Consider the following 56,383-nt stretch of genomic DNA (forward strand, 5'->3'; position numbering starts at 1 on the left):
TTCTAGGCAGTCAGTATGAATCAGAAATCAGGCCGGATGGGAATCCCAAGGATTCAGGTTGGTCGTGACCCACTCTAAGCCGCTGCTGAAGACCACACACCCGCTCATGACGACCACCTCAGCTGCCTCGGCAAAAACTTGTCCGACAATGACCTCGCCACAGAGCTACGCGAAGACGCCGCCGCCGCCACGGACCCCGCAGCGCCCGAAAGCGAGAAGCAGCCGGCGCTTTACCGGTTGACGACGCGGCTGTCGGTCATGGTCACGCGTGACGGTAAGAGTGTTCTGGGGCCCGGAAGCTCATCGGCGCGGTCCATGCCGGGCTGGCAGCATTGCGCGATCTTTCGCTTGCCATCCTGCGGTTCATCCTCCTGTAGGTCCCGCATCGCGCCGGTCTTCGTAACTTGCCCGCAGCATATGAAACCGCACCCGCCGATGCCGGGAACAGGTTCTTGTCTTCGAGCTCGGGCGCGTTTCACCCATGGGTGCGTTTCGCAGGGCCGGTCCGGGGCGTGCTGGTATCACTCCGCAAGCGCTATGAGGCCCCTGCGGGCGTTTAGCAGGTCTTCGCGGGCCAAGGCGAGCAACCGGTCGATCTGCGCCGCGGTGACCGGAAGCTGGCCGCGCAGGCGCTGTGCCTCATGCCCGGTCTGGCTCAGACCCAGGGTCAGGGCTGCGCCCTTGAGATTGTGAAGGACGCCGTCCTGCACCTTCGGTGTGTCCGGTTCTTGCGCGTCACCTGCCGAGAGCAGGGACTGACGATGTGATGCAAGGTCAGCTTCGAACCGGTCGATCAGCTTCAGGACAACTTCTGTGCCCATCGCCGCCGCCAGGTCATTCAACTGGGCGTCGGGGGCTGTCGCGTGATCCTCGGGACCCGTGGCGGAGGGGGGGGACTGCTCCCGGGGGGAGGGCTCCGGGTGCTGTGGGGCCGTGCGACCCGCATGCAAGCGCCGGATCACCGCGTCCAGGGCGCGTGCGGTGACGGGTTTTGACAGGAAGTCATTCATCCCCGCACGCAGGCAGGCCTGCCTGTCTTCCTCGAACGCATTTGCGGTCACGCCGATGATCCGGATGTCGCGATCGAAGGCGCGGATGCGCCGGGTTGCCTCCAGCCCATCCATTTCTGGCATCTGCATGTCCATCAACACCAGATCCGGCGCCAGGGAGGGCAAGAGATCAACGGCCTTGCGACCGGTCCGGGCAGCATGCACCCGGTGGCCCAGGTGGTGCAGCAATCCGGTGATTACACCCAGATTGACCGGATTGTCCTCGGCCACCAGGATATCCAGCCCGGAAACGGTGGCGGGCGGATCATCCGGTTGCGCCTGTAGGCTGGCGGCGTCCTTCCCGGGCAGGGGGGCGACGGGAAGCTCGAACCAGAACAGGCTGCCGTGCCCCGGGGTGCTTTCCACGCCGATCCTTCCGCCAAGGCCTTCCACAATCCGGCGGCAGATCGCCAGACCCAGCCCGGTTCCCTCGTAATTGCGGGCGTGCCCGTTGTCGATCTGACTGAAGTCCTTGAACAGCTTTGGGACATGCTCCGGCGCGATGCCGATTCCGTCATCCTCGACCTCGACCCGCAGCAGCCCGTCTTCGAGGATCTGACCACGCACCCTTACGCCGCCGGAATGCGTGAATTTCAGTCCGTTTCCGATCAGGTTCACCAGGACCTGGCGCAGGCGGGCATCATGGACCATGACGTGCCGCTTCGGCAGATCAATGCTTAGTTCCAGCCCGGAGCCCTGCGCCTGTTCGGCAAAGGCCGACGCAAGCAGCCGCTCCAGCACTCCAAGATCGGTCTCGCTCCGGGCGGTATCTATGAGGCCCGCCTCCAGCCGTGAGAAATCCAGGATCCCGTCAATGAGGTCGCGCAGCAGGAATGCCTGGGCGCTGATCGTGTCCAGGCGGGCGTTGGCATCCCCGGGCAGGGCTTGCAGCGCCAGCAATTCTGCCGAACCGATGATACCGTTCAACGGGGTGCGGATTTCATGGCTCATTGTGGCCAGGAAGACGGATTTTGCCGTGTTCGCAGCTTTCGCCCGCTGGGCGTGGCGTCGGCTGCGTTCTTCCTGCAACTCCATGCGTCGATAGGCATGTCCAAGTTGGCGGACCTGCAGCGTAAGAAGCAGAAAAATCCCGATACAGGCCCCGACCAGCACCAGGGCAAGCCAGCCCAAGTTGTCCTGCGTCTTGGAACGCAGGGACCTGTCGGACACGCGCATCTGATTGGTTTCGGCGTTGGCCTGCAACAGCAGTTGATTTGCGCGGGCACGCCATTCATCCAGTTCCGAAGCCAGCCTGGCCACCCGGTCAATATAGGCCGCATCATCCGGTTGCAGGGCGTCCATGACCTCGGCCAGGTCAACCACATAGGCGGCGATCTCATGCGCGTGTTGCGACAGGGTCCCGTCGTTGCTGAGATTGAGGCGAAACGTGCCGCGTTCAAGCAGGCGCGCGCGGCTGTAGAGAATATCGAAATCCCGCATCAGGCGCGGATGATACCCGGGATTGCCGGTTTCGGTGATCATCATCGCCTGGGCATGCAACTGCCGAATGTGCCGGTCCGTCTGAAACACGGCCCACATTGCATCTTCGCGCACCACGGCGTCCATTTCCCGGTCCGCATCCAGAAGGTTCATGAACTGAACCCCTGCGGCCAGTATGGCGGCCAGCGCGACCGAGCCAAGAAAAAGCAGGCCGATCCGGCCCAGCAGCGAGCTGCGCGCGGATCGGCGCCCTTTCTTCAAGGCATGACCTCGATCTCGACGACCTGCCAGACCGAGCGCGAGAAAACGAGCTCGTTGTTGAGGTCCGGGTGCTCATCGAACGGGTAGATCACGAACAGCGGCCCCTTGTCACGTACCGACATCAGCGCGCCGCCATGGCGCACGGCCAGGATGACGGGAATTGACTGGGCCTCCTCCAGTGGCATGCTGGCGGCATAGTCATTGACCGCGATGATCCGCAATTCCTGGCCTTTCGCACCCACGCTCGCCATCAGATCCGACAGCAGCGGGCCCGAGAATTCCTGAACCCCGTCATACCAGGGGGTTTCGGTCAAGGTCAGGCGCTGGGGCAGGGCCTCGATCATGTCCAGATCGAACTGTGCCGTACCACCAATGTTGGTATGAGAGATTTCGCCGGAAACGGTCAGTATGACCGGCCCCTCCGGCACCGGCAGGTCCTCGGCCATGGCGGTGCCGGCAAAGGCCATGACCGCAAGCTTGAGAACCAGACCGCGCAGGGTATTCTTCATTTCACGCTCCTCTACTGAAAGCAGGTGGCTCCATGGAACCACCTCGAAAGGAGGCTATCACATCAGGGATTAATCAGAGGTTGCACCGAGCGGCAGGTTCTCCGTGCCCGCGTCCCTGTTCGTCGGTTTCAATGCAAGGATCTTGGTGGCCAGATCCGAGGCGGTGAAAGGCTTGGACAGGCAGTCATCAAAGCCTGCAGCGCGGTATTCGGAAACCTGGTCTGGCCGGGCATTGGCGGTCACCGCCAGCGCCGGCACCCTGAGGGCGCGGTGGATAGCTTCCTGCGCGCGGATCCTGCGAATGACCTCGGTCCCGGCCATCGCAGGCATGTTGATGTCCAGCAGGACCAGGTCGAACGGCGTCTGGTGCCAGGCGCTCAGGGCTTCGGGGCCATCATAAGACAGCGTCACCCTGGCCCCCATCCTGCGCAGCATCACCTGCAGGATCCGCAGGTTGGTCATGTTGTCATCGGCGACCAGCACATGGCTGCCTGAAAGAGGGCTTTTTGCGCGGGTGTCGCGTGCCGTCGCCGCCCGAGTTGGAGCAACGGGCAGCGGCAGCGAGACCCGTATCTGCGTTCCCATCCCGGGGGTCGAGGTTATCTGGAAATCGCCCTGCATCGCCTCTGTCAGCCATTTGACGATGCTCAACCCCAGCCCTGCCCCCTGGTAGCGGCGCGCAATGCCGTCATCGATCTGGACAAAGGGCAGCAGCGCGCGCTCCTGCTCTGCCCTGGTCATGCCGATGCCGGTGTCGCTGACCGTGCAGATCACCCGCGCGGGATCCGACAGATACAGCCCCACGCTGACCTGACCCTGCGCGGTGAACTTGATCGCATTGGACACCAGCGCGCGGATGATCGCAGCGAAGCGTGCGCTGTCACCCCGGCGCAGCCCGTCCCGAGGGCCGGATATCTCCTGCTCGAACCCGAGCTCACGCGTCTGTGCCTCCTGTGCATAGGGCGTGACACTTTGTTCAAGCGCCTTGACGGGGTCAAAGGGGGCCGCGTCCAGCGTGATCTTGCCCTCTTCCATGTCGGCGACATCGATCACATCGGACAACACGCCGGACAGGCGCAGCGCCTGCGTTCGGATTTCCGCCAGATCGGCATGCAGTGCCGCCATGTCCAGGTCACCGTTTGCCACTTCGGACAGGCCGATGATCGCCGTGAGCGGGGTGCGCATTTCGTGGCTGATCGTGGCCAGAAAGATCGATTTTGCCTTGCTGGCCTGCGCGGCCTGATCGCGGGTGGCAGTGATTTCGGTCACATCGCTGGCATGGCCGCGATAGCCGCCAAAGGTGCCTGATCCATCGAAAAACGGGGTCGCGTTGACCTGGAGGATGCGTTGCCCACCATCGGACGTGCGGGTCTTTATCATCACGCCTTGCAGCGCGGGATGCGGCGCCGCGAAGAGCGACTCAACCCCGGTGTCATGCTGCAGGGGGTCAGCAAATTGCAACTGCAGGTCACCGATCGGCATACCGATCAGTTGCTGCGGTGTTGCGCCCAGGCCTGCGGCCATGGCATCGGACGCGTATCGGAACCGTAACCTGCTGTCCAGTTCGAAGAACCACGCGCCGCTGACGCGCGCGATATCCGACAGCCTCGACTCCGCGACTGCATGGGCCTGACGGGTTTTGACAAGGTCCGTGACATCCGACACGGTGGCCACGATATGCCGAACAGTGCCATCGGCTTCGGCAACAGGGCGCAGGCTGACTTCTGCCCAGGCCGCGCCATCGCCCAGGGGATCGGCCAGGGTGAAGCTGCCTGCGCTGCAGGTTCCGATGGCCTGTTTCAGCTTGGCCACCGTTTCCGAGGGGGCTCCATCCTGCCACAGATCGGCCAGACGCATGCGTTGCAATGCGTCTGCCGTCATGCCCAGCCGGGCGCGAAAGGGTTCACTTGTGTACAGGATGGGCGCCCCGGGACGGCGGGCATCGCCGATGGCGACATTCGCGCCCGCGGCCGCGATCAGGGTTTCCAGCAGCGTCTGTCCGGCTGCCGCATCCTTTTGCGCCTTGTGCAAGGCCAGCAGATTGCGCACGCGCAAGCGCAGCTCTTCGATCTGCAGGGGCTTTTCCAGAAAGTCATTGGCACCAGCACGGATGGCGGCAAGCCGTGTCTGCCGGTCGCTGTCCCCGGTGATGACAATGGCGGGCAGGTGCCTCGTGGCGGGAAGGGCGCGCAGGCGCGCGATCGCCTCGATACCTGTCAGGTCCGGAAGCTGGTTGTCGAAGATGGCCAGATCCACCGCATCCTGACAGGCGTGGAGCCCGTCTTCGGCCATGGTTAGGGGAATGACCTCGTAGCCGGGCACGGCCTGCAATGCCATTGTAATGACATCCAGAATGACCGTGTTATCCTCAACAATTACAATACGCATGGACCCCCCGGGTATACCGGTCGCTTCAGTCTATTCGGTGCGGATCAATGATCTGTTGTCTGCTCTTTCACAGCAGGTCGGCTTCCTGCCCTGTTCGGTTGCTCCGCGCGTGCCCCCAAAGATCGCACGGTCGTTTCCGCAATCCGGGATGTCCCCGGTCCTGATGCACACCGGCAATGCGAAAGAGCCGTGCCGATGCCGCAGGACCTGCCCTGGCCTGGGGCGCCGGGCAAACTGTCTGGGTTCGGGGGCCTGTTTCCAGGCCCCCGACATCGCGCTCAGAAATCGAGGAACTCTCCGCCAACCGCCTTCTGGCGCTGCTCGGGCTGCTCCGAGCGAAGCTTGACGATCTTTTCCGGTGTCGCGCTGCCAGACTGTCCCCCCCGAAGCGAAGGCAACTGGGACTTCGCGCCGCGCTGGATCTTGAACCCTTCGAATTCGCGCTGAAGGTTGTCCGCCTGCCGCTGAAGCGAGTTGGCTGCGGCATTGGTTTCCTCGGCCACGGCGGCATTTTGCTGCGTGACCTGGTCAAGCTGGCTGACCCCGGAGTTGACCTCGCCCAGGCCGGTCGATTGTTCGGCAGCACTCACCGCGATGGCTGACACCTCCTCCGATACATCGATGGCCTTGCTCAGGATCTCTTCCAGGCTCTGCCCTGTCTTGCCCACCAGGGTCGACCCGGTTTCAACCTGCGTGGCACTTTCCGAAATCAGCGCCTTGATCTCGCGCGCCGAATCCGATGCCCGCTGCGCAAGCCCCCGCACCTCAGAGGCGACGACGGCAAAGCCACGGCCCGCTTCGCCCGCGCGGGCCGCCTCGACCCCTGCGTTCAGGGCAAGCAGGTTGGTCTGGAAGGCAATGTCATCGATCACACCGATGATGCGATTGATCTGTTCCGAAGACTTTTCGATGTTCTTCATGGCGGCAACAGCATCGCGCACCACGGCGGCGCCGGATTCCGCGATGGAGCGGTTATCTTCGGAAACCTTCTGGGCGTTCTTTGCCCGGGTTGCAGTCGAGCGGACGCTTTCCGTCAGCTGGTTGAGCGCCGCCGCGGATTGTTCCAGCGTTGCCGCCTGGGTCTCCGCACGGCTGGACAGATCCTGTGCGGCGGCCGTGATCTCTTCAGAGCCAGAGCGCACATTATCCGCAACTTCCGATGCCCGAGACAGGGTCGCCGACAGGGTTGTCGTCACGCTGTTGAACGCCTCGCGCAGCGATTCGTACTCACTGGGGAACGGATCATGCGCGGGGCTGTCGATCGTATGCGTGACGTCACCCTGGGCCAACCGGTTCAGCCCGTCACCAATATCGCGGACCACCCGGGCCTGCGTTCTGACCTGCGCTTCGCGCACGACCTCGGCTTCCTCCTGCTTGATGCGGGCGCTTTCCTCGGCCGAAAGGCGCTGAACGGCATTCTCCTTGAACACGCTGAGCGCCTGCGAAAGCTGCGCCAGATCCCCGGTTCCCTGGTCACCTGTGATGACGACATCCAGATCGCCAGAGGCCAGGCGACGGGTCTGGTCCACGGTGGCCGACAGCCGCCGCGAGAGCGCGATGGACAGGAAGGCCCCCAGCCCCGCAGCAATGACCGAGGCAAAGAAAACCCCGGCGAGGATGGAGGAGACAATATCCGAAATCATCCCCCGCGCCCTGCTCGACAGGGTGTCGCGGATGGTGTCCGCCTGATTGCGGACCAGTTCCATGACCTGATGCACCTGCTCCGAGGTGGCGGTCACCACGGACAGGGCTTCACGGCTGTCGATCTCGATGCTCTGCAGGTTATTGGCGATGGCCCAGAAGGCGGGCACACCGCGCTGCGCATCGGCCAGAATGCCGCGTTCCTCCAGGGTCAGGGCCGTCGTGGGGATGCGCCCCAGCGACGCCAGCGTCCGCTCATAGGGATCAAGCGCACTTTCGAATTCGGCAACATCGCCCGAGGCGATGAAACGGTCGATCCGAACCCGGGCAAGCAGAAAGTTCTCCGAGGCCCGCAATGCGTGATAGGCCAAGTCGATCTCGGACCGGTTTTCCAGCGAGGTCAGCAGGCTGCCGATGGTGCGGCGATACTTGATCCCTTCATCCGCAATCTGTTGCACAAGATCGTTGCGTTCAACATAGACTGGAACGAAGGCTTCAACCTCGGCAATGTGACGTGTCTTGAGCGAAACCATGCGATCGGCGGAGGTGATGTCGCGTTCCGCCAGGGCCTGGGCCTGATCGCGCACGCTCTCCATCACGGTGACGATTGTCGCACCCGTGACGCCCTCGTGCCCGTCGACAAAATGCTCCACCGTCAGGCCGGCGTTGCTCACCGAGGCTTCAAGATCGGCGGCATCGACGGAAATCTGAGCCGCGCCTTCGAAATCGGCAAACAGGTCATACAGATGGTTCAATCTGTCCCAACTGAATACAGCCAGTGCGATGAACAGGAGGAGGACTATGGAAAACCCAGTGGCGATCTGGGTTCCGAACTTGATATTGTTGAGCATGGCAAACCTCAAGAGTTGAGCTGGGACGGGCAGCGCTTGGCGCTGAAATGTCAGGCCCGTGCCCCTGCGGCACGATAGGACGGAAGTGTTGAAGAATTCGTTGCTGCCCCCGGGTCCGAGAAATCCAGATCCACGGGTTGGGCCGGGGTCTTGTAGGCGGCAAGGGTGGTGACCAGGTCATCGGATTTGTCCGTGACCCCAGACACCAGCGTTCGGGTATGCCCGACCGCCGACAAGGTCTGTCTGGTCAGCTTGTCTGATTGGTCGATGCTGGCCTTGGCAGACCGAAGATCGGCATTCTGTTCGCTGGACGATGCCACCATCAGGTCGATCATCTCGCGCACGCGCACCGCACGGGTCACAATCTGCGAGAGCGCCTCTCCGGTCTTGCTCACCAGTTCCGAACCGGTCTTCACATGGGTCTCGCTTTGGGAAATCAGCGAGCGGATCTCACGCGCCGAGCCTGTCGCGCGCTCGGCCAGGCCACGCACCTCGGTCGCCACCACGGCAAAGCCCTTGCCCGCTTCCCCGGCGCGCGCTGCTTCAACACCGGCGTTGAGGGCCAGAAGATTGGTCTGGAAGGCGATATCCTCGATCACGCCGATGATTCGGGTGATCTGGTTCGAGCTTTGCTCGATCGCATGCATGGCCGATATCGCCTGTTTGACGACCTCACCCCCGGCTTCGGCCAGGGTCTGGTTTTCCTGGCTTTCCACTTCGGCCTTGCGCGCGGTGTCCAGGCTGGCGGTCAGGTTGTCCAGGGCAACCTGAAGCGCCTGCGTGCTTGCGGCCATGTTCGCGGCCTGCTCATTGGCGGAATTGTCGACATCCTGCGCCGCCTGGCCGATTTCGGTCGCATCAACCCTGAGCGCGCCCGACACCGTATCGACATGTTCGATCAGGTCATCCAGTTGCTGCAGGGTGTTGTTGAAGGCAGAACGAAGGGCTTCATATTCTGCGGGGAATGGATCATGTGCGGGGCTGTCGATGGGCCTGGACAGGTCGCCCCGGGCAAGCCGGGTCAGCCCGGCTTCGATGTCCGTGACAACGCGGTGCTGAACCGCCATGCGGGCCGCGCGCTCCTGGGATTCAGCCTCGAACTGGAGGTCGCGCTCCCGGCGCAGGTCATCGGCCTCCTGCAGGGCTTGCCGGGATCTGGCTTCCTCCCGCGCGGCCCTGTCAAAGGCCTGGACCACCAGGACACTGATCAGGATCAGCGCCGCCGCTTCGGCGACCAGGATCACCGCATGCACCATCACCCGGCCCAGATCGGCCGCACCGTAGAATACCGCGCCGGGCATCACGAATGTCAGCGCCAGGTGATGCACGGCGACAAGGCCCGTGAAGGTCACGATCGCGCGCCAGTTGCAATAGATGCCCAGAATTGCGAGCGCGGCAAAGAACTGCATGTGCATGTCGCCCTGCCATACATGCCCTTCGAAGGTATAGACGATCAACGCCACGGCCAGCGCCAGCGCCGTTGCGCTGACCAGCTGGTTGCGCTGTGATCCGCGCGCGCTGAAGAAATCCAGCGTGTTGATCGCGGCCAGGGCGGCAACGGCCAGCATGGCGGCCGGGTTCACATTGCCGATCAGAAATCCCGCGATCACAGCCTGGGCCACGATCCCCCAAAGCAGGAGCATGATCCAGAAGCCTCCGGTTTCGCGCAGTTTCTGAAGTGTATCCGTCGTACTCGTCGTCATGTCATGGAGTCCTCATTGCACCACATGGGGGTTCAAAACTGCCTGACACCCGCAGTGCGCGCCCAACGCGCCAGCTGTTGAGCTGCGCACGGGTCGCAATCGGGGCCTGGCTCAGGTCAAGGGCGATCAATCTGCCGTTCCAGCGGAAATCCCGCATGGGCAGGTCAAGCGCCGCAAGGTCTGCCGACAGCTCCTGTGCGGGCACCCATGGCGGGTAGATCAGGGCCGCGACCGCATCGTCCTTCGAGGGGGCAAGCCGCAGGGCCATCAGGAAAAGCAACCCCATGACCCCCAGCGCAAGCGCCGGGCCAAAGCCTGCGCCCGCGCCGCGGGGCGGGACGCATGGACCTGTCAGGTCTTGCGCCCGGGCGTGCCCGGTCATCCGTCGGCCCCATCGAAAAGTTCGAAATTGCTGGTCTGCCGGGGCCGGGGGGCTTCAGCAGGCAGGGCATTCTGCGGCGCCAGACGCTGGATCTGCACCCGGCCGGTGGTTGGCCAGAAGCGCATGCGCCGGGCCTGTTCCCCGCCGAGGTCACTGCTGATGACCGGGATCCCTTCGTCGCGCAGGAATTTTTCGGCTGCTTTGGCATTGGCGCCCCCGATGTCGGGCAGGTTGCGCATGATCCGCGCGCCACCGAACAATTTTGCTTCCAGCCGCCGCTTCTGCGCCCCGCGACGCAGCAGGGAGTTGACCAGCACTTCCATCGCGGCGGCTGCGTAGCGGATATCGACCGGTCCGTTGCCGGGGTCTGACAGAAGGAAGTGATTCGCCCCGCCGATCCGTGCCAGCGGATCATAGATGCAGGCCGCAACGCAGGACCCCAGTATGGTCGAAATCACCTCATCCGGGGCATCCGACACACAGTGCTCCCCCTGGATGATATGGCGAACCTTTTCAGTGCGCCCCGCCATCACTGGCCACTCTCGGTGCGTGCTGCAGGGGCCTTGCAGCGCAACAGGGCTGCGGCAATCCTGTCCAGCGGCAATACCGCCGCCGCGCCACCGGCCTGGATCGCTGCCTGCGGCATGCCCCAGATGATCGATGTCGCCTTGTCCTGTGCGATGGTGAAAGCATCGCCTTGACGCAACAGGGCCATGCCATCGGCCCCGTCCGTTCCCATGCCGGTCAGCAGCGCCGCGGCGATGCGAAACCGGCCGGTGACCTTTGCCAGGCTGGTGAACAGCACATCGACCGCCGGACGGTGTCCGCAGACTTCGGGCTCATCGCTCAATCGCGCGCGCAGTCCGGCGCGCTGGATAACGCTCAGGTGCCGCCCCGGCTCGGTTGCGAAATAGACATACCCGCGGCGCAGATCAGCGCCATCCGTCGCGGCAACGACACGTGGCGCCACCATGCGATCCAGGCGCCGGACGACGCCTTCGGCAAAGCCGGGGCGGATATGCTGGACAATCAGCGTGGGCGGGCAATCGGCGGGAAAGCCGGCCAGGACATGTTCGATCGCCACGATCCCTCCGGTGGATGCGCCGATGCCGATGATATCCGGGCCATGTCCGGGATCACCTTGCAGACCGATGGCGGGCCCGGCGGGGGCAGGGCCTGGGGCATGCTCGGGGTTTGCAGCGCCTGCATGATGCAGCGCGGTCCGCCGGGCATTCGCCCGGGCGCGGGCAGGCGGCACGGCCATCGGCATGACGCCGGAAAGCGCATTGCCGTGGATCACCACTTCGGCACCGATCATCTTGAACAGGCTGTCCAGCCCGGGAAATTCCCGCATCTGGGCAAACTCGGAGGCCAGGGAAACGCGCTTTGGCAGCAAGGCTTCGGTCTGGCGATACGCCTCGCCGATGCTTGCGGCGCCGACCGCGCGAATGTCAGGGCGATCGGCATAGGCCTGAAGGATCTTTTCTCGGCGCAGGCTGTTGGGATCTGCAACCAGCAGTGTCCAGGGACCTGAATTACGCATTGTCTGACTCGCTTTAAGTCCGCTGTGGGAATGCGCAGAGTGTCCGTCCGAAGTGTTAAGAAAGCCCTTGCAGCGCCGCAGCTTTGCACGGGGTGCGGAAACCCGTGCGCCGAAAGGGATTGTTAATCCGCGGCTGGTAGCGATTCCGAAGCGAAACAGCGAACCGAGTCTTCCGTTCCGGCTGTTTCGGATGTCCGTCAGGCCAAGAGGGAGTTCGCGAGTGGTCAGCGTTCCATTGCCAGAAATCCTTGACCTCGGGGGGGCCACCAGGGTCGCCGCTCAATTGCGCGAATTGCGTGGTCAGGATGTCCAGATCGAAGCCGGAGACCTGCAGAGGTTGAGCGGCATAGGGCTTGAGATGCTCGTTGCCGCGCAGATGCAGTGGCGCGCCGATGGCAAGGCGTTCAGCATCGCCAACTGGTCCGAAGACACCATCCGGACGCTGACGCTGCTTGGCGCAGACCCGTCCGATCTGTGCGGAGTGTCCTGAAATGCCGACCCGAATACTTGCAATCGATGATTCGCCTACCATCCGCGGTCTGGTCAGCCGCGCCCTGAAGGCCGCCGGGTTCGAGGTCTACACTGCCTCGGATGGGGTTGAGGGGCTTGGCGTTCTGGCGGATGCCGACCCTGATCTGATCATTACCGATGTGAACATGCCGCGCATGGATGGGTTCGGTCTGATCGAGGGCGTTCGTGGCAGCCTGGAATATGCGACGGTTCCCATCCTGGTCCTGACCACCGAAAGCGGCAGCGACCTGAAGGCGCGCGCGCGCAGGGCCGGTGCCACCGGCTGGATCGTCAAACCCTTCGAGGATGCGCAGCTTGTGGCCATCATCGACAAGGTCCTGGGGAGGTAAGCCCGATGTCGGACATGGACGAATATCTGGAAATGTTTTTCGTCGAATGCGACGAACTTCTTGAGGCCGTTGCCACCGGTCTGCGGCAGATGGATGAAGGCACCTATGAGATGGAAACGGTTCATGCCGTGTTCCGTGCCGTTCATTCGATCAAAGGCGGGGCGGCGGCCTTCGGCCTGACGGATCTTGTTTCCTTTGCGCATAAATTCGAAACGGCATTGGATCTGCTGCGGTCCTCGGCCCTTGACCTCTCGCCGCAGGCGATGGCCGTTTTCCACCGGTCATCGGATTGCCTGGCCGATCTGGTGGCGGCGGCGCGGATTTCGGATACACGCGAAAACGCCCTGCGCGAAGAGCTGCTGATCGAACTGGAGGCCCTGATCGGCGAGGAGGACGAAACCGAGGCAGATGTCGACTTCGTTCCGCTCTCGCTTGACCTTGGTGACTTCGGCGGCTCCCCGGTGGGGGACCGTTATGTCATCTCGCTGATGGCCGAAGCGGACCTGTATCGCAGCGGGAACGATCCGGCCGCGTTGATTCGCGCGCTGGAAAAGCTTGGCGAGGTCCGGGTCACGCTGGACGCGGGCAATGTTCCTGTCCTGTCCGAATGGTCCGCTGACACTCCGACCCTGCGGTGGCAGATCGAACTGGAAACAGAAGCCCTGCTGAGCGAGGTCGAGGCTGTCTTCGAATTCGTGGAGGATCGCTGTCGGCTGTCCATAGCCACGATCGACCAAACGACCGAGGATCCTGACCCTGACCTCCGGGACTCGCAGGATCCGGAACCGCAGGACAGCGACATGGCCGAACCGGCCATCACCGAAGGCACCCCGCCCGCGCAGACCTCGCCCGCACCTTCAGCCGCGGCCCCGCGCCCGGAAGGCCGGGCCGAGGCCCCCGGCGCGAAAGCCGCCGAGGCCACCACAACCGCAACCATTCGCGTGAACCTCGACCGGGTCGACAAGCTGATGAACATGATCGGAGAGCTTGTGATCAAGGAGGCCATGCTGACGCAGGTGATCCAGACTGCCGGCCTGTCCGAGGAGCCCGAGGTTGTCGGTGCCCTTGAAGGGCTTCGACAGCTTGCGGGGGACATTCAGGAAAGCGTGATGGCAATTCGCGCCCAGCCGTTGAAACAGGTTTTCCAGCGGATGCACCGTATCGTGCGCGAAGCGGCCGATGCCACTGGCAAGCAGGTGCGCCTGGTCACGGTGGGTGAACAGACCGAAGTCGACAAGACGATGATCGAGCGCCTGATCGATCCGCTGACGCATATGATCCGCAACTCGGTCGATCACGGGCTGGAGGATTCGGTCCGCCGACATCGCAGCGGCAAGCCGCAGGAGGGCGCGATTACCCTGTCAGCGGCCCATAAATCGGGCCGTGTCCAGATCGAGGTCAGTGATGACGGCGGCGGGATCGACCGCGCCCGCGTCCGCAGCATCGCCGAAGACAAGGGCCTTGTCGTGCCCGGTGCATCGCTGACACCGGGTGAGATCGACTCGCTTCTGTTTCTCCCGGGCTTCTCGTCCAAGGATGAGGTGTCGGCGCTGTCTGGCCGGGGTGTCGGGCTGGATGTGGTGCGACGAGAGATCACGGCGCTGGGCGGCCGCGTTACCATCGCCTCGACCGAGGGCAAGGGCACCACCTTCACCATTTCGCTGCCCCTGACCTTGGCCGTACTGGAAGGCATGTTGATCCAGCTTGATGATCAGACCTTGGTCCTGCCGATCACGGCGGTTCAGGAAACCCTGCGCCCGGACCATGCGACGCTGCATCATATCGGAGCAACCGGCCGCGCACTGCTGAACCGGGGTGAGCTGATCCCGATCATCGACCTTGGCTGCACCTTCGGCCTGCGGCCCGCGCCCGGGGATGCGCATAACGGTGTGCTTATCGTTGTGGAAACCGACAACCACAAGCGGGCCGCTTTCCAGGTGGATGCCATTCATGATCAGCGACAGGTCGTGATCAAGAGCCTGGAGGAGAATTATGGCCGTGTCTCGGGTGTCTCGGCCGCCACGATCCTGGGGGATGGCAAGATCGCCCTGATCATCGACCCCGAGGAAATCATCACCTCTTCAACTTCGGACCACGGCCGCGATCGTATGGCCATAGCAGCGAACGGTTAAACCATGCTCCAGACAATCTCGCATAACGCTCAGGGCAAGCATGATGTCATTGCCTTCAAACTCACCGATCAGGACTTCTGCATCGATATCGGCCTGGTGCGCGAAATTCGCGGCTGGTCACCTACAACCGTCCTGCCACATGCGCCGCATTACGTGCGCGGCGTGATCAACCTGCGCGGGTCCGTGGTCACGGTTGTCGATCTTTCGGCGCGGCTGGGCTTTGGCGCTTCAGAGCCCACGCACCGCCATGTGGTGATCATCGCCATGCATGAAGGGCGGATTGTCGGGCTGCTGGCGGATCTGGTTTCGGATATTGTCACCATCAGTGATGATTCGATCCAGGCTGTTCCGGATATTGCCTCGGATCCCGCGCATGAGTTCATCACGGGGATGATCACCTTTGACGACGGTCGCATCCTGCGCAAGATTGACCTCATGCAGTTGCTGCCTGATGCACCGCAGTACGGGGGGTAGGCGGGGCCATGCTGGAAACCGCCCAACCCATGACCGCCGAACAGTTCGCCCGGCTGGCGCAGATCGTGCACCAGGAGTCGGGGATCGCGCTGGCCGACACCAAGAAGGGCCTGCTGATGGCGCGCACCAACCGGCGTTTGCGATCACTGAAGATGTCGGATTATTCGGCGTATTGCGATTATCTGGAACACCCCGACGGGGTGGGCGAGCGGCGCAATCTTCTGGTGGCCGTCACGACGAATGTGACCGCTTTCTTTCGCGAGGCGCATCACTTCGAGCTTCTGGCCAAGCGCATTCTGCCTGATCTGGTTGCGAAGGCCAGATCAGGCGCGCGGGTCCGTCTCTGGTCGGCGGCCTGCTCCTCGGGTGAGGAAGCCTATTCGATGGCCATGACGGTGCTCGAGGCCTTCCCCGAGGCTGCCCGGCATGACCTGCTGATCCTGGCCACCGATATCGACCCCGAGATCATCGCCCGCGCCAGGGCCGGCAAGTATGATGAGCGGACCCTCAAGGGGGTCGAGCCTGCGCGGCGGGACCGTCACTTCACCCGGTCCGATGGCGGATATGCGGTCCGCCCCGAGGTTCAGAAACTGGTGCGCTTTGCGGAGCTGAACCTGCACAAGGACTGGCCCTTTTCGGGGCGGTTTGACGTCATCCTGTGCCGCAATGTCGTGATCTACTTTGACATACCGATGCGGCAGCAGCTGTGGCGGAAATTTGTCAATATCCTGAATCCGAACGGATATCTCATGGTCGGACATTCCGAACGCATCGATGGGCCGGCGACAGACAGGTTTCGCTCCATCGGCACCACGGCCTACCAACTGGTGCAATAGCGCACCTTCAAGAACCAGGAAAAGAAGACAGCCATGCCACTCAAATCCCAGCTTTCCGTGATGGTGGTCGACGACATGAGCGTCAGCCGCGGTCTGATCGAACAGGCGCTTGACTGGGCCGAAATCAAGAAGGTTCAGTATGAAGCCGATGGCGAGACTGCGCTGCGCAAGCTGGTTGCCGCGCCCGTGCATCTGGTGATTTCCGATTTCAACATGCCGGGCATGGATGGGCTTACCTTGCTGGAAAACCTGCGTGCGAACAAAACCACGCAGCGCATCGGGTTCATCCTGGTCACCGGGACGGCCAACCGTGAGATGATCCAGCGCGGCAAGGCCGCGGGCATGAACAACTTCATCGCCAAGCCATTCACCAAGGAGGCCCTGCTGCGCTGTATCGAACTGGTGACGGGCAAGCTGCAATGAACGGGAGCGTTTCGTCCACTGCGGCCCGCACGGCGCCAGACAACACACTCCAGGTTGTGCTCGACCGGCTGGCTGGAGAACTTGGCCAACTTGCATGGGAGATCGATCGGATCGATTCCGAAATCGGCCAGGCGGTGTCCGCGGCGCAGGCCCCCGATACAAGCGCCCTGCAGCATGTTGACCTGCTTCGGCAGGAGGTCGAGGGGTTGCAGCAATTCGTTCTTGCCCTGAGTGGCAACATGACCTGTGGGTGTGTCTGCGATGCAGCGGGTGCGGTGGGTGCGCTGAAACTGCGCGACCAGGCACTGCGCCTTCAGGGTTTGCCGCCCGAGACGCCATCGAATGTTCTCTGGTAGGTCCGTCCGGGTGCACGGGACGCGCGCTCGGTTGGTCGAGGTGTAGCAGCAGGGCGGACGGATGTGAGCGGGCGAAGGGGCGCCAAACGGCGATGCGCAGGCGGATGTCGGAAGGCTGCGCCCCTTGCTGCCGACGCGCTTCGGGATCACACGCTGGCCGGCAAGGCCTTTCACGGGTTGGGCAGATCAACCGCCCGTTGGCGCGACCGGTCGCTTCAGGAGGTGATCCGGTCCGCGGGGCACGGGGCACGGGGTCAAGCGGTCGGGGCCAGTCTGCGCGATCACCCTGCGGAATGGTCGTCGCCTTCATGCGCTGCGTTGGGTTCGGCGCCGCGCCGCCGACCCAGATAGCTGGCTAGTGCGTCGGGCGGGTTGTCCAGCAGCGCGGCGAGCGGAGCAGGGCGCGCGGCCTCTCCCTCGGTCACCACGATGGCCTGGGATGCGATGGCGCGTGCATCCTCGGGGTCATGGGTGACCATCAGCAGCATGGCGCCGGTTTCGTTCAGGATTTCGCGGACCAGGGCCAGCATCTCGGTTTTCAGCGCAGGTCCCAGCGCGGCAAAGGGTTCATCCAGCAGCAGCAGGGGGCGGCGGCGCAGCAAGGCCCGGGCCAGCGCCACACGGCTTTGCTGGCCACCCGAAAGCTGCGCGGGACGGCGCCCCCCCAGCAACTCAAGGCCCACACGCTCCAGCGCTGCATCCACCTTTTCCTGTTCCGTCCCGGTCAGCCGTAGCGAAGGCCTTAACCCCAGGGCCACATTCTGCGCCGCGCTCAGATGCGGGAACAGGTTGTTGTCCTGGAACAGGATCGACAGCGGCCGCGCACCCGGGGCAAGCGTGCTCAGATCCTCTCCGTCCAGCGTCACGCGGCCGGTACTCAATGGCACGAACCCGGCAATGGCGCCCAGCAGGGTGGATTTCCCCGCCCCCGATGGGCCCAGCACCGCTACCCGCGCGCCGCTTTCCAGCGTCAGGTCGGCCTCCAGCCGAAAATCCCCCTGCACGATGGTCACGCCATCAAGTTGCAGCATGCGCCCGCCCCCCGCGGTCAAAGGCCCAGAATATCAGCAGGCTCAGCCCCAGCAACAGCACCGCCGCCCCGGCGGCGTCATCGCTGCGATAGGCGCCCATCAGCCGGTAAAGCTGCAGGGGCAGGGTGGCGCCTTCGCGCTCGGCAAAGAGCACGATCACACCCAGATCGCCCATGGACAGCGCCCCGGCCAGCCCCGCGGCAAAGCCCAGCGGGCGGCGCAGGCGCGGCAGGATCACCAGCCGCAGCCGTGTCCAGCCCGTCAGGCCCAGGTGATCGGCCAACCGGCCCTGGCTGGCCTCGGCCTGGCGCAGCGCGGGCAGGATGGCGCGCAGGGCAAAGGGCAGCGCCATTGCCGCATTGACCAGCGCCGTGACCGGCAATGCCAGACGTGCCGGGTCCACCAGAGGAAAGGTCAGGATGAACAACCCCGTGCCGATCACCAGCGGCGAGGCTGCCAGCGACACCATGCCTACCACCTCAAGCCCGCGCGATACCACCCCGCCCGCCCGCTCAATCGCCAGCCCCAGCGCCAGTGCAAAGCCGATGCACAGCAGCACCGAGGCCAGCGCCACCGCCACCGACCGCCCCGCCGCCATCCAGACCGGCGCCGGCAACCCCGCCACCAGCGGTAGCCCGCGCAGCACAATCATCCCCAGGGGCAGCAGCAGGAACGCCGCTGCCAGGCCGATCATCACCCCGTCCCACAGCGCCAGCCCCGGCGCCCGGCCCATGTCATGGCGGATGACGGGCCGGTCCAGCCCGGCTCCAAACCCTGGTGGCAGCGCAACCCCCAGCGCCAGCGCCGCCGCCAGCGCGCACAGGCCAAATTGCACCAGCGCCAGAAGCGCCGCCTTCGACAGGTCGAAATCGAAGCGGAACGCCTGGTAGATTGCCAGTTCCACCGTGGTCGCCCGCGGCCCGCCACCCAGGGTCAGCGCCACTGCAAAAGAGGTCAGGCACAGCAGAAAGATTACCAGCAGCGCGCCGGGCATCATCTCGCGCAACATGGGCGCTTCCAGGTGGCGGAACACATCGCGCCGGGAAAACCCCAGTGCTGCAGCCAGGCGGAAGTGTTCCGACGGGATGGCCAGCCAGCCCTGGAGCAACAGCCGCGTGGCCAGCGGCAGGTTGAAGAACACATGCGCCAGCACCACGCCGACAAAGCCATAGATCTGCAACGGCGGCAGGCCGAACCATCCCAGGATCGCGCTGATCACCCCGTTGCGGCCAAACACCGCCAGCAAGCCCATCACCGCCACCAGGGTTGGCAGGATGAAGGGCGCCCCCAGCAACGTGATCAACAGCCCCCGCCCTGGAAAGCACCGCCGCGCCAGCGCCCGCGCCACCGGCACCGCCAGCGCCACTGACAGCACGGCTGAAACCATCGCCTGGGTCAGCGTGAACCGTACCGCCGCCCAATCCGCCGGTCCCAAACCGCCCCAGCCCTCGGCTCGCCAGGCAACAGCCCCCAATGAACCAAAGGACAGTATCAGCAGGATCAAGGCCACTGCCGAACCGCCGGCCAGCGGCCAGATGCGCCCGGTCACAGGCGCGCCTCGTCACATCCGGAACCCCGAACCGGACCAGAGGCCCCGGCGCGGCCCCGCCGCGCCGCCCGGCCCAACGGGAGGGGGCGGATTTTCAATCCGTCCCCGACGGGCGGGAGCCCCCCCTGCCCACCGGCCATCGCACAGGCCATCAGCGCGACAGCGCCGCCAGCCATTCTGCAAGCGCCGCGTCGCGCTGCGCTGCCGCCTCATCCGCCGAAAACAGCAGCGCGCGTTCGGGGACCATCAGCGTGTCAAACCCGTCGGGCAGGCCGTCCTCGGGCAGCACCGCCGGATACATCCAGTTGGTCGTGGGGATAATCTCCTGAAACGCATCCGACAGCATGAACTCCAGGAACTCTCGCGCCAGATCCTGCTGGTCCGAGCTTTCCAGAATGCCGGCCACCTCGACCTGCATGTAATGGCCTTCGCTGAACTCGGCCGCTGCCTTGCTGGCATCACCCTCGGCGATCAGGTGATAGGCCGGTGAGGTGGTATAGCTCAGCACCATGTCGACCTCGCCGCTGGTGAACAGCCCGTAGCTTTCCGACCATCCGCGCGTGACCGTCAGCACCCGTGGCGCCAGCCCCTCCCAGATCGCGGGGGCGTCATCGCCATGGGCGGCCTTGATCCACATCAGCAGCCCCAACCCGGGGGTGGAGGATCTTGGATCCTGAATCGCAATGCTCAGATCGGAGTCGATCAGTTCCGCAAAGCTGCCTGGCGGCTCGGGCAGGCGTTCGCGGTCATGGACAAAGGCGAAGTAGCCCCAGTCGAAGGGCAGGAACAGATCATCCTCCCAGGCGACGGGCAGGTCAAACTCCGCCGCGATCCCGTGCGGTGCGAAAAGACCGCTTTCGGCGGCCCGCGCGGTCAGGTTGGTGTCCAGCCCCAGCACCACATCGGCAGGGCTGCGCGCGCCTTCCAGTTGCAGCCGGGCCAGCAGGGCAGCGCCATCGCCGGTGCCGACCATCTCCAGCCGGCAGTCGCAGATGGCCTCGAACGCCTCGCGCACGGCAGGGCCAGGGCCCCAGTCGGACACGAAGCTGTCATAGGTATAGACAGTCAGGGTGGGCGTGTCCGCTGTGGCCATGGCCGGGGCGAGCAGGGCCGCGGAAATCAGGACGGGATAGCGCATCGGGCAACCTCTCTCATGGTCGGTCGGACGGGACCGGACGGGATCGGTTGACGTCACCCTTCCCTCCGCCGGTCCGAACCGGTTCAGGTTCAACGGGTTCGCGCGCAGCCGCGCATCTCAGCCCATTGCCGGGCACCCCGAGGTAACCCCTGACCTATGCTGCGGCGGGCTGTGGCGCAAGGGGGCGTTGCCGAAACCGGGGGAATTGATCGTGGCTTCCGAATGCCGCATAAGCTGAACAGATGTTCAATTCCACGCCCGCAGGGGCAATGAGGGGGATACCGAATGGAACTGTCAAAAGGGGCGGTGATCGTGACCGGGGGGGCTTCGGGGCTGGGGGCGGCCACGGCGCGGGCGTTGGTGGCAGCGGGTGCGCAGGTCACGCTGTTTGACCTGGATGCCACTGCCGGACAGGCCATGGCGCGGGAACTGGGCGCCCATTTCGCCGAAGTGGATGTGACGCGCGAGAACTCGGTCGCCGCCGGCATGGCCGAGGCCGTGGCCCGCATGGGCCGGATCAACGGGCTGGTCAATTGCGCCGGGATCGCCACGGCGGCCCGGGTGCTGGGCCGCAACGGGCCGCATGACCTGGCCCTGTTCCAGCGCACCATCGACATCAATCTGGTGGGCAGCTTCAACTGCATGCGTCTGGCTTCGGCGGAAATGGCCCGCAATGACCCGGATGCCGATGGCGAACGCGGGGCGGTGGTCAACACGGCCTCGATCGCGGCGTTTGACGGGCAGAAGGGGCAGGTGGCCTATGCCGCGTCCAAGGCCGGGATCGCGGGGATGAGCCTTCCGGCCGCGCGTGACATGGCCACCCTGGGTATCCGCGTCAATGCCATTGCGCCGGGCACCTTTCTGACGCCGATGCTGGAAGGTCTGGGCCCCGAGGTGGTGGAGGGACTGGCCGCCGATGTGATCTTCCCGCGCCGTCTGGGCCGCCCGGAGGAATTCGCGCGGCTGGCCCTGTTCATGCTGGATTGCGCCTATCTCAACGGCGAGGTCGTGCGGTTGGACGGCGCCCTGCGGATGCGCTGAGGCCTAGCCCTCCGCTGCCTCCAGCGCGGCGATGATCGCGCCGAAATCCGCCGCTTTCAATGAGGCACCGCCCACAAGCGCGCCGTCCACATTGGCAATGGCAAAGATCTCGGCCGCGTTGGAGGGCTTGACGGACCCACCATAGAGCAATCGGATGCCTGCATCGGGCAGGGCGGCACGCAGGGTATCGTGGACTTCGGCAATCTGGGCGTCGGTCGGGGTGCGCCCGGTGCCGATGGCCCAGACGGGCTCATAGGCGACCACGGTGTTTTCCGCGCTGGCGCCGTCAGGAAGCGAGTCGCGCAACTGTTCGCGCACCACGGCCAGGGTCTGGCCGGCATCGCGCTGGGCCTCGGTCTCGCCCACGCAGATGATCGCCACCAGCCCGGCGCCATGGGCGGCGGTGGCCTTGGCGGCGACCAGGGCCGAGTCCTCGCCATGATCGGCGCGGCGTTCGGAATGGCCCAGGATCACATGGCTGGCCCCCGCATCCGCCAGCATCGCGGCCGAGACATCGCCGGTATGCGCCCCCTGCGCCGCCGGGTGGCAGTCCTGCGCGCCGATGGCAAAGGGGGTGCGCGCCAGGGCCTTGGCCATGCGGCAGATCAGCGTGGCGGGCGGGCACAAAAGCACATCGACCGCGGGCGCGGGCAGGTCACGCGCCAGCGCCTCGGCCTGCGCCAGATCGGCGGCAAGCCCGTGCATCTTCCAGTTTCCGGCAGCAAGTTTGCGGCGCATGGGGACCCTCTTGTGCAATATCTTGCAAGGGTTCTAGCGCAGAACGGGGCAGGTGGGGAACCCTTGGCGGACCGGCAGGCGCCTGTCAGCCGCGCAAACGCGGGGCGGCGCCTGCCGCTTCGGCGGCGGCTTCGGCGTCGACATTGCCGAACTTGATCGATTCGCCGCAGCCGCAGGCCTCGGTCACGTTGGGGTTGCGGAACTTGAACCCGCTTTCGATCAACCCGGTTTCATAGTCGATCTCGGTGCCGAACATGAACATCTGCGCCATGGGGGCGATGATCACGCAGGCGCCATCCTGTTCAACGACCTCTTCATGCTCGCCGACCTCCAGCGCGGCCTCCATGGTGTATTCCATGCCCGCGCAGCCGCCTTTCTTGACGCCGATCCGAAGGCCCTTGGCGCTTTCGCGCTCCATCAGCCGGGCGATATGGCGCACGGCGCGGGGGGTCAGGGTGACAGGGGATTTTCCGGGGATACCAAACATTCGGTCATCTTCCAGGGTTTGGCGCGACCACGCCGCGCCGGAGTGAATTTGCGCACCGCATGCGCGGCTTACATGAAGCCCAGTTCCAACCGGGCCTCGTCCGACATCATGTCCATGCCCCATTGCGGCTCGAAGGTCATTTCAACATCCACCTGCTTGACCCCGGCCACGGCATTGACGGCATCGGCGACCCAGCCCGGCATTTCGCCCGCCACGGGGCAACCCGGCGCGGTCAGGGTCATGGTGATATCGACCGCATTCTCATCGCTGATGGCGATGGTGTATATCAGGCCCAGATCATAGATATTCACCGGGATTTCCGGGTCATAAACGCTCTTGCAGGCCTCGACGATATCCTCATAGAGCGGATGCCCGGTGCTTGAGGGCTTGATCAGCGGTTCGCCTTCGGCGGGGGCGGTTTGTGGGGTCATGTCAGCCTCGCAGGTTTGTTGAGTGAATATATAAGGAATTCTGCCGATGCGTCCAGTGGGGCCGCGGTGCCCTTGGCACGGGGCGCGAAATCGCGCAGAAGGCAGCTTTCGGGCGCAACGGGACAGACGTATGAGCTTTGCCTTCGACATTCAGGCCCGCGACGGGCGCGCGCGCAGCGGCGTTTTGCGCACCACGCGTGGGGATATTCGCACCCCTGCCTTCATGCCGGTGGGCACCGCCGCCACCGTCAAGGCCATGCGCCCCGAAAGCGTGCGCGAGACAGGGGCGGATATCCTGCTGGGCAACACCTATCACCTGATGCTGCGGCCCGGGGCGGAACGGATCGCGCGGCTGGGCGGGCTGCACCGGTTCATGAACTGGGACGGGCCGATCCTGACCGATTCGGGCGGGTTTCAGGTCATGTCGCTGGCGTCTTTGCGCAAGTTGACCGAAGCGGGCGTGCGCTTTTCCAGCCATATCGACGGCTCCAAGCATGTGCTGTCGCCGGAAAGCAGCATGGAGATCCAGCGCCTGCTGGGCTCGGACATTGTCATGGCCTTTGACGAATGCCCGGCCCTGCCCGCCGACAAGGCCCGGATAGCTGCCAGCATGCGGTTGTCCATGCGCTGGGCGCAACGATCGCGCGATGCATTTGGCGACCGCCCCGGCCATGCGCTGTTCGGCATCCAGCAGGGCGGGCTGGCACGTGACCTGCGCGAGGAAAGCGCCGAGGCCCTGCGCGCCATCGGCTTTGACGGCTATGCCATTGGCGGGCTGGCCGTGGGCGAGGGGCAGGCCGCCATGTTCGAGGTTCTGGACCACGCCCCCCAGATGCTGCCCGAGGATCGCCCCCGCTACCTGATGGGCGTGGGCAAGCCCGATGACATCGTCGGTGCGGTGCTGCGCGGAGTGGACATGTTCGATTGCGTGCTGCCCTCGCGCTCCGGGCGGACGGGGCAGGCCTGGACCCGGCGCGGGCCGGTGAACCTGCGCAACGCGCGCCACCGTGATGACCCGCGCCCGCTGGATGAAAGCTGCACCTGCCCGGCCTGCCGCGGCTATTCGCGGGCCTATCTGCACCATGTGACCCGCGCGGACGAGATCATCGGGTCCATGCTTCTGACATGGCACAATTTGCAGTATTATCAGGATCTGATGGCCGGGCTGCGGCAGGCCATTGCCGATGGTGATCTGGCGGGTTTCATCGCCGCCTTCGACCGCCAGCGCGCCGAAGGCGATATCGAACCGCTGTAGCACCGGGGAACGCCCATGAGCCAGGACACAACCGACCGCACCCTTGCCGCCGAAGAACGCATCGCCCATCTGCTGCGTGCGGTGGATGAACTGTCGGACCAGACCCGCGCCCAGGCTGAGCGGATCGCCCGGCTGGAGGCGCAGATGGCCGAGCTTCGGCGCCGCGATGCCGACCGCGATGCCGGGTCCGGCGGGCTGTTCTTTGCAGATGAGCGCCCGCCGCACTGGTGAGTGCCCACGCGTGCGCCGGGGCCGGTCCTGAGCCGGGGCATTGAACCACGGTACCATCGCTGGCGGGGTCAGATATCCTTCATCAGCCGCAGCGCGTCATGGATGGCGGCGTGGGTGTTGCGGGCGCTGACGGCATCGCCGATGCGGTAGAGGTGGAAGCGACCCGCGGGGTTGCGGGTCACCTCCTGCGGGCGTCCGGCAATCAGCGCGTCATGATCCACCGCACCGCCGTTCACCGACAGGGGCTTGAGGGCGAAATACAGGTCGTCCAGCGGCAGGGTGCCATAATTGACCACCACCTGATCATAGTGCTGGTCGCGCCTGTGGTCGCTGTAATCGGTGCCGATGGTGGCGGCCAGGCGGTTGCCCTCGCGCGCCACATCCAACAGGCGGCGGGTGACGGTAAAGGTCACATCCTTGTTCTGCAATGCGCGCATGTAGGGGACAAGGTTCATGCCCATGATCTCGGGCGCGAAGCTGCGGTCCGGGGTCATCACCTCGACCTCGGCGTCCGCATTGGCTGCCACTTCCGCCGCCATCAGGCCCGGGTGGTCGCCCGCTTCATCATAGACCAGCACGCGGCCCGCGGGCTTCACATCGCCCGCGATCATGTCCCAGGCGCTGACCACATGCGGGTTCTCAGTGCCGCTTTCGAAAAGCTCCGTGTTGGGCAGCCCGCCGGTGGCGATGATCACCACATCCGGGGCCAGCGCGGTCACGTCCTCGGCCTCGGCATAGGTGTTGAAATGGAAGGTCACATCGCGGGCGGCACACTGGGCCATGCGCCAGTCGATGATGCCCATCATCTCGCGCCGCCGGGGGTTCTGGGCGGTCAGGCGGATCTGGCCGCCGGGGTCGGGCTGGGCCTCGAACACGGTCACATGGTGCCCGCGTTCGGCAGCTACGCGGGCGGCCTCCAGCCCGCCGGGGCCAGCGCCGACGATCACCACCCGCTTGCGCGCCTTGGCGGGCGCGATCACATGCGGCAGGGACAGCTCGCGCCCGGTGGCGGGGTTGTGGATGCACAGCGCCTCGCCCGCCTGATAGATGCGGTCCAGACAATAGGTGGCGCCGACGCAGGGGCGGATGTCATCCTCACGCCCTTCGGTGATCTTCTGCACGATATGCGGGTCGGCCATATGCGCGCGAGTCATGCCGACCATGTCCAGAAGCCCCGAGGCCACGGCATGGCGCGCGGTGGCCACATCCGGAATGCGGGCGGCATGGAAGGTGGGCATGCCGGTCGCCGCGCGCACGGCGCCCGCGAAATCCAGATGCGGGGCGGATTTCATGCCCTGCACCGGGATCACATCGGTCATCGCCGGGTCGGTATGGATGCGCCCACGGATGACGTTCAGGAAATCGACCATCCCGCAGGCGGCCAGCCGCTTCGAGATCTCCAGCCCCTCGGCGGCGTCAATCCCGCCCTGCGCAGCCTCATCGGCCGTGTAGCGCACGCCCAGGATGAACCCGTCGCCCACCCGCGCGCGGATGGCGCGCAGCGTGTCCATGAGCAGTCGCATGCGGGTATCCAGGCTCTGACCGCCATAGGGGCCGTCCAGATCGTTGGTCAGCGGGGACCAGAACTGATCGAGCAGATGGCCGTAGACCTGCAATTCCACCCCGTCCATGCCGCCCGCCTGCATCCGCTCGGCGGCATCGGCAAAGTCGGTGATGATGCGCGCGATGTCCCAATCCTCGGCCAGTTTGGGGAATGAACGGTGCGCGGGTTCGCGGTGCTTGCTGGACGAAAGCGAGGGTAGCCAGTCGCCCTTGTTCCACCCGGTCCGGCGGCCCAGATGCGACAGCTGGATCATCACCGCGCAGCCGTGGTCATGGCAGGCATCGGTCAGCGCGCGGATATGGGGGACGACCTCATCCTTCCAGGCCAGCACGTTGTTGAACGCGGGCGGGCTGTCGCGTGAGACCGAGGCCGACCCGGCGGTCATGGCCAGCGCCACGCCCGCCTTCGCCCGTTCGGCGTGATAGGCGACATAGCGCGCTTTTGGCATCCCGTCCTCGGGGTAGGCGGGTTCATGGGCGGTGGTCATGATCCGGTTGCGCAGGGTCAGGTGCTTCAACTGATAGGGCTGCAGCAGGGGGTCGTTGGACATGGGGCCTCCTCAGTACCACGCGTCCGGCGCGGCGGCCTTCTTGCGTGCGACATAATCCTTCAGCGCCGCGTCCACGCCGGGGTCCATGGGGGGCGGCTGGTAGCGCGCCAGCACGTCCTTCCAGCGCTGGTTGGCACGGCGCGCAGCATCGACACTGCCCGACTCCTCCCAGGTTTCATAGGTGCGATCATCGTTGAAGCCGCTGTCCCAATAAGCGGTTTCATAGTGGCGCAGGGTGTGGTCGGTGCCGAAAAGATGCTCTCCCGGGCCGAATTGCGCCAGCGCGTCAAAGGCCAGCGTGTCCTCGCTGACCTCGATCCCCGCCAGATAGGCATGGAGCGCGCCGCACATGTCCATGTCCATGATCATCTTCTCATAGGACATGGAGAGCAGTCCATCCACGAACCCCGCCGCGTGCAGGATGTAATTTGCGCCCCCCTGCACCGCCGACATCATCGACATCATCGCCTGCTGCATGGCCTGCCCGTCCGGCGCCTTCGAGGTGCTGAAATTGCCCGCGCAGCGCAGGGGCAGGTCCAGCCGCCGCGCAAGCTGCCCCATGACCAGCGAGCCCAGCGCCGGTTCCGGCGTGCCGAAGGTGGGGGAGCCGCTGCGCAAGGACATGGATGACAGAAACGCCCCCAGCACCACCGGCGCCCCGGGGCGCACCAGCTGCGCCAGCGCGCAGGAGGCCATGGATTCCGCCAGGCATTGCGCCACCGCCCCCGCCATGGTCAGCGGTGAGACCGCGCCGCCCAGCAGGAACGGCAGGTGGATGGAGCCCTGACCGGCGGCGGCATAGGTGCGGATGCCCGCCGTTGTCACCCCGTCCAGCACCAGCGGCGAAGTGGTGTTGAAGTTCCCCATGATGACGCAGTTGCGATCCACGAACTCCGCGCCGAACAGGATGCGACACATCTCGATGCTGTCGGCGGCGCGCTCCGGCGCGGTGACCGAGCCAAGAAACGCTCGGTCCGAATAGCGCATATGCGCGTGGACCATGTCCAGATGGCGCTTGTTGACGGGCACATCCGTCGGCTCGCAGATGGTGCCGCCCGAGTGGTGCAGCCAGGGCGAGGATTGCGCCAGTTTGATCAGGTTTTCGAAATCCGAGATCGTCCCGTAGCGCCGCCCCTGATCGAGGTCCATGACAAAGGGTGAGCCATAGGCGGGGGCAAAGACCATGGCATCGCCGCCGATCTGCACGCTGTTGGCGGGGTTGCGGGCGTGCTGGGTAAAGCACGCGGGCGCGGATTTCAGGATCTCGCGCAGCATTCCCGGTTCAAAGCGGATGCGCCATGTGGCGCCGGTCAGATGCGTCACCTTGGCGCCCGCGCGGCGATAAAGCGCCATCGCCTCGGGATCGTCGCGCAGCTCTATGCCGATTTCAGCCAGGATGCGCTCGGCGGTGGCCTCGATCCGGGCCAGCGCCTCCTCCTGCAACAGGTCATAGGTGGGGATGCGCCGGGTGATATAGGGCGTGCGCAGGTGCAGGTTCTGGCCTGGTTCGGCGCTGCGAGTGGATTGGGCGCGACCCTTGCGCGCGCGGCGCGCCGGGCGGGCGTCCAAGGCGATGGTGGCGGCGGTGGTTGGGGCGTCTGGCAACATGGGCATACCCTCGGCAAGTGGCAGGCCGGGGCCGGGCCTGCATGGCGGCCGGAAAATCCTGCGGCGGGCAGGCGGCGCTGGCAATCGCGGAAAGATTCATGCAGGCTTAGGTCAGTTTGCCCTGCCCGTGCCAGTTCGCCTGCGGCGCGCGCAAAGCGCCGCCCTGAAATGAGGTCAGCTTGTCCAGACGCCCTTATGACCTGCCGCCGCTGAGCGCGCTTGTGGCCTTTGAGGCCGCCGCCCGCCATGTCAGCTTCACCCGCGCCGCACGCGAGTTGAACGTGACACCCGCCGCCATAAGCCACCAGGTCAAGGCGCTGGAGGCCGAGCTGCAGACCGCCCTGTTCCAGCGTCATCATCGCGGTGTCACCCTGACCGAAACCGGCGCCTATCTGCTGGTGGCGTTGCAGCGCGGGTTCGAAGGCATGGCCGATGCCGTGGGTCAGCTGCGCCGTCGCGCAAGCCGGGCTTCGGTCACCATCGGTGTGACCACGGCGGTCAGTTCGCTGTGGTTGACCCCGAAACTGGCGCAGTTCTGGCGGGTGCACGGGGATGTCTCGGTCGCGCAGATCGTCAGCGACACGGGCGAATCCCCCTCCGAATGCGACCTGAGCATCCGCTACGGCCTGCGCCCGCGCGACCGTGGCCCCTGCCGGGTGCTGTTCCACGACCGGCTGATGGCGTTGGCCAGCCCGGGCTTTGCCGCTGCGCATCCGGTCGCAACGGTGGCTGATCTGGCCGCGCTGCCGCTGATCCATTTTGACAGCCATGTCGCGGGCTGGACCGATTGGGCCGGCTGGTTCCGGGCGCTGGGGCATCACGGGCCGGTGCGGATGGGCCACAGGGTGAACAACTATCTGATCGCCCTGCAGGCGGCGCGCGATGACATGGGCGCGGTGCTGGGCTGGACCAGCCTGGCGCGCAGCTTCCTGGCGGCAGGCGAACTGGTGGCGCTGCTGCCTGATCAGGTGGCGCCGCAAGAGGATTTCTATGTCACCCTGCATGCACAGACCGCCCAGCGCGCGCGGCTGGTCTATGACTGGCTGGTGGACAGCGCCGCCAGCGATCAGGCGCCGACCACCTCGGCCTTGAAACGGTGATAATCCTTCACCAGGCGCAGCGACATGCAGCGCCCCCGGAATGCGGACCCCGTGTAGGGATCACGCCGGACACCTGCACCACGCAAGCCGGATGACCGAAGGCGCGCACCCCTTGCAGGGCGGCATGGCCTCGCCCATGCCGCCCTGCCCCTGATTGCCTTGGCTTCAGATGTCCAGCGTGTTCTCGCGCTCCCAGCGTGAGAAATGGGACACGAAGCTGTTCCATTCGTCATGTTTGAGTTTCATGAACGCAGCCGAGAATTCGGTGCCCATGGCGTCCTTCAGCGCGGTATCGGCGTCATAGGCGCGCAGCGCGTCCAGCAGGTTCAGCGGCAGGCGTGGCGCGTCAGTGACCGTGTGCCCGTTCTGATACATGTCGATATCCAGCCGCTTGCCCGGGTCTGCCTTGGTGGCGATCCCCGACAGCCCGGCAGCGATCATCACCGCCTGCATCAGATAGGGGTTGGCGGCGCCATCGGGCAGGCGCAGTTCGAACCGCCCGGGGCCGGGAACGCGCACCATATGGGTGCGGTTGTTGCCCGTCCATGTCACCGAATTGGGCGCCCAGGTCGCCCCCGAGCTTGTACGCGGAGCGTTGATCCGCTTGTAGCTGTTCACCGTGGGGTTGGTGATCGCCGCCAGCGCCGAGGCGTGTTTCATGATCCCGCCCAGGAAGTGCCAGCCGGTATCGGACATGCCCAGATCATGGGTGCCGTCGGTGAACAGGTTTGTCTTGCCATCAGCATCCCAGACCGACACATGCGCATGCGCCCCGTTGCCGGTCAGCCCCTTGACGGGCTTTGGCATGAAGGTCGCGCGCAGCCCGTGCTTTTCGGCCACCGACTTGACCATGAACTTGAAGAAGGAATGGCGGTCGGCGGTGACAAGCACATCGTCGAAATCCCAGTTCATTTCGAACTGGCCATTGGCGTCTTCATGGTCGGCCTGATAGAGGCCCCAGCCCATTTCCAGCATGTAGTCGCCGATCTCGGCGATCACGTCATAGCGGCGCATCACGGCCTGCTGGTCATAGCAGGGCTTTTCGGCGGTGTCGTATTCATCGGAGATGGCGGCGCCATCGGGGGTCATGAGGAAGAACTCGGCCTCGATCCCGCTTTTCACGCTCAGCCCCATGGAGCGGGCGGCCTCGACCTGGCGGATCAGAACGTTGCGCGGCGCGTGATCGACCGGGGCGCCTTCCATCACGCAATTGGCGGGCACCCAGGCGACCTCGGGTTTCCAGGGCAGTTGGGTCACGGCGGACGGGTCGGGCACGGCCAGCATGTCCGGGTGCGCAGGCGTCAGGTCCAGCCAGGTGGCGAAACCGGCAAAGCCCGCTCCTTCGCCCTGCATCTCGGCGATGGCTTGTGCCGGGACCAGCTTGGCGCGCTGGGCGCCGAACAGGTCGGTAAAGGACACCATGAAGTATTTGACGCCCTTTTCGCGGGCCCAGTCTTCAAGGTCGATGGTCATGGACAGTGCACTCCCGTTGTCATGTTCTTCTGAATGGGGCCGGTCGGCCAATGGAAAACGGCCCCTGCACCGGGTGCAGGGGCCGCATGTTGATCAGAACCCCCGGCCAGGCACCCAGTCGGTGCCCGCCATCGGCACCCCGGCCATGGCCGCGGCCTCGACCGTGAGGGCGCAAAGATCCTCGGGTTCCAGATTGTGCAGGTGGTTGTGCCCGCAGGCCCGCGCGATGGTTTGCGCCTCCAGCGTCAGCACGGCGAGGTAATTGCGCAGCCGCCGCCCCGCCGCCACCGGGTCCAGCCGCGCGGCCAGCGCCGGGTCCTGGGTGGTGATGCCGGCGGGGTCGCGCCCCTCGTGCCAGTCGTCATAGGCGCCTGCGGTGCTGCCCAGGGCCTGATACTCGGCCTCGTAGCGGGGGTCATTGTCGCCCAGCGCCACCATGGCGGCGGTGCCGATGGCCACCGCATCGGCGCCCAGCGCCAGCGCCTTGGCCACATCCGCCCCGGTACGAATCCCCCCCGAGACCACAAGCTGCACCCCGTCGCGGTGCATCCCCATGTCCTGCAGCGCCTTCACCGCGGGGCGGATGCAGGCCAGCGTCGGCAGGCCCACATGTTCGATGAACACATCCTGCGTGGCCGCCGTCCCGCCCTGCATCCCGTCCAGCACCACCACATCGGCGCCGGCCTTGATGGCCAGCATGGTGTCGTAATAGGGGCGCGTGCCGCCGATCTTGACATAGATCGGCTTTTCCCAGCCGGTGATCTCGCGCAGCTCCAGGATCTTGATCTCCAGGTCATCCGGGCCGGTCCAGTCCGGGTGGCGGCAGGCGCTGCGCTGGTCGATCCCCTTGGGCAGGGTGCGCATTTCGGCCACGCGGTCGGTGATCTTCTGGCCCAGCAACATGCCGCCGCCGCCGGGCTTGGCGCCCTGGCCGACCACAACCTCGATCGCATCGGCGCGGCGCAGGTCATCGGGGTTCATCCCGTAGCGAGAGGGCAGCACCTGATAGACCAGCGTCCTGGAGTGCCCGCGCTCTTCCTCGGTCATGCCGCCATCGCCGGTGGTGGTGGAGGTCCCGGCCATGGTCGCGCCGCGGCCCAGCGCCTCCTTGGCATTGCCCGACAGCGCGCCGAAGCTCATGCCCGCGATGGTCACGGGGATATCCAGCGTGATCGGCTTCCTGGCAAAGCGCGTGCCCAGGGTGACGCGCGTGTCGCAGGTCTCGCGGTAGCCCTCCAGCGGGTAGCGGCTGATCGAGGCGCCCAGGAACAGCAGGTCATCGAAATGCGGCACCCGCCGCTTGGCGCCGCCGCCGCGGATGTCATAGATGCCGGTGGCGGCAGCGCGGCGGATCTCGGCGTTGATCTCGGGGGTGAAGGTGGCCGACATGCGCGGCACGGTGCGGGGTGGGGTCTGATCGGTCATGGCGCTGTCCCCTCAATAGGCCGAAGCATTGTCGATGTTGAAGTTATAGAGCTTGCGGGCCGAGCCGTAGCGGCGAAACTCGGACGGGTCGGCGTCGATCCCGGCGCGCGCCAGCAGATCGCGCAGGATTTCGGCATGTTCGGGGCGCATGTCCTTTTCCACGCAATCGGCGCCCAGGCTTTTCACCGACCCGCGCACGAAGATCCGCGCCTCATAAAGCGAATCGCCCAGCGCGTCGCCCGCGTCACCCAGCACCACCAGGTTCCCCGCCTGCGCCATGAAGGCCGACATATGCCCGATATTGCCCCCCACCACGATATCGATCCCCTTCATGGAGATCCCGCAGCGGCTGGCGGCATTGCCCTTGATCACCAGCAGCCCGCCGCGCCCGGTCGCCCCGGCATACTGGCTGGCATCGCCTTCGATCACCACGGTGCCGGACATCATGTTTTCCGCAACCCCCGGCCCGGCCGAGCCCGCGACTGTCACCTGCGCCTGCTTGTTCATGCCGGCGGTGTAATAGCCGGTGGAGCCGCGCACCGTGACCGAAATCGGCCCGTCCAGACCCACCGCCACGGCATGCGATCCGCGCGGGTTCAGCACTTCCCATTCGGTGGCGTTGGTCTGATCCTTCGCCGCCTGCAGCGTGGCGTTGACCTCGCGCAGGGGGGTGGTGGCCATGTCAAGTGTCTGCATGTCAGTGCTTCCAGAAATAGACGGTGGCGGGTTCGGGCTCCCATACGCGGGCGGTGTCGATGCCCGGCAGGTTCACCATGGCCCGGTATTCCGAGCCAAAGGCCACATAACGGTCGGTTTCGGCCATGACGGCGGGCTTGCAGGCGATGGGATCGCGCAGCACGCCGAAGCCGTCGCGGGTGCCCACCACGAAGGTAAAGAACCCGTCCAGCGCGTTCAGCGAATCCTCCAGTGCCTGGCCCAGGTCTGCGCCATCCTGCATCCGCGCCGTCAGCCATGCAGCGGCAACCTCGGAATCGTTCTGGGTCTCGAAGCTCATCCCCTTCTGCACCAGCCTCCGGCGCAGGTTGTTGTGGTTCGACAGCGACCCGTTGTGCACCAGGCACTGATCCGCCCCGGTGGAAAATGGATGCGCGCCAAGGGTGGTGACCGCCGATTCGGTGGCCATGCGGGTATGGCCGATCCCGTGGCTGCCGGACATGGCGGCAATATCGAAGCGTCTGGCCACATCGGCGGGCAGGCCGGTTTCCTTGAAGATCTCCACACTGCCACCCGCGCCCATGACCCGCACCTCGGGGCGCAACTCGCGCAGGGCCGTGCGGGCCGCGTCCAGCCGGGTTTCAGGCATCTGCAGCACCGCATGGGTGTCCTGCACACGTACCGAAACCGCGCAGCCCAGGGCTTCGCCAAGATCGTGGTCCAGTGCGTCGAAATCGCGGGCGGGATCGGGCGATTGCACGGTCATCCGCGCCTGCCCCGGTTCCGCCGGGCGGTAAATGGCGATCCCTGCGCTGTCAGGGCCGCGGTCGGTCATGGTGACCAGCATGTCGGTCAGCATGGCGCCCAGTTCGGGCTCCAGCGACCGGTCCTTCAGAAACAATCCGACAATGCCGCACATGGGCGTGCCTCCTGCGTTGACGGCACAGACATGCGCAAGATTTGAGGTATTAGCAAGTAAAAATATTTCCGCAGGGGAAATTTATCTCAGCCCCGGGCCTGCGGATAGCAGATGATGGACAAATAGCGGGCAGGCAGGGTGATCAGTTCCTCGGGCCCGTGGGGGGCGTCGGCGTCGAAGAACAGGCTGTCGCCGGGATCGAGGCGAAAGAACCGGTCTCCGTGGCGGTAGCCGACGCAACCCTCCAGCATGTAGATGAACTCCATCCCGTCATGCTGGAAGGTGGGAAAGATGTCCGAGGACTCGGTCAGGGTCAGCAGATAGGGTTCCACCACCACGCCGCTGGTATTGGCGCCGATATGGCCCAGAAGCGTGTATTGATGCCCCGACCGCGTGCCCGCGCGCTCGATCTCGATCCCCTCACCGGATTTCACATGCACGGCGTAGCGGTTTTCCTCGAACCCACGGAAAAAGGCGGTCAGCGGCACGCTCAGCGTGTTGGCCAGCGTCATCAGCGTGGTGAGCGAGGGCGAGATCTGCCCGTTCTCGATCTTCGACAGCATCCCCACCGACAGGCCCGTCAGCTCGGCCAGCTGCGCGCCGGTCAGCCCCTTCTGGCGGCGAAAGGCGCGCAATTCGCGACCGATGGCAACCTCCAGCACCTTCTCGCCACGCTCAGCCAGCCGGTGCGGGTCCTGCATCACGGTGGGGCGGGCCGGAACGGCGGCGGGAGAGGTGGGTTTGCGGTTGCTCATGCGAAACTCCTGCAGCGCAAGGGGCGTGCCCGTCACATGACCACGCCGCCCTGGCCTTGCTCCCCGGTCGTCACCAGATGCCCGACGCGCCCTGCGCCGGGCAGCGCCCCCCAGGCGCGCAGGGTGGGTGGGTGGGCGCGGCTGGGGGGCGCTTCACCCGCTGACACACAGGCGCCGCCTGACGGTCAGTTCGATGACCCGCCAATATCGCTCACCCGCGCGCCAAAGCCCAGCGTGCTGCCAAACAGACGCAGCACCCGCTCGGTCGATGTCGCGACAGCCTGGGTGGCCAGCACCACATCGCCGGAATGGATCTGGAATTCGTCGGCGCTGAACAGCCCGTCCGCATTGGTCAGGTTGAAGGAAAAGATCACGCGTTCGGTTGCAGGTTGACCGGGGTTGCCGTACTGGCCCCGGTCATAGCGGCGCAGGATCAGCAGGCCGCGCGGGTCGGCGCGGGCATCGTCGATCCCGCCCATGATCGACACGGCCTTGAGCGCCGAGATCTCCTGCTGGTCGAAGCGGACAACCTGCTGCGACCCGGCGGCGCCCAGGGCAATGAAATGGCGCTTGTCGGATTCGATGATCACCCGGTCCCGCCCGCGCAGGGCAATGTCGCGCGCCGGGTTGCCATATATTTCTGACAGGCTGATACCATAAACCTGCCCGCCGCGCATCAAGGTGACATAGGGGTTGGGCAGGCCCTCAGGCACACCCCCGGCCGCGCTGATCATCCCCAGGATCGAGGTGTTCATCTCCTCGAACCGGAAATTCCCGGGATTGGCCACCCCGCTGACCATATCCACCGAGTTGCGCAGCCCCGAGGCCAGGACCAGTTGCACCTGCACCGATGAGATCACCGCTTCCAGCTGCTCCTGAATCCGGCGCCGCGCCGTGTCGGTGGTCAGCCCGGCCACATGCACCTCGTCGATATAGGGCACGAAGATATGGCCCGAAGGGCTGACGCGCAGCCCCGGCATGGCAATCGCGCGCTCTCCATCGGCGGTGAACAGCGACACGGTTTCCGAATCCCAGATGCGCAGGTCCAGCACGTCGCCGGGCTGGATGCGCGGCGCGGTCGGACCGTTCCCGGCCGCGGGCCAGCCCGTAGGCGGCCGGAACCCCGTCATCGGCCAGTTGCGCAGTTCCGGCAGCGTTTCGCGCCGTACTTCGACCAGGGTAAAGGGTGGCGCTTCACCCGGTTCAAAATCATCCGCGCCGGCCAGCACTTCGCGCCGGTGCGGGGCGCCACGCGGAACCGCGGTGCAACCGGCCAGCACAGCAGCCGATCCCATCAGCAGAACAGCGCGCCTTGAATAGTCAGTCATATTGTCCCCCGCGCGGTGCCGCATGTTCTGTATGTTGGTTACCGCCCCGCCACATTACTTGGTAGTCGGCGCGGGTCAACCGTTCCGAAAGCACCGGGGCGAGGCATCCGGCACATGTTGCGCCTGGGACAACCGCGCCGCCCGTCGGCGCGCGGTGTCAGACTGCTTTTCGCAGGGCTTCGACCAGATCGGTGCGCTCCCAGCTGAAGCCGCCATCGGGTTCGGGGTCGCGGCCGAAATGGCCATAGGCTGCCGTGCGGGCATAGATGGGGCGGTCCAGTTGCAGATGCGCGCGGATACCGCTGGGGGTCAGGTCCATCACCTGCGCCACGGCACGTTCGATCGCCGCATCCTTGACCGTGCCGGTGCCATGGGTGTCCACATAGATCGACAGCGGCCTGGCCACACCGATGGCATAGCTGACCTGCAGCGTGCAGCGCTGCGCCAGCCCCGCGGCCACCACATTCTTGGCCAGATAGCGCGCTGCATAAGCGGCCGAGCGGTCCACCTTGGTCGGATCCTTGCCGGAAAACGCCCCGCCGCCATGGGGGGCGGCACCGCCATAGGTGTCCACGATGATCTTGCGCCCGGTCAGGCCCGCATCGCCATCCGGCCCGCCGATCAGGAACTTGCCCGTGGGGTTGACCCACCATTCGGTGCCGCCGTTCAGCCAGCCCTCGGGCACGACCTCTTCCACATAGGGGCGGATCAGCGCCTGCACATCGGCGCTGGACAGCGCCGGGTCCAGATGCTGGTGCGAGACGACAAGCTGCGTCACCTCGACCGGGCGGGCGTTTTCATAGCGGATCGAGAGCTGGCTCTTGGCATCCGGGCCCAGCATCGGCAGTTCGCCTGCCTTGCGGGCCTCGGCCAGGCGGCGCAGGATCTTGTGCGCGTAAAGGATCGGCGCGGGCATGAGCTGCGGGGTTTCATCCACGGCATAGCCGAACATGATCCCCTGATCGCCCGCGCCCTGATTATCAACGCCCTGGGCAATGTCCACCGACTGCTCATGCAGGAAGTTCAGCACATGGCAGGTGTTCCAGTGGAACTTCTCCTGTTCATAGCCGATATCCTTGATGCATTCGCGCGCCAGTTCCGGGATGCGCCCCATCACATCCTTCAGTCGGTCCGCCCCCGCGCGCCCGTCACGGTCCGGCAGGCCGATTTCCCCGCCGATCACCACCAGCCCGGTGGTGGCAAAGGTTTCGCAGGCCACGCGGGCGTTCTTGTCCTCGGACAGCAGATAGTCCAGCACCGCATCCGAAATCCGGTCACAGACCTTGTCCGGATGCCCTTCGGAAACGGATTCCGAGGTGAAGATATAGTTGTTGCGGCTCATCCCTGGCGTCCCCTGCGGCTCAGTAGCGGTAATGTTCGGGCTTGAACGGGCCTTCGGGGGCCACCCCAATATAGCTGGCCTGATCGTCGGAGAGTTCGGTCAGGCGCACGCCGATCCGCTCCAGATGCAGGCGGGCGACCTTTTCATCCAGGGCCTTGGGCAGGACATAGACCTTGTTCTCGTACTCATCGCCCTTGGTGAACAGTTCGATCTGCGCCAGCACCTGGTTGGTGAAGCTTGCCGACATCACGAAGCTGGGGTGCCCGGTGGCGTTGCCGAGGTTCAGGAGCCGCCCTTCGGACAGCAGGATCATGCGGTTGCCCGAGGGCATCTCGATCATGTCCACCTGGTCCTTGATGTTGGTCCATTTGTGGTTCTTCAGCGCGGCGACCTGGATTTCATTGTCGAAATGGCCGATGTTGCCGACGATGGCCATGTCCTTCATCTCGCGCATGTGGTCGATGCGGATGACGTCCTTGTTGCCGGTGGCGGTGATGAAGATATCGGCGCGCTTGAGCACATCCTCCAGCCGGACGACCTCGAACCCGTCCATGGCGGCCTGCAGGGCGCAGATCGGATCGGCCTCGGTCACCACCACGCGGGCACCGGCGCCGCGCAAGGACGCCGCCGAGCCCTTGCCCACATCGCCATAGCCGCAGACCACGGCCATCTTGCCCGCCATCATGGTGTCGGTGGCGCGGCGGATACCATCCACCAGGCTTTCCTTGCAGCCATACTTGTTGTCGAACTTGGACTTGGTGACGCTGTCATTGACGTTGATGGCGGGGAAGGGCAGGTGGCCCTTCTCCATCATCTGATAGAGCCGATGCACCCCGGTGGTGGTTTCCTCGGTCACGCCCATGATCTTGTGGCGCTGACGCACGAACCAGCCGGGCGCGGCGGCCATGCGCTTGCGGATCTGGGCGAAAAGCGCCTCTTCCTCCTCGCTGGTGGGCACGGCGATCAGGTCATCCTCGCCTTCTTCGACCCGCGCGCCCATCAGGATATAGAGCGTGGCATCGCCGCCATCGTCCAGGATCATGTTGGCGCCGTCCTTGAAGTCGAAAATCCGGTCGGCGTAGTCCCAGTATTCCTCCAGCGTTTCACCCTTCACCGCAAAGACCGGCACACCGGCGGCGGCGATCGCGGCGGCGGCGTGATCCTGGGTGGAAAAGATGTTGCACGAGGCCCAGCGCACATCCGCCCCCAACGCCACCAGCGTTTCGATCAGCACCGCCGTCTGAATGGTCATGTGCAACGAGCCCGCCACCCGCGCGCCCTTCAGCGGCTTGCTGTCGCCGTATTCCGCACGCAGGGCCATCAGGCCCGGCATCTCGGTCTCGGCGATGGCGATCTCCTTGCGGCCGAACTCGGCAAGTGAAATGTCCTTGATGATGTAGTCGTTCATTCCATTGCACTCCAATGCCCGGATTTTCGAAAGGGAGGTAGCATCCGGACGCCGGGAAGGCAATCGCACGGCGACGACACGCGCCGCGCAATGTGTCGCGCAAAACATTGCGTTTTAGGTGAATCGTCCGGGTCCGGCGCCGCGCTTGCCGCGAAGCTGTCGTTGTGTTTGAAATCATGACTGTAACGGATAGCGGAGCAGCACCATGAAGCCAGCCAGCGCGCGGCGGCGGATCGTCATTCTGACCGGGGCGGGGGTATCGGCGGAAAGCGGGCTGGGCACCTTTCGCGATTCAGGCGGGCTGTGGACGCAATATGACCTGGAAGACGTGGCCACCCCGCAGGGCTTTGCGAGAAACCCGGTCATGGTGCATGACTTCTACAACGCTCGGCGCGAAAACTGCCTGGGCGCGCAGCCCAATCCCGCCCATCACGCGCCAGCGCGGCTGCTGGCGGCCTGGCCTGATCATGTCACGCTGGTCACCCAGAATATCGATGACCTGCACGAACGCGCGGGCGCGCGCGGGGTGATCCACATGCATGGAGAGCTGCTGCGCGCCCGCTGCGCCGCCTGCGCGCATGTCTGGGACGCGCCACGGGTCATGGCGGCGGATGATCCATGCCCGGCCTGTGCCGCCCCGGCCACCCGCCCCGATGTCGTCTGGTTCGGCGAGTTTCCCTATCACATGGAGCGGATCGCCGATGCCCTGGGCCGGGCGGATCTGTTCGTGGCGATCGGCACCTCGGGGCAGGTCTATCCGGCGGCGGGGTTCGTGCAGGAGGCCGCCATGGGCGGTGCCCGCACGCTGGAGCTGAACCTTGAAGCCACGGCGGCAAGGTTCGATGAGGTCCGCACCGGCCCGGCCAGCGTGATCGTGTCCGAATGGGTGGCCGAACTGCTGGATTGAGCGCGCCTGTCAAAGTCCGGGCGCGCCTTGGTCACAGGATTGCCGCTTTTGGCCGGGCATCAGGACATTGTTCGAGTCACCGTTACAGGAGTCCCCATGTTTCGTCGCCATTTCCTGGTCACCGCCCTGGCCTGCGCCGCGCTGCCGCTGATCCCCGCCGCTGCAGGCGCCCAGAGTGTCTCGGACAATCTGCGCGCCGAATTTCAGGCCCGGGAGTATGTGCCCCGCCGCGTCATCCAGCTGGAGCTGCAGCTGATGGAGCTTTACCCCGCCGAGGTGGACGGCACCTATGGCCCCATGACCGAGGCCGCGCTGATCGCCGCCGCCGAAGCCATCGAAGCGGCCACCGGCGGTGAATACAGCTTCGACCTGTCGGACCGGGCCGAGGCCAGCCGCTTCCTGGACCTGCTGCGGGCCGAGATGTTCATGTTCATGTATGATGACGGGTTCGAGGGCTGAGGCCCTGCGCGCGTACCCCTACCTGATCCCGCGCCGCCGGACCTGCGCCGCCCACGCCCCCGCGGGTGGCGCCGGCTGGCCCCAGCTGGTTCCGGCGTATCAGCCGCGCCCGCCGGTCAGGGACAGGAACACATCCTCCAGGTCAGGTTCCTCGCTGGCAATGTCGGTGATCACGCCGCCTGCTTCCTGCACGGCGGCAATCACGGCCCCCGCCGAAACCCGGGTGCGCGGATAGGTCAGCGCCAGCATCCCGCCGGGGCGGTCCTCGCGGCGCACGCCTTCGGGCAGGGTCAGTCCGGTCAGCGCGGTTTCGGTGCGGATCAGCAGGGTCTTGGCGTCCAGCCGCCCCAGCAGCGCCGAGGTCGCATCCCGCGCCACCACCCGGCCATGGTCGATGATGGCGATCTCGTCGCACATTTCCTCGGCCTCCTCCAGGTAATGGGTGGTCAGGATGATGGTCATGCCGCGGTCATTGAGCTTGCGCACATTGGACCACAGCATCTGACGCAGTTCGATATCCACCCCGGCGGTGGGCTCGTCCAGCACCAGCACCTGCGGGTGATGGACCAGCGCCTTGCCCAGCAGCAGCCGCCGCCGCATCCCCCCCGACAGCGTGCGCGCATAGGCATCGGCCTTGTCCGACAGGCCGATCAGCTCCAGGATCTCGGCGGTGCGGCGCTGGGTCTTTGGTACGCCGTAAAGCCCCGCCTGCACCTCCAGCGCCTCGGCCGGGGTGAAGAAGGGGTCGATGTTCAACTCCTGCGGCATCACCCCGATGGCGGCGCGGGACTGGCGCGGGTTCACATCCTGATCGAAGCCCCAGATGCGCACCTTGCCTTCGGTCTTGATCACCAGCCCGGCCAGAATGTTGATCAGCGTCGACTTGCCCGCCCCGTTCGGCCCCAGCAGGCCAAAGATCGACCCGTCCGGCACGTCCAGGTCCACACCGTCCAGCGCAGTCTTGGCCGGGGATTTGCCGTTGCCGGCATAGACCTTGCGCAGGCCCGAGATCTCGATTGCGTTGTCGCTCACGGTTGCTCCTTCTGGTGGGCGCCTGTTCGCCACGGGGCTCAGATAGTGGTTTGTCGGGGAAAACAACAGGGCGGAGCGGCCCCTTGCAACAGTACGTCCCGGCAATTAGCCTCGCAGCGCGAGGGAGTTCTGCAATCAGAGGGAGCACGGTCCATGGAATTGTTCACATCGTTCGAGGGCCGGATTTCCCGCGGCCAATGGTGGATCGGCGTCATCGTGCTGCTGATCGCGGTGCTGATCCTGCAACTGGTGCTGGGCGTGCTGTTCGGAACCGGGTTCTTCGGGCGGTTGCTGGTGCTTCTGGTCTCGCTCGGGCTGCTCTATCCGGCGCTGGCCCTTGCCACCAAGCGGCTGGCGGACCGGGGCAAGCCGACGATGCCGCGGCTGGCGCTGTTCTATGGGCCCGGGGTGCTGATGATGCTGCTGGACACCTTTCGCATCGGTTATCGCCCCATGGCCGAGATGCCGGGCATGCCGACCATGCAGGTCGAAGGCATGCCCCCGCCAGAGTCGATGGTGCCGGGGATGCTGCCCATGCTGGTAGGGCTGGCGGGCTTTGTGGCGGCGATCTGGGCGCTGGTGGAACTTGGCATCCTGAAGGGCGATGCCGAGGCCAACGCCTACGGCCCGCCCCCCGCCTAGGCGCGACAGGGGCTTGCCGGGACGGCGGCAGTGACTATCATGCAGACCAACCGGATTCGCACGAAGGGTTCTACCAGATGACCGACCATCCCACCCATGCGGCCCCTGAAACCGAAGTGGTCAGCGCGTTCCGCGTCTGCTGCGATGGCGGCGAAGGCGCGCTGGGTCACCCGCGCGTCTGGCTGTCGATCCCGCTTGACAGTGGCTGGGTGGATTGCGGTTATTGTGACAAGCGGTTCATCCACGAGGATTACGTGGATGAGGTGAACCCGGCGGCGTGAGGGCTGTTTGGGGGGAGGCAGCGCCCTCGGGCCGCGCGCCCGCCCACCCACCCTGCGCGCCCCGAGGGCGCTGCCCGCGCGCGGCGCGGGCCAGGGGTGCCATATGTCAGCCGAGCAGCAGGGGCGTGTCGCCGCACATATGGGCGCCATCCACGCGCCCGGTGCTGCGATCCAGAAATTCGGTGATTTTATGCCCGGACCAGGCGCGCAGCCGCCCGAAACCGCTGATAAGCCCCGTGCCCCGCGCGGTGCCGGTCCCGGGGTCCTGATAGTGATAGACGATCCGCCCTGACAGCCCGTCATCGCAGCTGAAGCGGGCATGGCCCAGCGCCAGCGTTTCGCCCACCGACCAGGTGCCGGTGCAGGTGACGCCGGTGTTGGTCTCGCCCTCCAGCTTGCCTTCGTTCCAGCCCACGGCACGGCCCACGAACCAGACGCCATCGCCGGGCATGCAGGCCAGAACCGGGGCGCAACTGTCGGCGCTGCCGGGTACGAGGTCGCAGGCGGGCAGTTCCAGCGCAGGGCTGGGGGTGGCGGCCCAGAAAGCTATCGTCAAGGCGGCAAGGGTTGGGTAGGAACGAGGGGTCATCGCGGCCTCGGGCGTGTTCGGGGGCGTTCAGGAAGTCAAAGCGTGGAGCATGGCATGGGATTCGGCAAGGGTTGCCATCTGCATCTGATCGACGGGTCGGCCTATATCTTTCGCGCCTATCACGCGCTGCCGCCGCTGTCGCGCAAGTCCGACGGGCTGCCGGTGGGGGCGGTGGCGGGGTTCTGCAATATGCTGTGGCGCTATCTGGTGGAAAATGACGCCAGCGCCGATGCGCCCACCCATGCCGCGGTGATCTTCGACTATTCGTCCAAGACCTTCCGCAACGAGATCTACGACCTCTACAAAGCCAACCGCCCCGAACCGCCCGAGGATCTGCGCCCGCAATTCCCGCTGACCCGCGATGCCACCCGCGCTTTCAACCTGGCCTGTATCGAGGTTGAGGATTACGAGGCCGATGACATCATCGCCACCCTGGCGCGACAGGGGCGTGAGGCCGGGGGGCGCGTCACCATCCTGAGTTCCGACAAGGACCTGATGCAGCTTGTCGGCGGCGGGGTGGAGATGCTGGACCCGATGAAGAACCGACCCATCGGGCTGGAACAGGTGGAGGAGAAATTCGGCGTCGGCCCGGACCGGGTGGTGGATGTGCAGGCGCTGGCCGGGGACAGCGTGGACAACATCCCCGGCGCGCCGGGGATCGGGATCAAGACGGCGGCGCTGCTGATCAACGAATTCGGCGATCTGGACACGCTGCTGGCCCGGGCCGAGGAGATCAAGCAGCCCAAGCGCCGCCAGACCCTGATCGATCATGCCGAACAGATCCGCATCTCGCGTAAGCTGGTGTTGCTGGACGACCAGACACCGCTGGAGTTTGGCCTTGACGATCTGGAGGTGCGCGACCCGGACCCCGAGGCGTTGTTGGGCTTCCTCAACCAGATGGAATTCCGCACCCTGACCCGCCGCGTGGCCGAGAAGTTCGACCGCGACCCGCCGCCCCTGCCCGAAGCCCCCGCGCCCGAGGTAGCCGCGGCGCCGGAGCCTGCGGGCTTCGACACCACCGCCTATGAGTGCATCCGCGACATGGCGGTGCTGGAGCGCTGGATCGCCGATATCCATGAAGCCGGCTTCGTGGCACTGGACACGGAAACCACCGCGCTGGATGAGATGCGCGCGGAGCTGGTGGGCATCTCGCTTGCCGTGGCGCCGGGGCGGGCGTGCTACGTGCCCCTGGCGCATACGGTGGGCGAGGGCGATCTGTTCGGTGGTGCGGCGCTGGCCGAGGGGCAGATGGACCGCGACGCCGCGCTGGCCGCGTTGAAGCCGGTGCTGGAGGATCCGGCGGTGCTGAAGATCCTGCAGAACGCCAAATATGACGTGAAGATACTCGCCCGGCAGGGGATCGATGTGGCGCCCATCGATGACACGATGCTGCTGTCCTATGCGCTGCATGGCGGGCTGCACGGGCACGGGATGGATGCGCTTTCGGACCGTTACCTCAACCACCAGCCCATTCCCATCAAGACGCTACTGGGCAGCGGCAAGTCGGCGCGGACCTTCGACAAGGTATCGATCGACGAGGCCACCCCCTACGCCGCCGAGGATGCCGACATCACCCTGCGCCTGTGGGAGGCGTTCAAGCCGCAGCTGCACCGCGCGCGCGTCACTCGCGTCTATGAAACCATGGAGCGCCCGCTGGTCCCGGTGCTGGCGGCGATGGAGATGGCGGGGGTGAAGGTCGACCGCGATGTGCTTTCGCGCATGTCCAATGCGTTCTCGCAGAAGATGGCGGGGCTGGAGGCCGAGATCCACGAACTGGCGGGGGAGACCTTCAACGTGGGCAGCCCCAAGCAATTGGGCGAGATCCTGTTCGACAAGATGTCGTTGCAGGGGGGCAAGAAGGGCAAGACCGGCGCCTATGCCACCGGCGCCGATGTGCTGGAGGACCTTGCCGCCGAGGGCCACGACCTGCCCGCCCGGGTGTTGGACTGGCGGCAGCTGTCCAAGCTGAAATCGACCTACACGGACGCGCTGCAGGACCATATCAACCCGGAAACGGGCCGGGTGCATACCTCCTACGTTATTTCGGGGGCGAGCACGGGGCGGCTGTCCTCGACCGATCCGAACCTGCAGAACATCCCCATCCGCACCGAGGAAGGCCGCCGCATCCGCACGGCTTTCGTTGCGCCCGAGGGCCGGGTGCTGGTGGCGCTGGATTACAGCCAGATCGAGCTGCGGATCCTTGCTCATATCGCCGGGATCGACGCGCTGCGCGACGCGTTCCGCGAGGGCCACGACATCCACGCCATGACCGCGTCCGAGATGTTCGGGGTGCCGATGGATCAGATGACATCCGAGGTGCGGCGGCAGGCCAAGGCGATCAATTTCGGGGTGATCTACGGGATCTCGGGCTTCGGGCTGGCGCGCAACCTGCGCATCCCGCGGGCCGAGGCGCAGGGCTTCATCGACCGGTATTTCGAGCGTTTCCCAGGCATCCGCGCCTATATGGATGACACGGTGGCCTTTGCAAAGGAACATGGCCATGTGGAGACGCTGTTTGGCCGGCGCATCCACACGCCCGAGATCAACGCCAAGGGGCCGGGGGCGGGCTTTGCCAAACGCGCCGCCATCAACGCGCCGATCCAGGGGACGGCGGCCGACATCATCCGCCGCGCCATGATCCGGGTGCCGGCGGCGATTGCCGATCTGCCCGCGACCATGCTGTTGCAGGTCCATGACGAACTGGTGTTCGAGGTGGATGCGGGCGCGGTGGAGGATCTGGTGGCGCGGGTGCGCGAAGTGATGGAGGGCGCCGCCGATCCGGTGGTGCAACTGTCGGTGCCGCTGGTGGTGGATGCAGGGCAGGGGGCGAACTGGGCCGAGGCGCATTGAGGCCTTTGGCATCGGCGGCGTGATGCCCCTGCGCGGTGCCTGTGGTCACCGCGCAGCGCCCGGCACGCCGCCCACCCACCCACCCCGGCGCGCCGGGCACTGCTGTGCTCCTGGTCTGCGGGGGGGGCTGGCTGAGGTGGTTCCCAAGGGGGGCTGAGGGGTTTCACGCCGGGCGGGCTCTGTGTGGTGGTCCGGGCTGTTGATCCTTGTTCGATCCCGTTGGCTGCGGGGACGCGGGACGCGCGGTGTTGCCGGGCGGGCCGCGCGATCCTGGCGGCTTACTCCGTGGCCAGCATGTAGCCTTCGCCGCGCACGGTCAGCAGGTAGCGGGGGCGTTTGGGGTCGGGCTCCAGCTTGCGGCGCAGGCGGGTGATCTGGACATCCACGGCGCGTTCCTGCCCGGTGGCGCCGCCATGGGCGCCGCGGTCGCGGCCCAGGTGATCGACCAGGGCTTCGCGCGTGACCACCGTGTGCGGGGTGCGGGCAAAGAGGCGCATGAGCGCGGCCTCGGTCGCGGTCAGATGGACGGGGGCGTCGCCGCGCCGCAGCTCGCCGCGCTCCACGTCATAACGCAGCGGGCCCAGGATCAGCAGTTGCGGCGCCAGGGCGGTGGGTTCGGGCGGCGGGCTGCGGCGCAGCACGGCCCCGATGCGCAGCAGCAGCTCGCGCGGCTCGAACGGTTTGGGCAGGTAGTCATCGGCGCCGGATTCCAGCCCGGTGATGCGGTCCTCGGCCTCGCCCCGCGCGGTCAGCAGCAGGACCGGCGTGGCGCTGGTGTCGCGGATATGGCGGGTCAGGCTGATCCCGTCCTCGCCCGGCATCATCACATCCAGCACCACCAGATCGAACTCCAGCCCCGCCAGCAGGCGGCGGGCCTGGGCGGCGTCGCGCGCGGTGGTGACCAGATAGCCGTTGCGCATCAGGAACTTGCGCAGAAGCGCGCGGATGCGTTCGTCATCATCCACCACCAGCAGATGCAGCGCCAGCGCGGTCTGGCCTTCGGCGGTCATCAGCGTGTCTCCCGCAGTTGCTGGTAGTGATGGCGGATGTCATCTTCCATCATTGCCTCCAGCACCTGGCGGAAGCCCGCCACCGCCTGCGGCCCGGCGGCGCGATAGGCGGCGCGCATGCGGGCGCGCTGGGCCTCGGACAGTGCGGCCTCAAGCGCGCGGCCCTTGTCGGTCAGGAACAGGTGGCGTTCGCGCCGGTCACGCCGGCCCACGCGGCTTTCGACCAGCCCGTCCTCGATCAAGGTGCGCAGCACGCGGTTGAGCGATTGCTTGGTCACCCCCAGCACTGACAGCAGGTTGTTCACCGTGGTTCCGTGGCTGCGGTTGATGAAATGCAGCGCCCGGTGATGGGCGCGGCCATAGTTGTGCTGCGCCAGGATCCGGTCCGGGTCGGCGGTGAAGCCGCGATAGGCGAAGAACATCGCCTCGATCCCCTTGCGCAACTGTTCGTCCGTCAGGAACAGCAGGTTTTCGCCGCCGGTGCTGCCTTCGGCCATGGTGCGCGTTTCCTTTGTGTTCACGAATTGCTCGATTGCGCCGCATTTTATGTCAGTGTTGTTGACTTTCCAAGAATCAATTGCTAGCGAGTCGCGGATTTGGCGTAACAATGTGTCCGCTTCGGACCTAAGTTGCGCAACATTTGAAAAGCCAGGGAGGGCGGGCAGATGGCCGGAGCTTATGACGACCGGGACGGATTCATCTGGATGGACGGGGCGCTGGTGCCCTGGCGCGATGCCAATGTGCATATCCTGAGCCATGCGCTGCACTATGCCTCCAGCGTGTTCGAGGGCGAGCGTTGCTATGGCGGCAAGATCTTCAAGAGCCGTGAACATTCGGCGCGGCTGCTGGAATCAGGCCGACTGATGGACATGCCCATCCCGCTGAGCGTGGATGAGCTGGAGGCCGCCAAGGCCGCGGTGCTGGAGGCCAACAAGCTGCATGACGCCTATGTGCGCGCGGTGGCCTGGCGCGGCGCGGGCGAGGATATGGGTGTCGCGGCCTCACGCAACAAGGTGCGGGTGGCGGTGGCGGCCTGGGAATGGGGCGCCTATTACGGCGACGCCAAGATGCAGGGCGCCAAGCTGGACATTGCCAAATGGAAGCGCCCCTCGCCCGAGACGATCCCCACGGCGGCCAAGGCGGCGGGGCTTTACATGATCTGCACCATGTCCAAGCACGCGGCCGAGGCCAAGGGCTGCTCGGATGCGCTGTTCATGGACTGGCGCGGCTATGTGGCCGAGGCCACCGGCGCCAATGTCTTCTTTGTCAAGGATGGCGAGGTGCACACGCCGCTGGCCGATGCGATCCTGAACGGGATCACCCGGCAGACGGTCATCAGCCTCTTGCGTGACATGAACGTGACCGTCCATGAGCGCCACATCATGCCCGAGGAATTGCCCGGCTTTCAGCAATGCTGGCTGACCGGCACCGCCGCCGAGATCACGCCGGTGGGCCAGATCGGCGAGCATCATTTCCAGGTGGGCCAACTGACCCGGGATATCGCCTCTGCCTATGAGGCGCATGTGCGCGCCTGAGCAGGCCCCGGGCGGCGCGCAGACGCGCCGCCCGCCACGCCAGCGCGCGGGTTCAGTGCGTGTCGCGCGCCTGCTGGCGATCCAGACGGCTGAAGACGTCCAGCCGCGCGGGTTCGGTCCGGCCCCGTTCCAGCAGGCTGCGCGTGCTGACATGCGGGCCGCCCTGCGCGCGGTCGCGCTCCAGGTATTGCGGCGCGCGCGGGGCGCTTGCATCGCGTTTGCGGTCCAGAATGTGCTGGGTCATGATCCCCTCCAGTCATTGCCCGATCCGGGCGCAAGGTAACACGCGCGCCTGATTCCCGCCAGATGGCGCCTGTCCTGGGTGCATCAGGTGGCGCGCGGGGCCCGGGAGGGCTATATCAAGCGGGGCGGCGGGTCTGCGTTCCTGTCCTGCCCCGGTGTGGTGCCTGCAGTGCGCGTTGCGCGGGGCCCTTCCCCTTGCCGCTGCCCCGGATGCCCGGGCAGATGATGAAGAACGGAGAGCCGCGTGAAACTGGCCGATCTGATTGACCCTTTCCAGCCCGCACCGGGGCCGCCGCCGCGCAGCCTGTGGCGGTTCATCCGCTGGGGCGTGGCAGGGGCCTGGCCGGTATTGCTGGGGGCGGCGGCGCTGTCGGCGCTGGCGGGCGTGACCGAGGTTGTCTCGGCCCTGCTGCTGGGCGCGGTGATCGATGCCGCGCTGGACAGCGGACCGCTGGCCTTCTTTGCCGAGAACTGGCTGCTGCTGGCAGGGTTTGCCCTGTTCTTCATCGTCTTGCGGCCGCTGGCCTTTGGTCTGTCCTCGGCGGCGAATACGATCGTGGTGCAGCCCAATGTGAATGTGCTGGTGCAGGCGCGCCTGAACCGCTGGACGCTGGGCCAGCCCGTCACCTTCTTTGACGATGATTTCGCCGGCCGCATTGCGCAGAAGCAGGTGCAGACCGCGCGTGCCCTGACTGATGTGGCGAATGAGACCATCAACACGGTGTCCTTCGCGCTGGCCTCGATTGTCGGCTCGGTGGTGCTGCTGCTGGTGATCCACCCGGCCCTTGCCCTGGCACTGGCGGTGTGGATGCTGGGCTATGTTGCCCTGATCCGCCATTTCCTTCCGGCGGTGCGGGCGCGGTCCGGGGCGCGGGCGGGCGCGCGGGCCATGGTCAGCGGGCAGGTCGTGGACACCATCACCAACATCAAGACCGTGAAGCTTTTCGCCCATGCCGAGCATGAGGACCGCGCCGCGCTGCTGGCCATGGATGAATTCCGCGACCGGGCCATCGAATTCGGCAATGTGCAGGCGGCGTTCCGCTTCTGGCTGATGGCGGTGGCCGGGGTGTTGCCGGTGCTGCTGATCGGCGGGGCGGCGTGGCTCTGGTCGGTCGGCATCTCCAGCCCCGGCGATATTGCCGCGGCGGGGGCGGTGTCCATCCGGATTGCGCAGATGACCGGCTGGGTCAGCTTTGTGCTGATGACCATCTACGGCAATCTGGGCGAGGTCGAGGACGGCATGCGCACCCTGACGCCCGAACCCACGCTGGTGGATGCCCCCGATGCGGTGGAACTGGGCCGGGTGGCCGGGGCCCTGCGGTTCGATGAGGTGCATTTCGCCTATGGTCGGCAGTCCGGCGGGGTCGAGGCGATTGATCTGGACATCCGCCCGGGCGAGAAGATCGGGATTGTCGGGGCCTCGGGGGCGGGCAAGTCCACGCTGGTGGCGCTGCTGCTGCGGCTCTATGATGTCGAAGGCGGGCGCGTGCTGGTGGATGGCCATGACATTCGCAAGGTCACGCAGGAAAGCCTGCGCCGCCAGATCGGCATGGTCACGCAGGAAACGGCCATGTTCAACCGCTCGGCGCTGGACAACATCCGCTATGGCCGCCCCGATGCCACCGCTGCCGAGGTGGAGGCCGCTGCCCGCGCCGCTCAGGCCCATGACTTCATCCTGGACCTGCAGGACCACAACGGGCGCCAGGGCTATGCGGCGCATCTGGGCGAACGCGGCGTGCGGCTTTCGGGCGGGCAGCGCCAGCGCATCGCCCTTGCCCGGGCCTTTCTGAAGAACGCGCCCATTCTGGTGCTGGACGAGGCCACCTCGGCCCTGGATTCCGAGGTCGAGGCCGCGGTGCAGGAGTCGCTTGAGCGCCTGATGGAGGGCAAGACCGTGCTGGCCATCGCGCACCGGCTGTCCACCATTTCTGCCATGGACCGGATCATCGTGCTGGAGGACGGCCATATCGTCGAAACGGGCGATCATGAGGCGCTTCTGGCGCGCGGCGGCGTCTATGCCCGCTACTGGGGCCGCCAGTCGGGCGGGTTCATCGGCACCGAGGAGGCAGCGGAGTGAGCACCGGGGGCGCCTATGGCCGGACGATCCAGCTGTTTCTGGTGGATGGCAAGCCCAGCGGGCTGCGCAAGGCGACGATCCACGGCTGGACAGGGCTGCTGTTTGTCAGCGGCGCCGCCGCCTTTGGTGCCCTGACCGCCCGGGCTGAGGTTGACCGCGCCGGGGTCTATGTCCTGGCCGGCCCGGACCCGGCGCAGGCCACCGGCACGCGGGTCTATATCGGCTCGGGCAATTCGGTGTCCGACCGGATCCGCAAGAGCGCCGTGGAGCGGGAGTTCTGGGAACATGCCGTTGCGGTCACCACCAGCGACGATGACCTGTCCAAGGGCCATGCCGAGTATCTGGAGGCGCGGCTGATCGAAATGACGGCCAGCGCCGGGCGGGTGGCACTGGACAATGCAATCCACCCCCCACCGCGCGCCGCCGCCTGCCCGAGGCCGACCGCGCCAATATGGAACAATTCCTGGCGAATCTGCGGATCATCCTGCCGATGATCGGTCTGGACATGCTCAAGCCCCAGCCGCGCGCCGTGGCACAGGCCGCCGAACCGCCCGAGGAACGCACCAGCGGCGATGTCACGTTCGAGATCCGCCACAAGAGCGGCGTTCAGGCGCTGGCGGTGGAGGAGGACGGAGAGTTCGTGGTTCTGGAGGGTTCCGAGGCGCTTTTCGAGACTGGCTATGTGCAGCAGAGCTATCGCACCCTGAAGGAACGGCTGATGGCCGAGGGTGTTCTGGAACCTGCCGACCCGGGGCGGTTGCGCTTCATGCGGCCGTGGTCGTTTTCCAGCCCCTCGGCCGCGTCATCGGTGGTGCTGGACCGGGCCAGCAACGGGCGGACCGAATGGAAGCTGCGCGGATCGCGGCAGACCTATCATGAATGGCAGGAGGCCCGCGCCGCGCAGGAAGCGAAATGCCCGACATGAATCTGGACACCGTCACCCCCGCGGCCTTTGGCCGGTCCCTGCGCGGGGTCGGGGTGAACCTGCTGTGCCGGGATGTGCGGGCGGTGGCGAGGTTTGCCGCGCAGGTGCTGGGGCTTGGGGTGCACCGGCTGGGGGATGATTTTGCGCTGCTGGCGCATGAGGGCACGTTGATACAGCTGCATTCCGACCGCAGCTTCCGGGCGCATCCGCTGATGGGGTTGGTCCCCGAGGCCGGAGCGCGCGGGGGTGGGGTGCAGGTTTACCTGTTCGGACTGGACCCCGATGCCGCCTGCTCCCGGGCCGCCGCCCATGACGCGCTGGTTCTGGAACCCCCGGCAGACAAGCCCCATGGCCTGCGCGAGGCCACGATCCTGTCGCCCGAGGGTCACGCCTTTTCCCCCGCCGTGGTGTCGGCGCTTTAGAGGGCGCCCCCTGACACAAGGTTCCGATGGCGGCGTGGCGATCGTTGCGGATGTCCTCGGCGTGGACCCCAGGGCGTCAGCCCGCCCCGCCAAAAGACCAGCGGCGGGAACGTCCCGCAGTGCTGCCCGCCGGGACCGAAGCGCCCAAGGCGCCGTGCGCGCGTCCTTGCGGCATTTCAGACCCGCCCGTGGGGCTTGTCATGCCTTCCGCGGCGGCTAGTTCTTCATGAAAAGCGGGCTGGGTAAAGATGATCGACGCAATCCAGGTGATGGCGCGGGTGCGGGACACGCCGGCGCTTGACCAGCGCATCCGGATCTTCTCGGACTTCCTGAAGGCCGAGTTCCATTATGACGGCTTCACCTATGGTGTGGGTTTCGATTTCTCGTCCATGGAGGCGCTGCTGTCGCGGTTTCTGCTTAAGGATAGCGGGTTGGATGACGAATGGATGCGCCAGTATGTCGAGCACGGCCTGGGCGCGCGGGATCTGTCCGTGCTGCATGTCGCCTTGCGTCAGGGGGTGTTGCTGCAGTCACAGGTGTTTCGCGCGGCCGACGGCGGTGACATCCCCGATCATTTCGCCGAAGTGCCCAACCGGGCGCGCGATTTCCTGAAATCCGGCTTCTTCCTGTCCTTGCGTGCGCGGGGGTTGGTGGGCGGGATGGGGTTGCATTCATCGACCCTGACGCCGGTGGAGCATGACGCCCGCTTTGCCCGGCATGGGCATCTGGTCGTCGAACTGTGCCGCCAGTTCCATGACATCGCCTGCTGGCGCCAGGAGATCATCGCCGCCACCGGCCTGACGGAAACCAACCTGCAGATGCTGTCGCTGCGCGCCCAGGGGCTGCGCGACAAGCAGATCATCGAGATCACCGGCCATGCACATGAAAACTCGGTCGGGCAACACATGGAAAGGGTGCGCGTGAAGCTGGCCGCCAGGAATGATCGTCAGGTCCTCAGCCTTGCCGCCGGGCTGGGTCTGATCGGCGCGCCGGAATTTCCGGACAAGCGCCTGCTGGACCTGGAGCGCACCGCGCAGGATGTGGAGCGCCGCGCGCAATGGCTGTCCCGTATGGCATGAGCGCCACATGTGGAAGGTCACATATTGCCCGGAATGCCCGGGTTTGCATAAGGTTCGAGCCAAGGAGAAGGCGGATCGGTGCCCGCGATCAGGTGCCACCGCGCTCCCGCCGGGCGGTCGAGGCCCGGTTGGCATGAGGTTTCCGGCTGTGCACCGTCCCTGGGGCCCGGCGTAGCGTTTGGCATGTGAATTTTTACCAGGGCTTTTCAGCAGGAGCGGACGCCCGGCCCCCAGGGTCGGGCGTTCATTTTACCGCCGGACTGACCGGTTGCGGTCCATTTGCCCGGCGCGCCCCGCCCGCTTTCCCGCGCTTGCACGCTGTTCCCCGACATGCGGCAGGACGACGGCCCGGGCCATCGCTGCGGTTGACGGTGGCGGTGTCATTGGAGTATGGTATACCAAGTACATGGCGTTTTTCGCCATGGCCGACGCCAGGTGCAGGCAAAGGGGGGGTGAGGGTGTATATACCAGAATATCATGCCAAGGAAATCCTTGCGCAATATGGTGTCACGATCCCCGACGGCGGCGTTGCCCGGACAGTGGCCGAGGCCGAGGATCGCGCCCGTGCGCTCAAGGCCGAACGCTTTGCGGTCAAGGCGCAGATCCTGGCCGGGGGGCGCGGGGCCGCCGGGGGCGTGGTCATGGCGCCCACCCCCAGCGCGGTGGGCGAGGCCGCGGGCCGGCTGCTGGGCTCGCGCCTGGTCACCGCCCAGACCGATGCCGAGGGCGAGGTGGTCGAGCGCATCTATGTCGAGGCCGCCATCGAGACCGCCCACAGCCTGTATCTGGCCTTTGTGATCGACCCGACAGGCGCGCGGCCCATGCTGCTGGGGTCTGCCCGCGGCGGGGTGGAGTTCGAGGCCGAGGCCCAGGCCGATCCATCGATCCTGGAAACCCTGCATCTGGCCCATGACGGGGCCATCGACGAGGCGGCGCTTGGCGGGTTCCTTGAGCGGCTGGGCGTTCCCGAAGCGGCGCGCGCAGCTGTGCATGCCCTGATCGCCGCCACCGTTCGCGCGGCCCTGCGCAATGACGCCCTGTTTGTTGAGATCAACCCCCTGGTCATCACCCCCGCCCATGACGCGGTGGCGGTCGATGCAAAGATGATCCTGGATGACAACGCGCTGTTCCGGCACCCCGAGTTCGAAACCACCGCGCGCGAGGCCGTGCGTGATGATTACGAACGCATCGCCCGCGAGAATGACCTCAATTTCGTGCGGCTGGAGGGCAATATCGGCGTGGTGGTCAATGGGGCGGGGCTGGGACTGGCCACCAATGACATGATCGCCGATGCGGGCGGTCGGCCGGCGAATTTCATGGATATCCGCACCACCGCCACCAGTTTTCAGATCGCCCGCGGGGTGGAGCTGCTGCTGAGCGATCCCGGCATCAAGGTGTTGCTGGTCAATGTGCATGGCGGTGGCATGACCGTCTGCGACACCGTGGCCGAGGCGCTGAACTTTGCCTATTCGCGCAGTGACCGCCGGGTGCCGGTGGTCTTTCGCGCCGCCGGGCAGAACGCGGACTGGGCGCGCTCCATCATGAAGGACCGACGCCTGCCGCATGAAAACGCCACCTCCATGCGCGCCGCTGTGACCCGCGCGGTGGCCATAGCCAGCGGAAAGGGTGCCTGATGGCCATTCTGATCGACTCTGACACCCGCGTGCTTGTCCAGGGCATGACCGGACGGGCGGGCACCTTCTATACCGATCTGGCCATGCGTTACGGGACCGAATGTGTGGCCGGTGTGCGACCGGGCAAGGGCGGCAGCACCCATGTAGGCCTGCCGGTGTTCAACACCGTGGCCGAGGCCCGGTCCGATACCGGCGCCAATGCCAGCCTGATCATGGTCCCGCCCCACCGCGCCGCCGACGCGATGATCGAGGCGATCGAGGCCGGGATCGGCGTCATCGTCTGCGTGACCGAACGTGTGCCGGTGATGGACATGCTGCGGGTGAAGGCCGCGCTGGACGGCTCTGAGAGCGTTCTGGTGGGGCCGAATTCGCAGGGTGTGCTCTCGCCCGGGCTGTGCAAGATCGGGGTCATGGCCACGCGTGACGCCGCCCCCGGGGCGGTGGGGATCGTGTCGCGCTCGGCCTCGCTGACCTCCGAAGTGGTTGCCCAGACCAGCGCGCTGGGGCTGGGGCAGTCCACCACCGTCGGCATCGGCGGCGACCCGGTGCACGGGCTGGGCTTTGCGCAGACGCTTGAGTTGTTCCGCACCGATGACGATACACGCGCCGTGGTCATGATCGGCGAAATCGGCGGGACCGAGGAAGAAGAGGCCGCCGCCTATCTGTCGAAAACCGATTACGGCAAGCCGGTAATTGCGCTGGTGGTGGGGCGGCACGCGCCCGCCGAGCGGCGCATGGGCCATGCCGGGACGCTGGCGATGATGGGCGCGCGCAGTGCCGCGCAAAAGGCGCAGGGTCTGGCGGATGCGGGCGCAATCATCACCGAAGACGCCGACGCCGTGGCCCCCGCCGTGCAAAAGGCGTTGCGGGGCGGCTGACCGCCCCCGGGCTCTGGCCCCCATCGGCGCAAGCTGCCATTCAGGGCGCATCAGTGAACTGTGACAGGAGGCATTGCCATGACCGCCCTTCCCGAAACCATGCGCGTGGTTGAAATGAACGAACCCGGCGGGCCAGAGGTTCTGGTCCCCGGCACCCGCCCGGTGCCGCAGCCCGGCCCGGGCGAGGTTCTGGTCCGCGTGACCGCTGCCGGGGTGAACGGCCCGGATCTGGTGCAGCGGCGCGGGCATTATCCGCCACCCAAGGGGGCATCGGACCTGCTGGGGCTGGAGGTCTCGGGGCAGGTTGTGGCCATGGGCGATGGCGTGACGCGCTGGGCCGAAGGCGACCGGATCACCGCGCTGACCAATGGCGGCGGCTATGCGGAGTATGTGGCCATCGATGCCGAACACTGCCTGCCGCTGCCCGAAGGCCCGGCCGAGGTGGATGCCGCCGGGCTGCCGGAAACCTATTTCACGGTCTGGAGCAACGTGTTCCTGAACCAGACCCTGCCCGAGGGCGGGCGTTTTCTGGTCCATGGCGGCGCGGGGGGGATCGGATCGACCGCCATCCAGCTGGGCACAGCCCTGGGGCTGGAGGTTCTGACCACCGTGGGGTCCGAGGAAGAAGCGCGGTTCTGCACCGAGCTTGGCGCCGCCCGCTGCATCAATTTCCGCGAGGAGGATTTTGTCGAGATCACCCGCGCCGCCGGGGGCGCCGACATCATTCTGGACATCATCGGCGGAGACTATGTGGAGCGCAATATCAAGGCCGCGCGGCATGACGCGCGAATCATCCAGCTGGCCTTCAACGCCGGGTCCAAGGTCTCGCTGAACCTGATGCCGGTGATGTTGAAGCGGCTCAGCTACACCGGATCGACCCTGCGCTCGCGCCCGGAATCCTTCAAGGCCGCGGTGGCGCGGGAT

At 65.9% G+C, this 56,383-nt stretch carries 54 protein-coding genes and 1 riboswitch (1 of these 55 cut by a window edge); of the genes, 25 read left to right on the forward strand and 29 right to left on the reverse strand.

Annotated elements, in window-relative coordinates; all coding sequences use genetic code 11:
- Window positions 1-230: 230 nt before the first annotated feature.
- The 8 genes from HUK65_RS12005 to HUK65_RS12040 form a co-directional block, all read right to left on the reverse strand.
- A complete protein-coding gene (locus HUK65_RS12005) occupies window positions 231-386 on the reverse strand; it encodes a hypothetical protein (protein ID WP_179906514.1) in 156 nt (51 codons plus the stop codon).
- A gap of 135 nt (window positions 387-521) precedes the next feature.
- A complete protein-coding gene (locus HUK65_RS12010; RefSeq protein WP_179906515.1) occupies window positions 522-2,750 on the reverse strand; it encodes an ATP-binding protein in 2,229 nt (742 codons plus the stop codon).
- Window positions 2,747-3,259 (reverse strand): hypothetical protein, encoded by a 513-nt coding sequence (locus tag HUK65_RS12015; protein WP_235442118.1) that lies wholly within the window; start codon window positions 3,257-3,259, stop codon window positions 2,747-2,749. The genes HUK65_RS12010 and HUK65_RS12015 overlap by 4 nt, the downstream gene beginning before the upstream one ends.
- Before the next feature lie 69 nt (window positions 3,260-3,328).
- Window positions 3,329-5,647: a response regulator gene (locus HUK65_RS12020; RefSeq protein ID WP_179906516.1), complete on the reverse strand. Its 2,319-nt coding sequence runs from the start codon at window positions 5,645-5,647 to the stop codon at window positions 3,329-3,331.
- A 278-nt stretch (window positions 5,648-5,925) separates the two neighbouring features.
- The gene (locus HUK65_RS18765; RefSeq protein WP_235442119.1) at window positions 5,926-8,139 is read right to left on the reverse strand and encodes a methyl-accepting chemotaxis protein; all 2,214 of its coding nucleotides are present in this window, start codon (window positions 8,137-8,139) and stop codon (window positions 5,926-5,928) included.
- 50 nt (window positions 8,140-8,189) lie between these two features.
- Complete coding sequence (locus tag HUK65_RS12030) at window positions 8,190-9,842, reverse strand: methyl-accepting chemotaxis protein (protein ID WP_179906517.1); 1,653 nt, start codon at window positions 9,840-9,842, stop codon at window positions 8,190-8,192.
- Between the two features lie 378 nt (window positions 9,843-10,220).
- A complete protein-coding gene (locus HUK65_RS12035; RefSeq protein WP_327787124.1) occupies window positions 10,221-10,703 on the reverse strand; it encodes a chemotaxis protein CheD in 483 nt (160 codons plus the stop codon).
- Between the two features lie 50 nt (window positions 10,704-10,753).
- Window positions 10,754-11,767, reverse strand: a complete 1,014-nt coding sequence (locus tag HUK65_RS12040; protein WP_179906519.1) for a CheB methylesterase domain-containing protein — start codon at window positions 11,765-11,767, stop codon at window positions 10,754-10,756.
- 190 nt (window positions 11,768-11,957) lie between these two features.
- On the opposite strand from HUK65_RS12040, the gene HUK65_RS18770 reads away from it, so the two are divergent.
- From HUK65_RS18770 to HUK65_RS12075, 7 genes are read left to right on the forward strand one after another with little or no spacing between them, the layout of a single operon-like run.
- On the forward strand, window positions 11,958-12,257 hold the full coding sequence (locus tag HUK65_RS18770; protein ID WP_268839399.1) for an STAS domain-containing protein: 300 nt from the start codon (window positions 11,958-11,960) through the stop codon (window positions 12,255-12,257).
- 1 nt (window position 12,258) lies between these two features.
- Window positions 12,259-12,627: a response regulator gene (locus tag HUK65_RS12050; protein ID WP_179906521.1), complete on the forward strand. Its 369-nt coding sequence runs from the start codon at window positions 12,259-12,261 to the stop codon at window positions 12,625-12,627.
- 5 nt (window positions 12,628-12,632) lie between these two features.
- A complete protein-coding gene (locus HUK65_RS12055) occupies window positions 12,633-14,759 on the forward strand; it encodes a chemotaxis protein CheA (RefSeq protein ID WP_179906522.1) in 2,127 nt (708 codons plus the stop codon).
- A 3-nt stretch (window positions 14,760-14,762) separates the two neighbouring features.
- Entirely contained in the window at window positions 14,763-15,233 is a 471-nt protein-coding gene (locus tag HUK65_RS12060) for a chemotaxis protein CheW (protein WP_179906523.1), read from the forward strand.
- A 29-nt stretch (window positions 15,234-15,262) separates the two neighbouring features.
- A complete protein-coding gene (locus HUK65_RS12065) occupies window positions 15,263-16,069 on the forward strand; it encodes a CheR family methyltransferase (RefSeq protein WP_179906524.1) in 807 nt (268 codons plus the stop codon).
- A 33-nt stretch (window positions 16,070-16,102) separates the two neighbouring features.
- Window positions 16,103-16,492: a response regulator gene (locus tag HUK65_RS12070; protein WP_179906525.1), complete on the forward strand. Its 390-nt coding sequence runs from the start codon at window positions 16,103-16,105 to the stop codon at window positions 16,490-16,492.
- A gap of 56 nt (window positions 16,493-16,548) precedes the next feature.
- Complete coding sequence (locus tag HUK65_RS12075) at window positions 16,549-16,848, forward strand: hypothetical protein (protein ID WP_179906526.1); 300 nt, start codon at window positions 16,549-16,551, stop codon at window positions 16,846-16,848.
- Between the two features lie 281 nt (window positions 16,849-17,129).
- Here HUK65_RS12075 and HUK65_RS12080 read toward each other — a convergent pair whose 3' ends face one another.
- The 3 genes from HUK65_RS12080 to thiB all read right to left on the reverse strand — a co-directional run bounded on the left by HUK65_RS12080 (window position 17,130) and on the right by thiB (window position 20,566).
- Window positions 17,130-17,879, reverse strand: a complete 750-nt coding sequence (locus HUK65_RS12080) for a thiamine ABC transporter ATP-binding protein (RefSeq protein ID WP_179906527.1) — start codon at window positions 17,877-17,879, stop codon at window positions 17,130-17,132.
- Window positions 17,866-19,428: a thiamine/thiamine pyrophosphate ABC transporter permease ThiP gene (locus tag HUK65_RS12085; protein ID WP_179906528.1), complete on the reverse strand. Its 1,563-nt coding sequence runs from the start codon at window positions 19,426-19,428 to the stop codon at window positions 17,866-17,868. Before HUK65_RS12085 ends, HUK65_RS12080 begins: the two co-directional genes overlap by 14 nt.
- 151 nt (window positions 19,429-19,579) lie before the next feature.
- Window positions 19,580-20,566, reverse strand: a complete 987-nt coding sequence (gene thiB / locus HUK65_RS12090) for a thiamine ABC transporter substrate binding subunit (RefSeq protein WP_179906529.1) — start codon at window positions 20,564-20,566, stop codon at window positions 19,580-19,582.
- Window positions 20,567-20,608: 42 nt separating this feature from the next.
- Window positions 20,609-20,716, reverse strand: a riboswitch (TPP riboswitch).
- A gap of 135 nt (window positions 20,717-20,851) precedes the next feature.
- On the opposite strand from thiB, the gene HUK65_RS12095 reads away from it, so the two are divergent.
- Complete coding sequence (locus tag HUK65_RS12095; RefSeq protein WP_179906530.1) at window positions 20,852-21,607, forward strand: SDR family NAD(P)-dependent oxidoreductase; 756 nt, start codon at window positions 20,852-20,854, stop codon at window positions 21,605-21,607.
- Window positions 21,608-21,610: 3 nt separating this feature from the next.
- On the opposite strand, the gene tpiA is transcribed toward HUK65_RS12095, so the two are convergent.
- The 3 genes from tpiA to HUK65_RS12110 all read right to left on the reverse strand — a co-directional run bounded on the left by tpiA (window position 21,611) and on the right by HUK65_RS12110 (window position 23,263).
- Window positions 21,611-22,345, reverse strand: coding sequence for a triose-phosphate isomerase (tpiA, locus tag HUK65_RS12100; RefSeq protein WP_179906531.1), 735 nt, complete (start codon window positions 22,343-22,345; stop codon window positions 21,611-21,613).
- 85 nt (window positions 22,346-22,430) lie between these two features.
- Window positions 22,431-22,832, reverse strand: a complete 402-nt coding sequence (locus HUK65_RS12105) for a HesB/IscA family protein (RefSeq protein WP_179906532.1) — start codon at window positions 22,830-22,832, stop codon at window positions 22,431-22,433.
- A 68-nt stretch (window positions 22,833-22,900) separates the two neighbouring features.
- Complete coding sequence (locus HUK65_RS12110) at window positions 22,901-23,263, reverse strand: SUF system Fe-S cluster assembly protein (RefSeq protein ID WP_179906533.1); 363 nt, start codon at window positions 23,261-23,263, stop codon at window positions 22,901-22,903.
- Window positions 23,264-23,393: 130 nt separating this feature from the next.
- On the opposite strand from HUK65_RS12110, the gene tgt reads away from it, so the two are divergent.
- Both tgt and HUK65_RS12120 read left to right on the forward strand, forming a co-directional pair.
- A complete protein-coding gene (tgt, locus tag HUK65_RS12115; protein WP_179906534.1) occupies window positions 23,394-24,518 on the forward strand; it encodes a tRNA guanosine(34) transglycosylase Tgt in 1,125 nt (374 codons plus the stop codon).
- A 15-nt stretch (window positions 24,519-24,533) separates the two neighbouring features.
- Window positions 24,534-24,749, forward strand: coding sequence for a SlyX family protein (locus HUK65_RS12120; protein ID WP_179906535.1), 216 nt, complete (start codon window positions 24,534-24,536; stop codon window positions 24,747-24,749).
- A gap of 68 nt (window positions 24,750-24,817) precedes the next feature.
- Here the strand turns inward: HUK65_RS12120 and HUK65_RS12125 are convergent, their stop codons facing one another.
- A complete protein-coding gene (locus tag HUK65_RS12125; protein WP_179906536.1) occupies window positions 24,818-26,863 on the reverse strand; it encodes an NADH:flavin oxidoreductase in 2,046 nt (681 codons plus the stop codon).
- Window positions 26,864-26,872: 9 nt separating this feature from the next.
- Entirely contained in the window at window positions 26,873-28,471 is a 1,599-nt protein-coding gene (locus HUK65_RS12130; RefSeq protein WP_179906537.1) for a trimethylamine methyltransferase family protein, read from the reverse strand.
- Window positions 28,472-28,650: 179 nt separating this feature from the next.
- Between HUK65_RS12130 and HUK65_RS12135 the strand changes: the two genes are divergently transcribed.
- Window positions 28,651-29,571 carry a LysR substrate-binding domain-containing protein gene (locus tag HUK65_RS12135; protein WP_179906538.1) on the forward strand — a complete coding sequence of 307 codons (921 nt, stop codon included), beginning with the start codon at window positions 28,651-28,653 and terminating at the stop codon, window positions 29,569-29,571.
- Window positions 29,572-29,736: 165 nt separating this feature from the next.
- Here HUK65_RS12135 and glnT read toward each other — a convergent pair whose 3' ends face one another.
- From glnT to ahcY, 8 genes are all read right to left on the reverse strand, one after another.
- Window positions 29,737-31,044 (reverse strand): type III glutamate--ammonia ligase, encoded by a 1,308-nt coding sequence (gene glnT / locus HUK65_RS12140; protein ID WP_179906539.1) that lies wholly within the window; start codon window positions 31,042-31,044, stop codon window positions 29,737-29,739.
- Between the two features lie 93 nt (window positions 31,045-31,137).
- Window positions 31,138-32,469 (reverse strand): FMN-binding glutamate synthase family protein, encoded by a 1,332-nt coding sequence (locus tag HUK65_RS12145; RefSeq protein ID WP_179906540.1) that lies wholly within the window; start codon window positions 32,467-32,469, stop codon window positions 31,138-31,140.
- A 12-nt stretch (window positions 32,470-32,481) separates the two neighbouring features.
- Window positions 32,482-33,165, reverse strand: a complete 684-nt coding sequence (locus HUK65_RS12150; protein ID WP_179906541.1) for a GltB/FmdC/FwdC-like GXGXG domain-containing protein — start codon at window positions 33,163-33,165, stop codon at window positions 32,482-32,484.
- Between the two features lies 1 nt (window position 33,166).
- Entirely contained in the window at window positions 33,167-34,063 is an 897-nt protein-coding gene (locus HUK65_RS12155) for a class II glutamine amidotransferase (RefSeq protein WP_179906542.1), read from the reverse strand.
- 86 nt (window positions 34,064-34,149) lie between these two features.
- Window positions 34,150-34,818 carry a helix-turn-helix domain-containing protein gene (locus HUK65_RS12160; protein ID WP_179906543.1) on the reverse strand — a complete coding sequence of 223 codons (669 nt, stop codon included), beginning with the start codon at window positions 34,816-34,818 and terminating at the stop codon, window positions 34,150-34,152.
- A gap of 185 nt (window positions 34,819-35,003) precedes the next feature.
- The gene (locus HUK65_RS12165) at window positions 35,004-36,113 is read right to left on the reverse strand and encodes a polysaccharide biosynthesis/export family protein (protein ID WP_179906544.1); all 1,110 of its coding nucleotides are present in this window, start codon (window positions 36,111-36,113) and stop codon (window positions 35,004-35,006) included.
- Between the two features lie 190 nt (window positions 36,114-36,303).
- Complete coding sequence (gene metK / locus HUK65_RS12170; RefSeq protein ID WP_179906545.1) at window positions 36,304-37,488, reverse strand: methionine adenosyltransferase; 1,185 nt, start codon at window positions 37,486-37,488, stop codon at window positions 36,304-36,306.
- 19 nt (window positions 37,489-37,507) lie between these two features.
- Window positions 37,508-38,896, reverse strand: coding sequence for an adenosylhomocysteinase (gene ahcY / locus HUK65_RS12175; RefSeq protein ID WP_179906546.1), 1,389 nt, complete (start codon window positions 38,894-38,896; stop codon window positions 37,508-37,510).
- 205 nt (window positions 38,897-39,101) lie between these two features.
- Here ahcY and HUK65_RS12180 point away from each other — a divergent pair, with 205 nt between their 5' ends.
- Together HUK65_RS12180 and HUK65_RS12185 are read left to right on the forward strand one after the other, a co-directional pair.
- Entirely contained in the window at window positions 39,102-39,803 is a 702-nt protein-coding gene (locus tag HUK65_RS12180; RefSeq protein ID WP_179906547.1) for an NAD-dependent deacylase, read from the forward strand.
- A 96-nt stretch (window positions 39,804-39,899) separates the two neighbouring features.
- Window positions 39,900-40,262, forward strand: a complete 363-nt coding sequence (locus HUK65_RS12185) for a hypothetical protein (protein ID WP_179906548.1) — start codon at window positions 39,900-39,902, stop codon at window positions 40,260-40,262.
- A 99-nt stretch (window positions 40,263-40,361) separates the two neighbouring features.
- Here the strand turns inward: HUK65_RS12185 and HUK65_RS12190 are convergent, their stop codons facing one another.
- Window positions 40,362-41,294: an ABC transporter ATP-binding protein gene (locus HUK65_RS12190; RefSeq protein WP_179906549.1), complete on the reverse strand. Its 933-nt coding sequence runs from the start codon at window positions 41,292-41,294 to the stop codon at window positions 40,362-40,364.
- 153 nt (window positions 41,295-41,447) lie between these two features.
- Here HUK65_RS12190 and HUK65_RS12195 point away from each other — a divergent pair, with 153 nt between their 5' ends.
- Window positions 41,448-41,936, forward strand: a complete 489-nt coding sequence (locus tag HUK65_RS12195) for a DUF805 domain-containing protein (protein WP_179906550.1) — start codon at window positions 41,448-41,450, stop codon at window positions 41,934-41,936.
- Between the two features lie 77 nt (window positions 41,937-42,013).
- Entirely contained in the window at window positions 42,014-42,217 is a 204-nt protein-coding gene (locus tag HUK65_RS12200) for a zinc-finger domain-containing protein (RefSeq protein WP_179906551.1), read from the forward strand.
- Window positions 42,218-42,323: 106 nt separating this feature from the next.
- Here HUK65_RS12200 and HUK65_RS12205 read toward each other — a convergent pair whose 3' ends face one another.
- Window positions 42,324-42,806: a hypothetical protein gene (locus tag HUK65_RS12205; protein WP_179906552.1), complete on the reverse strand. Its 483-nt coding sequence runs from the start codon at window positions 42,804-42,806 to the stop codon at window positions 42,324-42,326.
- A 54-nt stretch (window positions 42,807-42,860) separates the two neighbouring features.
- Between HUK65_RS12205 and polA the strand changes: the two genes are divergently transcribed.
- Window positions 42,861-45,656, forward strand: coding sequence for a DNA polymerase I (gene polA, locus HUK65_RS12210; RefSeq protein WP_179906553.1), 2,796 nt, complete (start codon window positions 42,861-42,863; stop codon window positions 45,654-45,656).
- A 278-nt stretch (window positions 45,657-45,934) separates the two neighbouring features.
- On the opposite strand, the gene HUK65_RS12215 is transcribed toward polA, so the two are convergent.
- Together HUK65_RS12215 and HUK65_RS12220 are read right to left on the reverse strand one after the other, a co-directional pair.
- Complete coding sequence (locus HUK65_RS12215; protein WP_179906554.1) at window positions 45,935-46,666, reverse strand: response regulator; 732 nt, start codon at window positions 46,664-46,666, stop codon at window positions 45,935-45,937.
- Window positions 46,666-47,163, reverse strand: a complete 498-nt coding sequence (locus HUK65_RS12220; protein WP_179906570.1) for a MarR family winged helix-turn-helix transcriptional regulator — start codon at window positions 47,161-47,163, stop codon at window positions 46,666-46,668. The genes HUK65_RS12215 and HUK65_RS12220 overlap by 1 nt, the downstream gene beginning before the upstream one ends.
- Before the next feature lie 168 nt (window positions 47,164-47,331).
- Between HUK65_RS12220 and HUK65_RS12225 the strand changes: the two genes are divergently transcribed.
- The gene (locus tag HUK65_RS12225) at window positions 47,332-48,201 is read left to right on the forward strand and encodes a branched-chain amino acid aminotransferase (RefSeq protein ID WP_179906555.1); all 870 of its coding nucleotides are present in this window, start codon (window positions 47,332-47,334) and stop codon (window positions 48,199-48,201) included.
- A 52-nt stretch (window positions 48,202-48,253) separates the two neighbouring features.
- Here HUK65_RS12225 and HUK65_RS12230 read toward each other — a convergent pair whose 3' ends face one another.
- On the reverse strand, window positions 48,254-48,445 hold the full coding sequence (locus tag HUK65_RS12230; protein ID WP_179906556.1) for a hypothetical protein: 192 nt from the start codon (window positions 48,443-48,445) through the stop codon (window positions 48,254-48,256).
- A 243-nt stretch (window positions 48,446-48,688) separates the two neighbouring features.
- Here HUK65_RS12230 and HUK65_RS12235 point away from each other — a divergent pair, with 243 nt between their 5' ends.
- From HUK65_RS12235 to HUK65_RS12265, 8 genes are all read left to right on the forward strand, one after another.
- Entirely contained in the window at window positions 48,689-50,521 is a 1,833-nt protein-coding gene (locus HUK65_RS12235; RefSeq protein WP_179906557.1) for an ABC transporter ATP-binding protein, read from the forward strand.
- On the forward strand, window positions 50,518-51,015 hold the full coding sequence (locus tag HUK65_RS18775; protein ID WP_235442121.1) for a GIY-YIG nuclease family protein: 498 nt from the start codon (window positions 50,518-50,520) through the stop codon (window positions 51,013-51,015). The genes HUK65_RS12235 and HUK65_RS18775 overlap by 4 nt, the downstream gene beginning before the upstream one ends.
- Window positions 50,973-51,446 carry a DUF4357 domain-containing protein gene (locus tag HUK65_RS18780; protein ID WP_235442122.1) on the forward strand — a complete coding sequence of 158 codons (474 nt, stop codon included), beginning with the start codon at window positions 50,973-50,975 and terminating at the stop codon, window positions 51,444-51,446. Before HUK65_RS18775 ends, HUK65_RS18780 begins: the two co-directional genes overlap by 43 nt.
- Entirely contained in the window at window positions 51,434-51,868 is a 435-nt protein-coding gene (locus tag HUK65_RS12245) for a VOC family protein (RefSeq protein WP_327787125.1), read from the forward strand. Before HUK65_RS18780 ends, HUK65_RS12245 begins: the two co-directional genes overlap by 13 nt.
- 248 nt (window positions 51,869-52,116) lie before the next feature.
- Window positions 52,117-52,947 (forward strand): helix-turn-helix transcriptional regulator, encoded by an 831-nt coding sequence (locus HUK65_RS12250; RefSeq protein WP_179906558.1) that lies wholly within the window; start codon window positions 52,117-52,119, stop codon window positions 52,945-52,947.
- Between the two features lie 458 nt (window positions 52,948-53,405).
- Complete coding sequence (locus HUK65_RS12255; RefSeq protein WP_179906559.1) at window positions 53,406-54,581, forward strand: succinate--CoA ligase subunit beta; 1,176 nt, start codon at window positions 53,406-53,408, stop codon at window positions 54,579-54,581.
- Window positions 54,581-55,459 (forward strand): succinate--CoA ligase subunit alpha, encoded by an 879-nt coding sequence (sucD, locus tag HUK65_RS12260; RefSeq protein ID WP_179906560.1) that lies wholly within the window; start codon window positions 54,581-54,583, stop codon window positions 55,457-55,459. The genes HUK65_RS12255 and sucD overlap by 1 nt, the downstream gene beginning before the upstream one ends.
- A 78-nt stretch (window positions 55,460-55,537) precedes the next feature.
- Window positions 55,538-56,383: the 5' portion of an NAD(P)H-quinone oxidoreductase gene (locus tag HUK65_RS12265; protein WP_179906561.1), read on the forward strand. It continues 144 nt past the right edge of the window; 846 of the gene's 990 nt are visible here — the first part of the coding sequence; the start codon lies at window positions 55,538-55,540; its stop codon lies beyond the right edge, outside the window.

The sequence above is a fragment of the Rhabdonatronobacter sediminivivens genome, assembly GCF_013415485.1.
In the GTDB taxonomy this organism is placed as follows: Bacteria; Pseudomonadota; Alphaproteobacteria; order Rhodobacterales; family Rhodobacteraceae; genus Rhabdonatronobacter; species Rhabdonatronobacter sediminivivens.

Excerpts from the sequence above, each read along its gene's own strand:
- HUK65_RS12050 (WP_179906521.1), top strand. The coding sequence starts at position 12,259 with ATGCCGACCCGAATACTTGCAATCGATGATTCGCCTACCATCCGCGGT.
- HUK65_RS18770 (WP_268839399.1), top strand. The coding sequence starts at position 11,958 with ATGTCCGTCAGGCCAAGAGGGAGTTCGCGAGTGGTCAGCGTTCCATTG.
- HUK65_RS18765 (WP_235442119.1), bottom strand. The coding sequence starts at position 8,139 with ATGCTCAACAATATCAAGTTCGGAACCCAGATCGCCACTGGGTTTTCC.
- HUK65_RS12005 (WP_179906514.1), bottom strand. The coding sequence starts at position 386 with ATGCGGGACCTACAGGAGGATGAACCGCAGGATGGCAAGCGAAAGATC.
- HUK65_RS12110 (WP_179906533.1), bottom strand. The coding sequence starts at position 23,263 with ATGACCCCACAAACCGCCCCCGCCGAAGGCGAACCGCTGATCAAGCCC.
- HUK65_RS12120 (WP_179906535.1), top strand. The coding sequence starts at position 24,534 with ATGAGCCAGGACACAACCGACCGCACCCTTGCCGCCGAAGAACGCATC.
- thiB (WP_179906529.1), bottom strand. The coding sequence starts at position 20,566 with ATGCGCTATCCCGTCCTGATTTCCGCGGCCCTGCTCGCCCCGGCCATG.
- HUK65_RS12160 (WP_179906543.1), bottom strand. The coding sequence starts at position 34,818 with ATGAGCAACCGCAAACCCACCTCTCCCGCCGCCGTTCCGGCCCGCCCC.
- HUK65_RS12225 (WP_179906555.1), top strand. The coding sequence starts at position 47,332 with ATGGCCGGAGCTTATGACGACCGGGACGGATTCATCTGGATGGACGGG.
- HUK65_RS12125 (WP_179906536.1), bottom strand. The coding sequence starts at position 26,863 with ATGTCCAACGACCCCCTGCTGCAGCCCTATCAGTTGAAGCACCTGACC.
- tgt (WP_179906534.1), top strand. The coding sequence starts at position 23,394 with ATGAGCTTTGCCTTCGACATTCAGGCCCGCGACGGGCGCGCGCGCAGC.
- HUK65_RS12080 (WP_179906527.1), bottom strand. The coding sequence starts at position 17,879 with ATGCTGCAACTTGATGGCGTGACCATCGTGCAGGGGGATTTTCGGCTG.
- HUK65_RS12180 (WP_179906547.1), top strand. The coding sequence starts at position 39,102 with ATGAAGCCAGCCAGCGCGCGGCGGCGGATCGTCATTCTGACCGGGGCG.
- HUK65_RS12150 (WP_179906541.1), bottom strand. The coding sequence starts at position 33,165 with ATGCAGACACTTGACATGGCCACCACCCCCCTGCGCGAGGTCAACGCC.
- HUK65_RS12215 (WP_179906554.1), bottom strand. The coding sequence starts at position 46,666 with ATGACCGCCGAAGGCCAGACCGCGCTGGCGCTGCATCTGCTGGTGGTG.
- HUK65_RS12095 (WP_179906530.1), top strand. The coding sequence starts at position 20,852 with ATGGAACTGTCAAAAGGGGCGGTGATCGTGACCGGGGGGGCTTCGGGG.
- HUK65_RS12195 (WP_179906550.1), top strand. The coding sequence starts at position 41,448 with ATGGAATTGTTCACATCGTTCGAGGGCCGGATTTCCCGCGGCCAATGG.
- HUK65_RS12245 (WP_327787125.1), top strand. The coding sequence starts at position 51,434 with ATGCCCGACATGAATCTGGACACCGTCACCCCCGCGGCCTTTGGCCGG.
- HUK65_RS12155 (WP_179906542.1), bottom strand. The coding sequence starts at position 34,063 with ATGTGCGGCATTGTCGGATTGTTTCTGAAGGACCGGTCGCTGGAGCCC.
- polA (WP_179906553.1), top strand. The coding sequence starts at position 42,861 with ATGGGATTCGGCAAGGGTTGCCATCTGCATCTGATCGACGGGTCGGCC.
- HUK65_RS12060 (WP_179906523.1), top strand. The coding sequence starts at position 14,763 with ATGCTCCAGACAATCTCGCATAACGCTCAGGGCAAGCATGATGTCATT.
- HUK65_RS12165 (WP_179906544.1), bottom strand. The coding sequence starts at position 36,113 with ATGGGATCGGCTGCTGTGCTGGCCGGTTGCACCGCGGTTCCGCGTGGC.
- HUK65_RS12185 (WP_179906548.1), top strand. The coding sequence starts at position 39,900 with ATGTTTCGTCGCCATTTCCTGGTCACCGCCCTGGCCTGCGCCGCGCTG.
- HUK65_RS12250 (WP_179906558.1), top strand. The coding sequence starts at position 52,117 with ATGATCGACGCAATCCAGGTGATGGCGCGGGTGCGGGACACGCCGGCG.
- HUK65_RS12070 (WP_179906525.1), top strand. The coding sequence starts at position 16,103 with ATGCCACTCAAATCCCAGCTTTCCGTGATGGTGGTCGACGACATGAGC.
- HUK65_RS12065 (WP_179906524.1), top strand. The coding sequence starts at position 15,263 with ATGACCGCCGAACAGTTCGCCCGGCTGGCGCAGATCGTGCACCAGGAG.
- HUK65_RS12040 (WP_179906519.1), bottom strand. The coding sequence starts at position 11,767 with ATGCGTAATTCAGGTCCCTGGACACTGCTGGTTGCAGATCCCAACAGC.
- HUK65_RS12220 (WP_179906570.1), bottom strand. The coding sequence starts at position 47,163 with ATGGCCGAAGGCAGCACCGGCGGCGAAAACCTGCTGTTCCTGACGGAC.
- sucD (WP_179906560.1), top strand. The coding sequence starts at position 54,581 with ATGGCCATTCTGATCGACTCTGACACCCGCGTGCTTGTCCAGGGCATG.
- HUK65_RS12030 (WP_179906517.1), bottom strand. The coding sequence starts at position 9,842 with ATGACGACGAGTACGACGGATACACTTCAGAAACTGCGCGAAACCGGA.
- tpiA (WP_179906531.1), bottom strand. The coding sequence starts at position 22,345 with ATGCGCCGCAAACTTGCTGCCGGAAACTGGAAGATGCACGGGCTTGCC.
- HUK65_RS18780 (WP_235442122.1), top strand. The coding sequence starts at position 50,973 with ATGGAACAATTCCTGGCGAATCTGCGGATCATCCTGCCGATGATCGGT.
- HUK65_RS12130 (WP_179906537.1), bottom strand. The coding sequence starts at position 28,471 with ATGTTGCCAGACGCCCCAACCACCGCCGCCACCATCGCCTTGGACGCC.
- HUK65_RS12055 (WP_179906522.1), top strand. The coding sequence starts at position 12,633 with ATGTCGGACATGGACGAATATCTGGAAATGTTTTTCGTCGAATGCGAC.
- HUK65_RS12015 (WP_235442118.1), bottom strand. The coding sequence starts at position 3,259 with ATGAAGAATACCCTGCGCGGTCTGGTTCTCAAGCTTGCGGTCATGGCC.
- glnT (WP_179906539.1), bottom strand. The coding sequence starts at position 31,044 with ATGACCATCGACCTTGAAGACTGGGCCCGCGAAAAGGGCGTCAAATAC.
- HUK65_RS12145 (WP_179906540.1), bottom strand. The coding sequence starts at position 32,469 with ATGACCGATCAGACCCCACCCCGCACCGTGCCGCGCATGTCGGCCACC.
- metK (WP_179906545.1), bottom strand. The coding sequence starts at position 37,488 with ATGAGCCGCAACAACTATATCTTCACCTCGGAATCCGTTTCCGAAGGG.
- HUK65_RS12020 (WP_179906516.1), bottom strand. The coding sequence starts at position 5,647 with ATGCGTATTGTAATTGTTGAGGATAACACGGTCATTCTGGATGTCATT.
- HUK65_RS12200 (WP_179906551.1), top strand. The coding sequence starts at position 42,014 with ATGACCGACCATCCCACCCATGCGGCCCCTGAAACCGAAGTGGTCAGC.
- ahcY (WP_179906546.1), bottom strand. The coding sequence starts at position 38,896 with ATGAACGACTACATCATCAAGGACATTTCACTTGCCGAGTTCGGCCGC.
- HUK65_RS12105 (WP_179906532.1), bottom strand. The coding sequence starts at position 22,832 with ATGTTTGGTATCCCCGGAAAATCCCCTGTCACCCTGACCCCCCGCGCC.
- HUK65_RS12205 (WP_179906552.1), bottom strand. The coding sequence starts at position 42,806 with ATGACCCCTCGTTCCTACCCAACCCTTGCCGCCTTGACGATAGCTTTC.
- HUK65_RS12230 (WP_179906556.1), bottom strand. The coding sequence starts at position 48,445 with ATGACCCAGCACATTCTGGACCGCAAACGCGATGCAAGCGCCCCGCGC.